The organism is Brevibacterium sp. FME17 (assembly GCF_014897515.1).
Classification (GTDB): Bacteria; Actinomycetota; Actinomycetes; order Actinomycetales; family Brevibacteriaceae; genus Brevibacterium.
In genome coordinates, this window is record NZ_JABUYD010000022.1 from 1 (window position 1) to 57671 (window position 57671).

49 protein-coding genes and 1 pseudogene (1 of these 50 running past the window's edge) are annotated in these 57671 nt (G+C 61.7%); 16 read left to right on the forward strand and 34 right to left on the reverse strand.

All coding sequences use genetic code 11. From position 1 onward, the window contains the following. Positions 1 to 293: 293 nt before the first annotated feature. The 6 genes from INT40_RS16430 to INT40_RS16455 form a co-directional block, all read right to left on the reverse strand. Entirely contained in the window at positions 294 to 1007 is a 714-nt protein-coding gene (locus INT40_RS16430) for an IclR family transcriptional regulator (RefSeq protein ID WP_096161358.1), read from the reverse strand. A 45-nt stretch (positions 1008 to 1052) separates the two neighbouring features. Continuing rightward, positions 1053 to 2255, reverse strand: a complete 1203-nt coding sequence (locus tag INT40_RS16435; protein ID WP_193096525.1) for a CaiB/BaiF CoA transferase family protein — start codon at positions 2253 to 2255, stop codon at positions 1053 to 1055. An 11-nt stretch (positions 2256 to 2266) separates the two neighbouring features. Beyond that, entirely contained in the window at positions 2267 to 3547 is a 1281-nt protein-coding gene (locus INT40_RS16440) for a TRAP transporter large permease (RefSeq protein ID WP_193096526.1), read from the reverse strand. Continuing rightward, positions 3544 to 4092 carry a TRAP transporter small permease gene (locus INT40_RS16445; protein ID WP_226831548.1) on the reverse strand — a complete coding sequence of 183 codons (549 nt, stop codon included), beginning with the start codon at positions 4090 to 4092 and terminating at the stop codon, positions 3544 to 3546. The genes INT40_RS16440 and INT40_RS16445 overlap by 4 nt, the downstream gene beginning before the upstream one ends. After that, the gene (gene dctP / locus INT40_RS16450; protein ID WP_096161128.1) at positions 4089 to 5171 is read right to left on the reverse strand and encodes a TRAP transporter substrate-binding protein DctP; all 1083 of its coding nucleotides are present in this window, start codon (positions 5169 to 5171) and stop codon (positions 4089 to 4091) included. Before dctP ends, INT40_RS16445 begins: the two co-directional genes overlap by 4 nt. Before the next feature lie 114 nt (positions 5172 to 5285). After that, entirely contained in the window at positions 5286 to 5984 is a 699-nt protein-coding gene (locus INT40_RS16455) for a FadR/GntR family transcriptional regulator (RefSeq protein WP_193096527.1), read from the reverse strand. 205 nt (positions 5985 to 6189) lie between these two features. Here INT40_RS16455 and INT40_RS16460 point away from each other — a divergent pair, with 205 nt between their 5' ends. After that, entirely contained in the window at positions 6190 to 7359 is a 1170-nt protein-coding gene (locus INT40_RS16460; RefSeq protein WP_193096528.1) for an acyl-CoA dehydrogenase family protein, read from the forward strand. Here INT40_RS16460 and INT40_RS16465 read toward each other — a convergent pair. Further along, entirely contained in the window at positions 7313 to 8275 is a 963-nt protein-coding gene (locus tag INT40_RS16465; RefSeq protein ID WP_096161131.1) for a LysR family transcriptional regulator, read from the reverse strand. The genes INT40_RS16460 and INT40_RS16465 overlap by 47 nt on opposite strands. Before the next feature lie 154 nt (positions 8276 to 8429). Between INT40_RS16465 and INT40_RS16470 the strand changes: the two genes are divergently transcribed. Continuing rightward, positions 8430 to 9380 (forward strand): DMT family transporter, encoded by a 951-nt coding sequence (locus INT40_RS16470; protein ID WP_319022014.1) that lies wholly within the window; start codon positions 8430 to 8432, stop codon positions 9378 to 9380. Between the two features lie 24 nt (positions 9381 to 9404). Here INT40_RS16470 and INT40_RS16475 read toward each other — a convergent pair whose 3' ends face one another. Further along, positions 9405 to 10433, reverse strand: a complete 1029-nt coding sequence (locus tag INT40_RS16475) for a siderophore-interacting protein (protein ID WP_257930147.1) — start codon at positions 10431 to 10433, stop codon at positions 9405 to 9407. Between the two features lie 285 nt (positions 10434 to 10718). Here INT40_RS16475 and INT40_RS16480 point away from each other — a divergent pair, with 285 nt between their 5' ends. Both INT40_RS16480 and INT40_RS16485 read left to right on the forward strand, forming a co-directional pair. Continuing rightward, positions 10719 to 11687: an ABC transporter substrate-binding protein gene (locus INT40_RS16480; protein ID WP_193096529.1), complete on the forward strand. Its 969-nt coding sequence runs from the start codon at positions 10719 to 10721 to the stop codon at positions 11685 to 11687. 70 nt (positions 11688 to 11757) lie between these two features. Beyond that, a complete protein-coding gene (locus tag INT40_RS16485; RefSeq protein WP_101572167.1) occupies positions 11758 to 13185 on the forward strand; it encodes a D-serine ammonia-lyase in 1428 nt (475 codons plus the stop codon). Here the strand turns inward: INT40_RS16485 and INT40_RS16490 are convergent, their stop codons facing one another. Then, positions 13186 to 15933 carry a hypothetical protein gene (locus tag INT40_RS16490; RefSeq protein WP_193096530.1) on the reverse strand — a complete coding sequence of 916 codons (2748 nt, stop codon included), beginning with the start codon at positions 15931 to 15933 and terminating at the stop codon, positions 13186 to 13188. It lies immediately after the preceding gene. Between the two features lie 791 nt (positions 15934 to 16724). Here INT40_RS16490 and INT40_RS20735 point away from each other — a divergent pair. After that, positions 16725 to 17765 carry a hypothetical protein gene (locus INT40_RS20735; RefSeq protein ID WP_226831550.1) on the forward strand — a complete coding sequence of 347 codons (1041 nt, stop codon included), beginning with the start codon at positions 16725 to 16727 and terminating at the stop codon, positions 17763 to 17765. Positions 17766 to 17801: 36 nt separating this feature from the next. Here INT40_RS20735 and INT40_RS16500 read toward each other — a convergent pair whose 3' ends face one another. The 3 genes from INT40_RS16500 to INT40_RS16510 form a co-directional block, all read right to left on the reverse strand. Continuing rightward, positions 17802 to 19175, reverse strand: coding sequence for an APC family permease (locus INT40_RS16500; protein WP_096161135.1), 1374 nt, complete (start codon positions 19173 to 19175; stop codon positions 17802 to 17804). After that, entirely contained in the window at positions 19172 to 20104 is a 933-nt protein-coding gene (locus tag INT40_RS16505) for an ornithine cyclodeaminase family protein (RefSeq protein ID WP_193096531.1), read from the reverse strand. Before INT40_RS16505 ends, INT40_RS16500 begins: the two co-directional genes overlap by 4 nt. A gap of 284 nt (positions 20105 to 20388) precedes the next feature. Then, positions 20389 to 21315: a LysR family transcriptional regulator gene (locus INT40_RS16510; RefSeq protein ID WP_193096532.1), complete on the reverse strand. Its 927-nt coding sequence runs from the start codon at positions 21313 to 21315 to the stop codon at positions 20389 to 20391. 112 nt (positions 21316 to 21427) lie between these two features. Here INT40_RS16510 and INT40_RS16515 point away from each other — a divergent pair, with 112 nt between their 5' ends. Together INT40_RS16515 and INT40_RS16520 are read left to right on the forward strand one after the other, a co-directional pair. Further along, positions 21428 to 22762, forward strand: a complete 1335-nt coding sequence (locus INT40_RS16515) for an aromatic ring-hydroxylating oxygenase subunit alpha (RefSeq protein ID WP_226831552.1) — start codon at positions 21428 to 21430, stop codon at positions 22760 to 22762. Further along, complete coding sequence (locus INT40_RS16520) at positions 22762 to 23949, forward strand: hybrid-cluster NAD(P)-dependent oxidoreductase (protein WP_193072519.1); 1188 nt, start codon at positions 22762 to 22764, stop codon at positions 23947 to 23949. The genes INT40_RS16515 and INT40_RS16520 overlap by 1 nt, the downstream gene beginning before the upstream one ends. Before the next feature lie 76 nt (positions 23950 to 24025). On the opposite strand, the gene INT40_RS16525 is transcribed toward INT40_RS16520, so the two are convergent. Next, on the reverse strand, positions 24026 to 25069 hold the full coding sequence (locus INT40_RS16525) for a proline racemase family protein (protein ID WP_193072520.1): 1044 nt from the start codon (positions 25067 to 25069) through the stop codon (positions 24026 to 24028). Between the two features lie 4 nt (positions 25070 to 25073). Further along, entirely contained in the window at positions 25074 to 27167 is a 2094-nt protein-coding gene (locus tag INT40_RS16530; RefSeq protein ID WP_193072521.1) for an FAD-dependent oxidoreductase, read from the reverse strand. A 230-nt stretch (positions 27168 to 27397) separates the two neighbouring features. On the opposite strand from INT40_RS16530, the gene INT40_RS16535 reads away from it, so the two are divergent. Continuing rightward, positions 27398 to 28054, forward strand: a complete 657-nt coding sequence (locus tag INT40_RS16535) for a GntR family transcriptional regulator (protein WP_193072581.1) — start codon at positions 27398 to 27400, stop codon at positions 28052 to 28054. A gap of 108 nt (positions 28055 to 28162) precedes the next feature. Here INT40_RS16535 and INT40_RS16540 read toward each other — a convergent pair whose 3' ends face one another. From INT40_RS16540 to INT40_RS16550, 3 genes are all read right to left on the reverse strand, one after another. Beyond that, complete coding sequence (locus INT40_RS16540) at positions 28163 to 29608, reverse strand: MFS transporter (protein WP_413463169.1); 1446 nt, start codon at positions 29606 to 29608, stop codon at positions 28163 to 28165. 307 nt (positions 29609 to 29915) lie between these two features. Next, a complete protein-coding gene (locus INT40_RS16545) occupies positions 29916 to 31631 on the reverse strand; it encodes an RNA polymerase sigma factor (protein WP_193072523.1) in 1716 nt (571 codons plus the stop codon). A 271-nt stretch (positions 31632 to 31902) separates the two neighbouring features. Further along, entirely contained in the window at positions 31903 to 33441 is a 1539-nt protein-coding gene (locus tag INT40_RS16550; RefSeq protein ID WP_226831554.1) for an aminotransferase class I/II-fold pyridoxal phosphate-dependent enzyme, read from the reverse strand. Positions 33442 to 33528: 87 nt separating this feature from the next. On the opposite strand from INT40_RS16550, the gene INT40_RS16555 reads away from it, so the two are divergent. Next, on the forward strand, positions 33529 to 34533 hold the full coding sequence (locus tag INT40_RS16555; protein ID WP_226831556.1) for a LysR family transcriptional regulator: 1005 nt from the start codon (positions 33529 to 33531) through the stop codon (positions 34531 to 34533). A gap of 27 nt (positions 34534 to 34560) precedes the next feature. Here INT40_RS16555 and INT40_RS16560 read toward each other — a convergent pair whose 3' ends face one another. The 8 genes and pseudogenes from INT40_RS16560 to INT40_RS16595 all read right to left on the reverse strand — a co-directional run bounded on the left by INT40_RS16560 (position 34561) and on the right by INT40_RS16595 (position 43664). Then, complete coding sequence (locus INT40_RS16560; protein ID WP_193096533.1) at positions 34561 to 35019, reverse strand: RrF2 family transcriptional regulator; 459 nt, start codon at positions 35017 to 35019, stop codon at positions 34561 to 34563. 33 nt (positions 35020 to 35052) lie between these two features. Beyond that, positions 35053 to 35961, reverse strand: coding sequence for a sulfite exporter TauE/SafE family protein (locus INT40_RS16565; protein WP_101572144.1), 909 nt, complete (start codon positions 35959 to 35961; stop codon positions 35053 to 35055). 198 nt (positions 35962 to 36159) lie between these two features. Continuing rightward, a complete protein-coding gene (locus tag INT40_RS16570; protein ID WP_193096534.1) occupies positions 36160 to 37545 on the reverse strand; it encodes a tripartite tricarboxylate transporter permease in 1386 nt (461 codons plus the stop codon). After that, positions 37542 to 37955, reverse strand: a complete 414-nt coding sequence (locus INT40_RS16575; RefSeq protein WP_101572140.1) for a hypothetical protein — start codon at positions 37953 to 37955, stop codon at positions 37542 to 37544. The genes INT40_RS16570 and INT40_RS16575 overlap by 4 nt, the downstream gene beginning before the upstream one ends. A gap of 91 nt (positions 37956 to 38046) precedes the next feature. Then, positions 38047 to 38982 carry a hydroxymethylglutaryl-CoA lyase gene (locus INT40_RS16580; protein WP_319022015.1) on the reverse strand — a complete coding sequence of 312 codons (936 nt, stop codon included), beginning with the start codon at positions 38980 to 38982 and terminating at the stop codon, positions 38047 to 38049. Beyond that, positions 38979 to 40268: pseudogene (locus INT40_RS16585) on the reverse strand (hydroxymethylglutaryl-CoA reductase, degradative); the annotation flags it as partial. The gene INT40_RS16580 and the pseudogene INT40_RS16585, both read right to left, overlap by 4 nt. A gap of 202 nt (positions 40269 to 40470) precedes the next feature. Further along, the gene (locus tag INT40_RS16590) at positions 40471 to 42369 is read right to left on the reverse strand and encodes a helix-turn-helix domain-containing protein (RefSeq protein WP_193096535.1); all 1899 of its coding nucleotides are present in this window, start codon (positions 42367 to 42369) and stop codon (positions 40471 to 40473) included. 26 nt (positions 42370 to 42395) lie between these two features. Further along, complete coding sequence (locus tag INT40_RS16595) at positions 42396 to 43664, reverse strand: pyridoxal phosphate-dependent aminotransferase (protein WP_101572125.1); 1269 nt, start codon at positions 43662 to 43664, stop codon at positions 42396 to 42398. A gap of 183 nt (positions 43665 to 43847) precedes the next feature. Between INT40_RS16595 and INT40_RS16600 the strand changes: the two genes are divergently transcribed. Together INT40_RS16600 and INT40_RS16605 are read left to right on the forward strand one after the other, a co-directional pair. Continuing rightward, on the forward strand, positions 43848 to 44690 hold the full coding sequence (locus INT40_RS16600; RefSeq protein WP_193096536.1) for an ABC transporter ATP-binding protein: 843 nt from the start codon (positions 43848 to 43850) through the stop codon (positions 44688 to 44690). After that, the gene (locus INT40_RS16605) at positions 44687 to 45421 is read left to right on the forward strand and encodes an ABC transporter permease (protein ID WP_193096537.1); all 735 of its coding nucleotides are present in this window, start codon (positions 44687 to 44689) and stop codon (positions 45419 to 45421) included. Before INT40_RS16600 ends, INT40_RS16605 begins: the two co-directional genes overlap by 4 nt. Before the next feature lie 35 nt (positions 45422 to 45456). Here the strand turns inward: INT40_RS16605 and INT40_RS16610 are convergent, their stop codons facing one another. Continuing rightward, the gene (locus INT40_RS16610) at positions 45457 to 46011 is read right to left on the reverse strand and encodes a GNAT family N-acetyltransferase (protein ID WP_226831558.1); all 555 of its coding nucleotides are present in this window, start codon (positions 46009 to 46011) and stop codon (positions 45457 to 45459) included. Between the two features lie 169 nt (positions 46012 to 46180). Here INT40_RS16610 and INT40_RS16615 point away from each other — a divergent pair, with 169 nt between their 5' ends. From INT40_RS16615 to INT40_RS16630, 4 genes are read left to right on the forward strand one after another with little or no spacing between them, the layout of a single operon-like run. Continuing rightward, positions 46181 to 47200, forward strand: coding sequence for an ABC transporter ATP-binding protein (locus INT40_RS16615; RefSeq protein WP_193096539.1), 1020 nt, complete (start codon positions 46181 to 46183; stop codon positions 47198 to 47200). 1 nt (position 47201) lies between these two features. Further along, positions 47202 to 48017, forward strand: a complete 816-nt coding sequence (locus tag INT40_RS16620; RefSeq protein ID WP_193072552.1) for an ABC transporter permease — start codon at positions 47202 to 47204, stop codon at positions 48015 to 48017. Positions 48018 to 48048: 31 nt separating this feature from the next. Continuing rightward, positions 48049 to 49221, forward strand: a complete 1173-nt coding sequence (locus INT40_RS21255) for a sensor histidine kinase (RefSeq protein ID WP_193096540.1) — start codon at positions 48049 to 48051, stop codon at positions 49219 to 49221. After that, on the forward strand, positions 49218 to 49823 hold the full coding sequence (locus tag INT40_RS16630) for a response regulator transcription factor (protein ID WP_193072556.1): 606 nt from the start codon (positions 49218 to 49220) through the stop codon (positions 49821 to 49823). Before INT40_RS21255 ends, INT40_RS16630 begins: the two co-directional genes overlap by 4 nt. A 21-nt stretch (positions 49824 to 49844) precedes the next feature. On the opposite strand, the gene INT40_RS16635 is transcribed toward INT40_RS16630, so the two are convergent. Together INT40_RS16635 and INT40_RS16640 are read right to left on the reverse strand one after the other, a co-directional pair. After that, positions 49845 to 51014: an ABC transporter permease gene (locus INT40_RS16635; RefSeq protein WP_101572109.1), complete on the reverse strand. Its 1170-nt coding sequence runs from the start codon at positions 51012 to 51014 to the stop codon at positions 49845 to 49847. Continuing rightward, positions 51011 to 51898: an ABC transporter ATP-binding protein gene (locus INT40_RS16640; protein ID WP_101572107.1), complete on the reverse strand. Its 888-nt coding sequence runs from the start codon at positions 51896 to 51898 to the stop codon at positions 51011 to 51013. Before INT40_RS16640 ends, INT40_RS16635 begins: the two co-directional genes overlap by 4 nt. 149 nt (positions 51899 to 52047) lie before the next feature. On the opposite strand from INT40_RS16640, the gene INT40_RS16645 reads away from it, so the two are divergent. Continuing rightward, complete coding sequence (locus INT40_RS16645) at positions 52048 to 52236, forward strand: hypothetical protein (protein ID WP_193096541.1); 189 nt, start codon at positions 52048 to 52050, stop codon at positions 52234 to 52236. A 274-nt stretch (positions 52237 to 52510) separates the two neighbouring features. On the opposite strand, the gene INT40_RS16650 is transcribed toward INT40_RS16645, so the two are convergent. The 6 genes from INT40_RS16650 to INT40_RS16675 form a co-directional block, all read right to left on the reverse strand. Beyond that, positions 52511 to 53161, reverse strand: a complete 651-nt coding sequence (locus tag INT40_RS16650) for a response regulator (RefSeq protein WP_101572104.1) — start codon at positions 53159 to 53161, stop codon at positions 52511 to 52513. A gap of 3 nt (positions 53162 to 53164) precedes the next feature. Next, complete coding sequence (locus tag INT40_RS16655; RefSeq protein ID WP_193096542.1) at positions 53165 to 54559, reverse strand: sensor histidine kinase; 1395 nt, start codon at positions 54557 to 54559, stop codon at positions 53165 to 53167. Between the two features lie 99 nt (positions 54560 to 54658). Then, positions 54659 to 55543, reverse strand: coding sequence for an anti-sigma factor (locus tag INT40_RS16660; RefSeq protein ID WP_101572100.1), 885 nt, complete (start codon positions 55541 to 55543; stop codon positions 54659 to 54661). After that, positions 55540 to 56169 carry a sigma-70 family RNA polymerase sigma factor gene (locus INT40_RS16665; RefSeq protein ID WP_101572098.1) on the reverse strand — a complete coding sequence of 210 codons (630 nt, stop codon included), beginning with the start codon at positions 56167 to 56169 and terminating at the stop codon, positions 55540 to 55542. The genes INT40_RS16660 and INT40_RS16665 overlap by 4 nt, the downstream gene beginning before the upstream one ends. 130 nt (positions 56170 to 56299) lie before the next feature. Next, the gene (locus INT40_RS16670) at positions 56300 to 56977 is read right to left on the reverse strand and encodes a fasciclin domain-containing protein (RefSeq protein WP_101572096.1); all 678 of its coding nucleotides are present in this window, start codon (positions 56975 to 56977) and stop codon (positions 56300 to 56302) included. Between the two features lie 260 nt (positions 56978 to 57237). Next, positions 57238 to 57671, reverse strand: partial view of a molybdopterin-dependent oxidoreductase gene (locus tag INT40_RS16675; RefSeq protein ID WP_193096543.1) — the end only. It continues 1183 nt past the right edge of the window; only the last 434 of its 1617 coding nucleotides appear in the window; the start codon falls outside the window, past its right edge — the gene reads right to left on this strand; the stop codon is at positions 57238 to 57240.

The following is a 57671-nucleotide window of genomic DNA, read 5'->3' on the forward strand; positions in this document are numbered from 1 at the left end:
GCGTGGGTGCCTCCTGCCTCGATCGATCCGGGTAGGCGACCGATCTTGCATGCGAGGTTCGTGGCTCAAGACGTCATCGACACACTCTTCGACGAATGAGTTGGAGTGGACTATAGCCGCTTTAGGTGCCTGGGCTTCCACTCGCTGGAAGCTGAGCGTGCCAGATCATGCTTGCGGGAAGAGGACCTCTTTCTGGAAGCGAGGCGAACTTGAACACCGGTCTCCGGTGGCAACTGGTTTTACTGGCAGCTGCCTCCCGGCGCTACACCACGTGGAAGTAGATGACCATAATTTCAGGGTTGACCGAACCCCGCGCGCTCGAGCAGCTCGCGCGCAATATCTCCGTAGTGTTGCAAGTGTGGTTCTGTCCTGGTGGTTGGGCCCGCGATTGTGATCGCTGCATTGAGCACCGAGTCGACGAATACTCCTACTGCGGTAGCTGCCACGTCGGGAACTGTCTCTCCGCGATTGAGTGCGGTTCCGGAGGCGCGAATTCCAGGCAGTTCTGCTTGCAGCTTCGACCGCTGGTTGGGCTCGAATTTTGCGAGCAGTTCTTCGTCCCCGGGTTTCGGCTGTAGTGCGAAGAACAGCTTTCCTGAGGAGGTTGGTAACAAAGGGCGTCTGACTTTGAGCTGCGGGACATAGCAGACTTCATAGTCAGCGGGCAGACTGTGAACATAGACAACCGAGCTGGCAACACGAATGGCCACAGTTACGGTCTCACCAGTGCGAGCTGAGATCTCTTCGAGCACATCCTCAATGAGCAGCACAATCGAGTTCTCAGCTGGGCCGAGGACATGCGCGACGCCTGTGCCGAGCATGTAGCCGTCGTGGACTTCGTCGAGATATCCTTCCGCGCACAACCCCTTCACGAAACCGTAGACACTGCTCTTGGGGGCTTCGAGCTCGCGTACCAGGGTCGTCAGGCTGACAGCTGTATCTCCCGATCGGGCGACCGACTCAAGTATTCGAACAATACGATTGACCGTACGATGTGTCGATGTCATGGACTCTCTCTTACCGGATAGTGGTGTGAGAGACAGCGTACAGAGTCAATTCGAATAGCCGATCATGTCGAAGACCTCGGCGCGGTCGGCATCGATTGCCGACGTCCCTCTCACCGGGGGCCGTGGATGGTTGACGAAAGTGAGAGGTGATCCTACGTGGACGAAGTCGCCCTCGTTTGAGTGTGAGGCACGCGAGAGCATCGACGACGTTCCCAGATATTCGTCAGTTGGTATTTCCTCGACCTTCATGACCTTTTGAACTGGAATGGAAAGAACCTCGCATTCCTCCTTGATCTGCGTACACGTACGTGTCGAGGCATACTCGGCGAGAACGGACTCATAGACTCTCGGATTGCGAGTCCTTGCCTGATTTGAAAGTAGATCAGGGTGGTCCAGGTAGTCGGGTCGATCAATGATTGTGCAGAAATCAGCCCAGTTCTTGTCTGTATAGGGCATTACACACATGAAGCCGTCGAGAGCTTGATGAGGCCTGTGTTCGGGGGAGAGTACACGCGACCATCCGACATCTCCGCGGGGAGGGGAGTAGGTCTGGCCGCCAAGGTGTTCGACCAACGTGAACGCCGCCATGGTTTCGACCATCGGAACATCGACCCACGTGCCCTTTCCGCTCGCCTGCGTTTTGAATAGGGCTGCCAAAACTGCCTGGACCATGGTCATTCCGCAGACTTTGTCGGCCACGACATAGGGAGAATAGCTTGGCCTGCCATCGCGCAAGCTGTATGTGTCTGCGACACCAGACCCTGCTTGGATGATGTCGTCGTAAGCTGGCCGATCACCCAGGTCGGAATGGGAGGAGAAGCCCTGCGCAGTGCACAGGACCGTTCGAGGATTCAGTCGGCGGACATTCTCCCAGTCAAGCCCGTAGCGACGTCGTCGCCGGGGCAGCAGATTGGTGATAATGACATCCGACCAGCCGATGAGGTGTTCGAGGACCGGCCGATCGGCTTTGGAGCCGGCATCGATCTCGATGCTGTGTTTTGAAGCATTGAGGTTCATCGATAGCACGCTGTCTCCGGATACCCCACCAAGTCCTATGCGTCGGCCGATGTCCCCGCCCGGTTGCTCGGCCTTTATCACCGTGGCACCAAGATCGGTAAGGATCTTCCCTGCATACGGCGCCATTATGACAGTGCCCAATTCGAGAACCTTCAAACCGTCCAAGACGGGCCGGGTAGACGCTGAAGGATCGGTTTTGTCCGAACTTGGTTGAGAAGGAGCGGAGTTCACTGCTTATTTCCTCAATTCACACTTGTGGTCAGAAACAATGACAGATCGGGGAACACGAATATCAGGGTCGTGACGATGAGCATTGCAATAATGAAGGGAACTGAGCCCATGAAAACGGTTTCGACTCTGATTCCGGCCGCGCGAGACACGACAAACGCGTTGAGCCCCAGGGGTGGGGTGATCAGCCCGATCTCTGCTAAAAGTATGACGATTACGCCGAACCAAATCGGGTCGAAGCCGAGCACTTCGACAACTGGAAGAGTCACCGGAACTGTCAGAGCGATAATCGCCATTTGATCCATGAAGAACCCGAGCACTAAATAGATGAGCGCAAAGATGACGATGACGAGAGTCGGAGCGATCGCTAGACCTTGGACGTATTCCACCACTGTTGGAGCGACCTGAGTTTGTGTAAGGAAGATCCCGAACACATGTGCCGCGAAGACGATGGAGAGTATCATCGCGCTGCTGGAGACGCTGCCCACAACAGCGGATTTGAGGTTTGACCAGGTCATCGTCTTCATCGACACCATAAGGAAGAGCCCGCCTAAGCATCCAAGCGCCGCGGCCTCGGTGGCGGTTGCGATCCCGAGAAAGACCGTTCCTACGACTACGGCGAACAGGAAGGCAATCGGCAGTAGGCCTTTCAAAGCGGTGAGCTTGGCCATCCATGGAGTGCGCTCGGTTGCAGGAGCATGTCCACGTAGACCCATCACCCAGACTGTGATTGCCAGTCCCAAGCTCATGAGTATGCCGGGGATGACTCCGGCGAGCAGCGTCTTTCCGACGCTGGTTTCAGCGGTGATGGCGTAGAAGACCAGCAGGATACTCGGCGGAATCATCGCAGCCAGTGTGCCCGCGCTTGCGACCGTTCCGCTCGCAAGTCTGGGACTGTAACCCTGCTTGAGCATTGTGCCTGTAGAAGTGTGGGCAAGTGTGGCTGCTGCGGCTGTTGAAGACCCCGACACTGCCGCGAAGCCTGCGCCTGCCAATACCGCTGCGATGCCGGTTCCGCCTCGAATTCGTCCGATCAACGTACTCGCCGAGTTGAACAAGGTGTCCAAGACCCCACTCTTGAGAACGAGATGGGCCATGAGGATGAAGAGTGGGATTGCAGCGAGCGAATTGCTACCGACCGAGCTCATCGGAATGACTTCGAAGACTCCGATGAGGTTCTCGCTACCTCCCACCCACAACAGACCAATACCAGCTGCGCCCAGGATCGCGAAGGGAATAGGAACCTTGATGAGGATGAGAATCAGTAGGACGACGCTGATTGTTATGGCGATCACGCGTCTTCACCCCCGGTTGCGTTGGCATTGGCTGATGATGAACCTGTGATGACATTAGGAGTGTCGACGACAGCGACGAAGAACAGGGCCGCAGCTCCCACTGGCTGACTAAGTTGCCACAGCCATGTCGGAATTGGAATCTCGCTTGAACCCGGAGGCGGAGCGTCGCCTAGAGTGAACGAATCCATGGCCGTCACCATGCCTCCGTATGTAAGAGCCGCAGTAATGAGGATGAGTACTAGATGCCCGATGATGCGGGCACTCGTACGCCACGCAGTTGGCAATCTGTCGTAGACGAGCTCCGCAGTGACATGTCCCGCAGTCAGATACAGCCAGGGCAGCGCAAGGAAGACGGACATTGGCATGAAGATCCGCTCAACTGCACTGATATTCCAACCAAGAGGGTTGGTGAAGACATAACGCATCAAGGTCTCTGCCAGCATGACCAGCGCCATGGCTGTGATCGCCACACCGGCAAGCGTCACGCTGACGATCTTGATGGTGTGAATCGTCCGCTGTATCGCCGATCTGTGTTCACGAGTCATTTCGAGTTCCCTTCGTATCGCGCGATGAGAGCTTCGTACTGGGAGAGCACCTGTGAACCCGGTTTGCCGATCGAATCCATGTTTTCGGCCCATTGTTTGCGCACAGGTGCCAGCTTGTCTTCGAATTCCTTCATTCCCTGAGCATCGGGGGTCTTGAACTCGACCCCGTCCTTGCCGATCGCGTCGATTGCTGCTGGGGTCTCGTCATTGACCGCCTGACACAGGCTGTTCTGCGCATCGTGGCCGGCCCTCTCGATTCGACTCCGCATTGCAGGGTCAAGTTCGCTCCATGTCTCTTCGCTGATGACATATGGAATCGCGAATGCTCCGATGTTCAGTCCTGTCGTCGAGTAGTCGAGTACCTCTTGCAGCTTGTACGGGAGCACGCTGATGAAGGGAAAAGCCACGCCGTCCACAGTCTTCCGGGACAGCGCTTCATATGCCTCGGGCGCCGGCATGCTGACAGCTGCCGCCCCGAGGTCGGAAAGAGTCGCGTCGAGAGCTCCGCCTGAAGTTCTGATATTGAGTCCGCGAAGGTCCGAAGGAGAATTGATCTGGCGGCTGACAGTCAGAATCTCGTAGCTGGGAAGCACCGACACCCACAGTGGACGCAGACCACGTGGTGCATATTCCTCTTGGTAGAGAATTCCTCCCGGGGACATCATGTCGAACAGAGCTTGTGCGCCCACGCAAGAATCCTCAACCATGCCTGGCAAGTCGGACACACTGGATAAGGGAAGCTGGTCGGAGAGATAGGCCGCCGAAGCGGGGGTAATGTCAAGAACTCCCGATCGATTGAGAGACACGAGGTCTCGCGGAGTCCCCATTTGTCCTGCCGGGTAATAGGCGAAGTCCAGTGTTTCCTCTGAACCGCCGATAGGACCGCTGTCGGGATCCGAAGCTTCGTCCATGAAGATGCTGACTCCGGATTCCGCGAAAATATGTGTGGGAGCATAGCTGTCGGCCAAGGACAGAGTAGTCGTGTCTGCAGTTGTTGCCGGGGTACATGAACTCAGTGTCGTTGACGCCAGAATGAGGACGGCGGACAGTGCTGCTATGACCTGTGTGCGTGACTTCATTACACCTCCATTGGTATATGCGCACGAAGGGTACGTATTAACGAATACTGTAGACGAAAACAGGTTGCCCAACAAGGGTGATCTCACTGGTTAAACTTCGCTCGGTGAGTGACTTCAGTGTTTGTTGGACAACCGGATATGGGCGTGTAGGTGCTTGCGCATCACGTCGGCAGCACGGACTCCGTCACGCGACTTAATTGCAGAAAAGATGTGCTCATGGGCTTGCACCACTTCCCGAAGCTGACCCGGCCCGACAAGATGAGGGTCGTCGGTGAGTACTTCAATAGGGCCAATGAGCCCCGCGAGGATCGCGGATAGGGCGTGATTGTGGCTTCCCTGGGCTATGTGGAGATGAAAGCGAGCGTTGGCCCGCAGGAAAGCCGGCCGATCGGCTGGGTTGCCAACTGGCCGGATAGCCGCAGTCATCTCCGATTGGATTGCTGAGAGTTTGCCAATTTCATCCTCGCTCATTCGAGTCGCAGCGAGGTCGGCACACTGGGGCTCGATGGCCAGGCGAGTCTCCATGAGATCACGCTCCGCGATTCCGCCAGTTCCGATGACGAGCTGGAGAGAGCTTGTCACTGTGTCCCCACTCGGCGTGGTGACGAAACTACCGCCATTCCGGCCGATTTTTCGCTGGATCATTCCCTCGGAGGCCAATGCCTGCAGGCCGGCACGAATTGTGGTGCGGCTGAGTTCGTAGTGCGCGGCGAGTTCGCGTTCCGCGTCTAGCCTGGTGCCTGCAGGTAATGTGCCGTCGAGAATTCGTGAGCGCAGCTCGGCGACGAACCTGGAAGTCTCGGTCGTGTTCATGAGTTCTTTCTTGAGTCTGACGGGATCCTCGATTACATTCTATATTGGTACTACCAAATAAAATGCGATCGAACTCGTTGTACAACGACAACCACGGAGGGTCGGATGAGAATTTCGGGTCTAGGTGTGACAGCGATTCGCGCGTATTAGCCGCAATCGTCGAATCGTTCGACCTTATGGCACTGAATTTATCGAGGAGATTATTATGGCGGATTTCGCCTTGACTGATGATCAGCTGATGGTGCGCGAAGCCGCCCAGGAAATTGTGGCTCAATTCGACGACGAGTACTGGGCTGACAGGGACGCCAACCATGAGTTCCCGACGGAGTTCTACAACCTGCTGGCGGAGAAGGGGTGGCTCGGTCTGACTACGCCGACTGAGTATGGGGGCCACGGTCTTGGCATCACAGAGGCGACCCTATTGCTCGAATCGGTTGCAGCTGCGGGTGGTGCTATGAACGCGGCGAGTTCGATCCATATGACGATCTTTGGTCTACACCCGGTAATCAAGCACGGCAGCGAGGAGCTCAAGAAGGCTAACTTGCCGCTGATCGCGGAGGGTAAAACGCACGTATGCTTCGGAGTGACTGAGCCTGACGCAGGTCTTGACACAACTCGAGTGACTACTTTCGCGAAGCGGCGGGGCGATGAATATGTAATCTCTGGCCGTAAGGTTTGGATTTCGAAGGCGATGGAGTCCGACAAGATCCTTTTGTTGGCGCGCACCACGAAGCGTGAAGATGTCGAGAAGCCGACAGACGGTATGACCTTGTTCTTTACTGACCTCGACCGGACTCATGTGCAGATCAACCCGATCCGCAAGATCGGACGCAACGCAGTCTCCTCCAACGAGCTCGTTATCGAGGGCCTCGTGGTCCCTGAATCACATCGAGTGGGCGAGGAGGGCGAGGGGTTCAAGTACCTCTTGGACGGACTTAATCCGGAGCGCATGCTCATCGCGGCAGAGGCTCTGGGGATCGGACGTGCGGCACTTGCCAAGGCGGTCAAGTATGCAAATGAGCGGGTCGTCTTCGATCGGCCCATTGGTATGAATCAGGGGCTCCAGTTCCCATTGGCAGATTCCCTCGCGAAGCTTGACGCTGCTGAGCTGGCACTTCGGAAGGCTACTTGGGCCTACGATCAAGGGCTGGCAAGTGGTCGGGAGGCAAACACAGCAAAATATCTGTGTGCCGAGGCTGGGGTGGACGCTGCGGATCGCGCGGTTCAGGTGCACGGTGGAATGGGATACTCAGAGGAGTACCATGTGGGGCGTTATCTTCGGGAAGTTCGGCTCATGAAAATTGCACCCGTGAGTCAGGAGATGGTGCTTAACTACCTCGGTTCCCACGTTCTCGGGATGCCGCGAAGCTACTGAATCGAGCCGCGGTTCCTCTGCTCTTCTCGGCATCGTCACTGGCAAGTTCATGAAGAGCAGAGATCGCATCATCGATGACTTCCTGCTGCGGATGACCAGGGTCGCTGATGGCGTGGACATAGCGGATCGGCTCGGGTGCTGCCAGTGGCACGATAGCCACTCCGGCTGGAAGTTGGTCGATGCCGAGGCGGGGGAGCAGGGTGATCCCCAATCCACGGCTGACCATGTGGAGCGCGGCGACGTACGAGTGGGCTTCGTGTTTGAACTGCACCTGAACTCCAGCCCTGGCGCAGGCGTCGAAGAGGATCGTCCTGCATGGTCCCTCGCCTCTATCGTTGTCGATCCACGAGTATCTCTCCACTTCGATCAGCGAGAGTTCTCTGCGTGTGGCCAGCTCGTGGTTTTCGGGTACAGCGACGACGTACGGATCTTCAAGCAGAAGGCTGCTGTTGATCTGAGGTGGAAACGGTGGGTTTTTGGATTCGGTGATGATGATCTGGATGTCGGACCGACCCTCATGCCATTGATCCTCAGCCAAGTTGAGTTGAACTGCCGTATTCGGGAACTTATGTTCGAGGAAGAGCACCAGTTCCGGCATCCATCGGTTGCCTGCGGTGCTGAAATATCCGATCGACAGTCGGTTGACTCGGCTGTCTTTCAGATCTGAGATGCGCTGCTGCAGTCGGCTCGACGATTCGAGGACTCCGTCGACCTCTCCCATAATGGCGGTGCCGGTATCAGTCAGGCACAGGCCTCGGCCTCGGCGTCGGAACAATGTCAGGCCAGCGTTCTCTTCGAGCAGCTTGAGGTGATGGCTGACTGCCGACGGTGACAGGCCGAGATGCTGAGCTGCTGCTCGCACGGAGCCGGTGGCGGCAACGGATTTGAACGATCGCAATTGGATGACATTGTTCATTCAGCAACCGTACGGACTCTGCGCACAGATGTGCAATAGTGTGCGCTTTTAATTGACGGCAAGCAGCAGAATAATCGTAGCCATGAAGGACTGCTCCGACGCCGGAAATTGCGCGCCGATTCAGATGACCGCCACTGCCGCCTCGATTTTTGACGTGCCCCCGCCACCGGTCGAGCCAGTCGCGGAAGAAACTCCGCCACGGATCATGCCGTGGATAGCGGCGTTGTTGACGATGGTCTTCTGGGCCTCGTCGTTCGTCGTCATTCGCGATGCCGGCGACCACTACTCCCCAGGTCCTATGTCACTGCTGCGGATGGGCGCTGCTGTGATCGTCCTCTCCGCCTGGATGCTCTTTCGCAAGCCGAGGTTCCCGACCTCGAAGATGACATGGCTGATCATGCTCATCTGGGGAGTTGCCTGGTTCGCCGGGTACACGGTCGTCCTCAACGCGGCCGAGCAGTCGATCGACGCAGGAACAGCTGCGATGATCGTCAACATCGGCCCACTCTTGGTCGCCGTCTTTGCGGGGCTGTTTCTCGGCGAGGGGCTGCCGATCAGGCTGCTCATCGGCATAGTGGTTTCGATGGCTGGAATCGGGATGATCACGGTGGCCAGCTTCACCGGAAAGTTCACCATCGGCGGCATGCTCCTCAGTCTCACCGCAGCGATTCTCTATGCCTCCTGCGTGCTGCTGCAGAAACGGTTCCTGTCCCACACTGATTCTGTGACCGTGACCTGGGGAGGCATTCTTACCGGAACCCTTGCCTGCCTCGTCTTCGCGCCCGGATTGATCGCCGAGGTGGCCCAAGCTCCCGTCGACATCACCGTTCAGATCATCTACCTCGGCGTAGTGCCCACCGCACTCGCCTTCAACCTGTGGGGATATGCGATCCGTTACCTTCCGGCTGGTGTCCTGAGCTCTTCGGGGCTGCTTGTCCCCGCGATCGTCGTCGTTCTCGCCTGGCTCATTCTCGGCGAAGTTCCACCGCCGCTGGCAGCGCTTGGCGGCGCATTCTGTCTCTTCGGTGCGGCTTTCACCATAGTCCCGCAAGTGCTGCGTTCGACCTCAAAGAGCTCGACGGCGAATCGAACTGCTCACAACTGAACCCGAGTGGCGCCGCGACGATGATCAGCCTTCGGCTTTGCCCTGACGCCAATAACCCATGAACGCGATCTGATGACGATCGACGCCCACTTCTTGGACGAGGTAACGACGCAGACGCTTGACAGGGCCGGCCTCACCCGCAATCCAGGCATAGAACGGGCGGGCATGCTTGTCGGTGCCACTCGAACTGCCTTGAGCGGCCTGCGTCAGCGCAGCCGGCACATCCCACAGAATCTCTTCGTCGATGTTCACGTCGTCGAGCTCAACAGACCGTTTGCTTGGCGCGCCGGCACTCATGTTCGCACCCGTACCAGCACCCACCTCGGCGAGGGCATGGTCCTCGACTCTGACAGCATCACGGACAGCCGGCTCAAGCCGCTGACCATGGGCGGCGGTGTCGCGGGGCAGCCACTGGATCTCGAACCCTGCGGGCGCGTCCAGATCAAGAACATCCTCGGCGGTCGGGACCTCGAGAATTGCCTTGCCCTGCACCTTGGCGTCCTTCAGTGACTCAAGGATCGATGCGATCGCGGGCACCGCGGTCTCGTCACCGGCGAGGAGGATGGTGTCGGCATCCGCGGGTGCGAACTCGATGCCGGCCGTGGGTCCTTCGGCATGACGCGATGGTCCGATGATGTGCAGGCTGTGGCCGACCTCGGCGTTCTGCGCCCAGGCGGCAGCGGGGCCCGAGTGGCCCTGATCGTCGGTGTGGAGAACCATGTCGACGACGAGTTCGCAGGCTTCTTCGCGCCATTCGCGCACCGTGTAGGTGCGCATTTCACCGCGCATTTCAGGGTCGAGCTGCAACCATGCCTGGTACCAGGACACGCCGGAGTCGGGGTCCTGCTCATCGAGGAAACGGAGGAGATCGAACTGCGGCTTCGTTGCTCCGGCCGAGGGGATGATGAGTTTGAACCGCAGGTCACGGGGGTGACTGCTGCATCCGAAGTCCCTGAGTCCTTCGCCGCCGAAGGTGATTCGGCGGAAAACGGGGCTGAGATCTTCGATGCCGATTACGGTGGCCTCGAAGGCGGTGATGGGTGCTTGTGGCACAAATGCTCCTTCGTCCCTCGCCGTGGCGGGGAACTCGGTACGTCCGCCCGTGGAGAGAAGCTCTCTGCGGGCGGTGTGGTGCAGGGTCATCAACCAGTCTACGCCACTTGAGTAAGGATAGCCTTCCCAAATAATGCTACGGTGTTCTCGGCTGGCGTCCAAGGGCCCCGATCGGTGACGTTCAGCTGCTCACCAGACGAAGATCCAGCTGCGTGCCAAACGAATTGTTCACCCCCTCGCTCGATTCCACCGATCGCAGCACAGACGAATACCGGAAGATCATCCATGCGCCGCCGCCAACTGCTCGCATTATCCGTACTCGCTCCATTCGCCCTTGCCGCCTGCGGCAGCCCCGGGAGTGAAGCTGCCACCACAGGGACAACCGGGACGCAGGGCTTCTCCTATAGTCCGAAAGGTTACGATGACCTCACCATTGAGCTGGACCGCCCAGCTGAACGGATCGCAATGGACTTCTACTCCGCCGCGGCGCTTGCCCCCTATGGAATCAAGCCGGTAGCCGTCTACGGCTTCGGTCAGAATGAGTCCCCCGGAAAGTCGTTTGACCAGACAGGGGTAGAAGTCGTCGGCACCGATATGGAGTTCGACCTCGAAGCCCTCGCGGCGACGAATCCCGACATCATCATCGCCTATGGCAATGACAAAGGCGATGGGTGGACATGGTGGGACGACAAGCTGAAAGACCAGGTGGCGAAGCTCGTTCCGTTTGTCCCGGTCAAGCTCGACGGTGGAACGCCAGAGGACATGTTTGCCCAATATGCCGCGATCGCACAGGCGCTCGGCAGAGACACTGAGACTGGGGAGATCGCACAGCAGCGCAAAGCATTCGATGCCGCTCGACAGAGAATCCGCGACATCATTGCTGACAAGGACTGGCTGACCGTGCTGCTCGCGAACTTCAGCCCCGAGATCAACTACACAGCCAAGAAGTTGGGTGTCGCGAAGATGCTCACCGATGACGGTCTGAATCTCGTTGGGCCCGAGTCTGGGAAGGACACCAGCTGGGCCGAAGTCTCCTGGGAGAAGATGAGCGACTACCCAGCAGACGTCATTCTCGTCCACGACGCATCGACCGACTACGAGGACAACCCCATCTTCAAAAGTCTGCCCCCGGTCAAGCACAAACAGCTCGGCACCTGGGACGACAAACGCGCCTACACCTACGACGGCTACACCGACTGGCTCGGCGAACTCGCGGATGTGTTGGAAGAAGCGAAGGACATCAATAAGGACTGAGTTCCGAACCCCAGGGATAAGATCAGCGTATTGAGTCCTTCGACACTGCTCAGAACCGGAGTCTGCCCGTATGACCCCTCAATCACAGTCTCAGCCGAACCCTGAGATCGAATTCGATGCAGCCGACCCGGTGATCCGGTCCCTAGCAGCCGGTGAACCGACAACCTGGCTGCGCAGCGACCTCGACCCCACAGCCGAGGTACTTCAGGGTATGGCCGCGAGCTTCGAAGCCGATGCGGAACGCCGAACAGGTGTGAATCCCGGAATCATGGGTGCGGCCGCGCAGCGTTTCGAACGGTTTGCTCCATGGTTCGCTGAAGCCTTCCCGGAGACCTCAGGCGCTGAGGGGATCATCGAATCTGCTCTTGTTCCTGCCGATGCTGCCCAAGCCGATCTCAACCAGCGCCTCGGTGTCGAACTTCCCGGCAGGCTGTGGCTCAAGCGCGATGATGCCCTTCCGGTCAGTGGATCGATCAAGGCCCGTGGAGGTTTCCACGAAGTACTTGAATACGCCGAGGCGGTCGCCGCCGAACAGGGACTGAGCACGAACGAGCCCACCACCTACAGCTCCGAGGAATTTCGCGCGCTCGCCGCAACTCACCGGATCGTTGTTGGTTCAACCGGAAACCTGGGGCTGTCGATCGGCATCCTCAGTGCGGCACTTGGCTTCGCAGCCTCTGTGCACATGTCGGCCGACGCACGAGAATGGAAGAAGGAGCTCCTGCGCGGTCACGGCGTCGAGGTGATCGAACACGCCGGTGACTTCGTGGCAGCGGTGTCAGCCGGCCGAACATCGGCCGAAGGAGCGCCGCGCACTCACTTCGTCGACGACGAAGACTCACGCAGTCTCTTCGCCGGGTATTCGGTGGCGGCTCTGCGTCTCAAAGAACAGTTCGAGGCTGCACAAGTGGCCGTCGACGCTGATCACCCTCTGGTCGTGTACCTGCCCTGCGGGATCGGCGGCGGACCCGGCGGAGTGACCTATGGACTCAAACGCGTCTTCGGCGACGCTGTGCACGCCATCTTCGTCGAGCCGAGCCAAGCACCCGCCATGTTCCTCGGCGTGAGAACCGGATTGCACAGCGCGATCTCAGTTCAGGACATCGGCCTGAGCGGAGCCACAGCCGCCGACGGTTTGGCTGTGGCACGACCCTCGCGCTTCATCGGTCCGGTCATCAGCCCTCTGATCTCGGGATTCGCTACGGTCACCGACGAGGTCATCAAGGCGGGAGTGGCAGTGCTCCACCAGACCGAAGGCCTCGATGTCGAACCATCGGCGACCGCGGGACTGACCGTTCCCTGGCGAACGATGGACCACCTCGGCGAGGGGCAGGGAGAGGGGCAGGGCGACGGGTCGGGCGATGACGGGTCGGGCGGTGACGGATGGGCAAACGCTACGCATCTGGTCTGGTTGACGGGCGGTGCCATGGTGCCGCCCGCCGATCACGAGCGATATCTGGCCGAAGGCCTGGATCTGCTGCCGAGGCTCAACTCCTGATCAGTAGCCGTACGAGTCACCTTCGATGTTGATGACGACCTTGCCGTCGACGATTTCGGCAGTTCCGTCGACCGAGAACGTCACAGTGTCATCAAAGGTCTCCGACTCATCGAAGTACGACTCGTACTTTCCGGTCACAAATGCCTCACCTGTCGACTCGGTCGAGATCGGCCAGGCTGGACCACCGTTCGGTCCGGTGGATTCTTCAGGGTCGAAGTAGCCTTCGCCCGACGAATCGCCCACACTGGCCGTCGGATACGAAGAGATCGACCATTTGATGTTTGTCGCGTCGTGGCTCTCGGCGCTGTAGGAGCCGAAGGGGCAGCCGTCGGGTTGGGCGACGGTCTTTTTGGCGCAACTGTCGATGAGCGTCTTGACCTGCTTGTTCACCTCGGTGCGGAAAGCATCGGTGGGCTGGGCCGCGAGCATTGCGGGCTCGTACTCTTCCATATCTCCTTCCTCAGCGAAGAACGCGCGGGCCTCGATCTCGTCTGCGGATACCAGGTCAGTCTCTTCGGATAGCCCGATGGTGTACATTCCCGGGAATGCGGGAAGTGAGAGGGCAGATTCATTGGTTTCGATATCGATGCCGTTGATCTTGACCTTGTCCAGGCCGGGAGTCTCGACGGAGAGGTAGAAGAGCTCGGGTACCTGCAGCCTCCAGTCGTCGAAGAACAGTGCCTTCTTGCCCGCCTTGTGCAGTGAGAAGCTCGTTGTGCCCTTGCTGCCTCCGACGTCGTAGGTCGCGGTCACTGTCGCCGAGTTCCCATTGACATCAGCATCTTCGACGGTGACGTCCTTCGGCAGGGCTTTCGCTGCACCGAGAACGTCGTTCGTGAGCAGCTGCCGCTGCTCGGTGGGTACGTCGACATCGGCCATCTTCAGCGCGCCTTCGGCATCTCCATCGGAGAGTTCCGAGAAGTACTTCTCAACGGCGGCCTCGGGGCTGAAAGTGTTCCCGTTGATCTGCGTGACGACGATGAGTGCGGCGACGATTGCGAGAACCGCCGCGCCGCTGATCACACCGACCAGAGTGGCCTTCTTCTTGTCGAAGGGCTTGGCTGGTGCTGGTCCGGGAGGTGGGGGCGAGCCAGCTGTGGAATAGGCCCCACTCGGAGGAGTAGACATCGGGTAGGTGGCATCGGCAGATGGGTACGCCCCGGGTCCAGCGTGAGTAGGGGTAGGGGAGCCTGATTGCGGGACGTTTGAATAGCCCGAAGAATCTGCTCCAGGAGTCGGGGCAGAACCAGTAGTCAAGGCCGAACCAGGAACGGAGGTTGGACCGGTGCCTGAGGTAAACGATCCGGGCTGGCTGCCAAATGCCGCAGCAGCGCCGGCAGCACCGGCACCAGCCGCCGTCATGCCGACTCCGGCGCCGCGACCGGCGACGGCGTCAGGATGGATGAGGGGATGGCGTGGTTCGCTCATCCTCAGAGCCTGGCCCCAGTGCGGGTGGACGGCCCGCCCAGCGAAGAATTTCGCGACCGTTGGAATGGTCAGGACAAGCCGCGGGCCGAGGGTCCTCGACAGAACCTCGATCACAGCACCCCAGACGGCAAAGATGAGGAACGACCAAGCCAGAGGGCTGACACCAGCACGGGCGGTGCCGAAACTATCGAACATCGACGCAGCCTCGGCAGACCCCTCAAAGTGAATTCGGAGGGGAACCGCCAGCACCGAGACCAGCCCCCAGATAGCGCAGAAGGCCAACGGAATCTTCCACGCAGTGGTCCATTGTTGTTTGTCCTCGCCAGTGACTGTCCAATAGGGACGACGAGTCACGGTGGCGACCAATGTTGCGGCGAGGATGGCGGCCACGACGGCAAGCAGCCCGATCCACAGCTGCCCGGGCGCCTCGCGGCTGAAGATGGTCAGTGACTCCGAGAATCCGCCAGAGTCGTATCCCATCATGTCCCCCTGTGACGTGGCACTGACTCCGCCGAGGTGGACGAGCATGGTGAGGATCAGACCCACATTGATGAAGAGTGCAGGAATCGTCTGCCAGGGCATGTCGAAGGACAGCGGAATGATGAAGATCGCGACGACCGACAGGGCAAGGGTGGTCACGATGAGGTGGGTCCACGTCACGAGAATAGGCGGGACGAGCCACCGCAGGAAGGGAGCACCGATGGCCTCGCTGCCCTTGAAGTGCCCGGCGATCCTCGCGCAGATGCTGGTGCTGAGGACGGCGAGCAGAGGCAGGAAGAACGAACGAACGGTCACAGCGGAGAACTCGAGATCGATCACGCCGCCGCTTTCCGTGATGGAGAAGCGTGCCGCAAAAATCACCTCGAGAAGAAGCAGAACGAGGGCCATCGCCAAGGTTGTGATTCCGATGCGGATCCAGGTGATGCCGCGGTTGGGCGACGGTGATTTCAGCTCGCTGCGCTTCGTGAACCACCACAGCACACCGATGACGATGATGGTGATGAGCAACGGCGCACCGGAGGCGAAGAAGCTGCCGGTTGCCTGGCCCATGTCTCCAGCCTGCACATTGAAGCGGAACACACCCGAACCGAATAGAGACATTGCCAGCAGGACGAAGGGCAGCGCATAGCTGATTCCGTCGGTGTTGAAGCCTGTCTCTTCAGCAAGATCCGTGAAATCGCCCATCGAGGTGAGCAGCGCCGCGACGATGATCGAGACGATGATTCCGACCAGAAGCGCAAGCCCAGCCGGGATCAGAGCGCTGCGCCATGTGGATTCCTGGCCGAATGCTGACAGGTACTTCGCCGCAGACGGAGACATCTGAGGCTGAGGATACTGAGGCTGCTGGGGCGGCTGAGGATAGGGAACTCCCTGAGGTTGACCGCCGAGATGGCCGTCGGGCTGACTGCCCATGTGTCCACCCGGTTGGCGGCCGGGGTATCCACTGGGGTGGCTGCCGAAGTATCCACCGGGTTGGCTTCCCGGATACCCATTCGGCTGACTGCCCGGTTGAGAGTAGTACGAGCTCGGGTCCGGATACTGCTGTCCATGGGGAGAGCCGTACGCAGGATATGGCGAGCCCTGTCCCGAAGGAGGGCTCTGGTTCGGGTGGGGCGTTCCCAACTCTGGACGTGGTGATCCGCTCTGCGGTCCTGAGCCATAAAGGTGAGACTGCTGTTGGTTGTCCTGGTTCCAGCCAGGTGCGAATCGAGCTGTGGAGTCCGGATCGTCATTTTCTGAGCCAGTGGCAGCTTCAGAGTCAGCAACAGTTTCCGATTCAGCAGATGAAGCATCTGAGTCCGGCTCAGTGGAGGGGGATTCTTCAGGCTTTTTCGGGACGGGAGACGTCTCTGTGCTCTTCGGCTCCTCAGCGGCAGCGCTGCTCGACTCGTCCGCGGCTCCGTTGTCTTTGGCGTCGTGAGATGAGTCGCTCATGTCAGGTCCTTCATCCGTGTGGGCCTGCTGCGATGCAGGCGAGTGGTTCTATAGGTGGATATAAGTCATTGTTCGACTGTATATTCATTTTGTAGTGGCAATCCTATATTAGGATTGTGGCACCATCGAAGTTGTCTTAACGGACTTATTTCGCAAAGAAAGATCGAGAGCCGCTGATGAGTGAGAACCCGCCTCCATCCGGGAGTGGCCGCGACCATGCATGGAACGGCAACGGTCAACAAGGACCTGGGGCGAACTCTCCGCAGCAGCAGCCCAATACAGCCTGGAATCAGCAGTCGGATGCAGGCTGGAATCAACAGGCCAACAACGGCTGGGGCCAGCCGGAGCAGCAGTCGAACAACGGTTGGGGTCAACCGGAAGAGCGTTCCAACGCTGGTTGGGGCGATGGGTCTGCTGCGACTCTCACGCCTCCCCCTCCTCCAGCGCACCCGTACCCCAGGCCGAAGCGCCCGCAGAGTGAATCCGCTTCGCCGCAGGCCTCACAGGGCCAGTACCAGCAATATCAGCAGTACCCACACCACCAGCAGGCGCCGGTGCAGAACGCCAACACCCAATATGGCCAAGGACCCTATGCCGCCGCACCGGCAGAGAAGCCCCGCAGTCGGAAGGGGCTTATCGCGATGGGTGTGGTTCTCATCGTGTTCGTCGCACTCGGAATCGGGTGGGGCGCAGCTACTCTATTCGGCAATGACTCCGATGGTGACACGGTCGCGGCGCCCGCCTCATCGGCGACGAAGAGCCCGGGCGATGAAGCCTCGTCGAGTCAAAGCCCCTCAGAGAGCCCCGAGCCTTCGGAATCACCGTCACTGTCGAACGACCCTGCGAAAGCACTTGATCAGCTGATCAAGGGCGACAGACCCAGCGTGAAGGCCGACCTCAACGGAAAATGGGTGCCGCAGCTGAGCTCGAAGAGGCTGGACCTGGAGGCAGAAGGGAAGGTCTGGAAGGAAAAGGACATCCTCGCCGAACACCAAGAGCTGCGGGAAGAATACCCTCGCGTGCAGTTGGTCTGGTCTGGCGATTTCGCCAGCTTCAAAGAAGACAACTTCTGGGTCACCGTTGTGGGAATCGGATACGACGATCCAGAGGAAGCGCTTTCCTGGTGCTCCTCACACGGTCTGGGCGCCGACTACTGCTATGCCAAGCAGCTCAACACCTCAGGTGGGATCGATGGCACAACCCGGCTCCAGGACTGAACGCGACTCTCCCCCGGTCGAAGCTGGTCCCCGCAATCACACCCGTCTGCGGTTGCGTACCAGATAAACGACGAGACCGAGGGCCAACCAGATCGCGCCGATGATCAGTGCCAAGCGATTCGCACTGACGAGGACGATCACGAGCAGGGCGGCGCCGACAATCGGAATCAGACCGTGCTTGAACCAGCTCGGCGTCTCGGAGCCCTGTCGTTTGACGAGGAAGTAGCCGACCACCGATGCCTGCACGAAGATGAAGGCGGTCAGCGCGCCGACATTGACGATGGACGTGAGTTGGTCGAGTCCGTCTGCCCGGGTCGTGGCCCAACCAGCAATGATGACGTTGCCAGCAGCCGCGACGAGGATTCCCTTCCACGGAACACCGGTGCGTGGGGACACCTGCCCGAGGAACTTCGGCACCTGGCCGTTGCGGCCCATATCCATGAGAATGCGTGAGCCGGCGGCCTGCCCGATCATGGCGGAGAACGCGGCACCGACCGCCTTGGCCAAGGCCAACAGCCAGTGCACCCAGGACCCGAGGGTGGCATCGACGGCATCGTAATAGGCAGCGCCCTCCAGCTCGGGGTGGGCCTGCAGCTCAGCGGGAGACACCGGTGAGAGCAGACTGCCCACCCAGGTCTGCGCCACGAAGAAGACACCCGCTAGAACCAGGCATATGAGGGTGGCGCGTCCGACGATCTTCGGCCCACCTTTGGCCTCCTCGGCGAAGGTCGCCAGGGAGTCGAAGCCGAGGTAGGACAGAACGGCCACGGATACCGCGGCCAGAACCGCTGCGAGTGAGAATGCGCCCACGCCTGTCAGCGGGGACAGCCAATCTCTGCTGGGCCCGTTGGCGGCGAGGAAGATGATGCCGAGGACGAGGACCAGTCCGAGCACGAGCACCTCGATGACCACGACCAGCGTGATCACCCGTGAGGCGATCTTCACGCCCGCCAGGTTGAGCCCGGTGGTGAGAATGACGGCGATGCCGGTGAACAGCCAGACCGGGATGCTCGGGAAGATCGAGTTCAGAGCAATGCCTGTGAACAGGTACGCCACGGACGGGATGAACAGATAGTCGAGGAGGATCATCCACCCGGCGGTGAATCCGGCACGTGGACCGATTCCCGTCGAGGCGTAGGCGAAGACCGTCCCGGCCCGCGGGATCTCCCGCGACATCCGCATATAGCTGACCGCTGTGAACGACATGACGATCGTGGCCACGACATATACGAGAGCGACCGCCCCGCCCGAGTTCGCGTCGAGCGTGCCGAAGACGCCCACAGCCGCCGCCGGGCCGATGAACACCAGGCCGATGAACACCAGCTCGGTCAATCCGATGCTGCGGCGAAGCTCACCTGCGTTCCCCGCGGCTCCCTCGGCTCCTGCTGCTCCTTCAGCAGAAGGACTCATGCTTTGCCGACCAGCCTCGTGGCCACAGCCAGATCCTCCCAGGACATGCCTGAACCCTTGAAGACGACCGTCTGGTCAGCATCGGCGCTGACCTCGCCATTGCTGAACTGCTTCATGGTCACGAGTGAATCCGCGTCCAGTGCTCCATCGGAGATCGCGAGGACGACGTCGCCGCCCTCCCTGAGAACGTTGCTGAGGTCTTCGACGATCACCAGCGCCGAGGTGAAGAGCTCGGCTGGCAGCTCACGTGAGTGGGGATCGTGGGAGCCACAGGCCATGACCACGGCACCGGGCTTGACGAGATCCGCTGAGAACAGGGGTTCGCTGGCGGTGGTGGCGGTGACGATGATGTCGGCGACACGCAACGCTTCGTCCACCTCGGCGGTCTGAGCTTGCAGCACCTTGCCGCGGTTACGGACATCGGCGGTGACACGATCGGGGGAGCGGACGACGAAGGTGAGATCGGCGAGCTCGACGTTGAGGACATCGGCAATGGTATCGGCATGCCCCGTTCCCTGCGGTCCGGCACCGAAGATCACGACATTGACCGGCTGTGTGAACCTGTTCAGTGCGGGTTCGACCGCGGCCAGAGACACGGCCGGGGTGCGCAAGGTCGTCAGAGCGGCACCATCGATGACGGTCCGCAGTTCGAGGGTGGTGCTGTCATACATGAGGTATTGGGCCATGATCCGCGGTAGGCCACGTTCGGGATTGCCGACGGAGACGCCGGCGAGCTTGACGCCGACCCAGCCCCCGATCTCGGAGGGCATGAATATCATGTTCCCGGCAGAGATGTCGCTGATCGTGCGCGGGATGTCATCGCTGGGATCGAAATCGCCCGCGAGTGCCTCCCGTAGGGAAGCAACCGCCTCGGCGGGAGTCAGCGTGGCGAAAACAGTCTCGGTGTCCAGGGACTTCACGTTGTCCATCGGTGTGCACTTCCTTTGCGGGTGGGACTGCGAACAGTGGCTCGGCCTTGGAACTGACCTTATGTCACCCCTGGTCAGCATGTGAATGCTCTTCGGCATGCGAAAAGGCTGGCGTGTTCGTTACAGTCCTGCCACGGCAGGGCTGACCAAGAGCGCCGAGGTGCCGATACGATGGGGAGCACAAGGTACCGACGGTGAGAGGTGGGGGTAGGTACTGGTCAGCTCTCGTCTGAGATGAGGCCTTCCCGGATGTGAGACCTCGAACAAGGCGAAGCTCAACCCGTTCACACTCCGCGCTGAGCCACCGAGGCGGCGACCTCGTGGAGGATCTTCAGTGCGGCGGTGATGATCGGCTGTCCGGCGGAGCCGCTGCGCACCCCAGTGAGGATCTTCCGAGAGGGAACGGGGTCCCCGCGCAGCGGGACGCGGGCCACATCGTAGCCCTCGGGCAGTCTGGCCAGGCGGGGGATGAGGGCCACGCCCAATCCGGCCGAAACCAGGGCCGCACCCGTTTCCCATTCCCGTGATTGGTGGGCGTTCTCGGGGAAGAACCCGGCTGCTGCGCAGGCCGTTCGCACCAATCGGTAGTAGGGCGAACCCGGGCGGTCGAGGATCCAGCTCTCCTCCGCAGCTTCACTCAGTGACACCGCAGAGCGAGTCGCGAGGCGATGATCGCTGCGCACGAGGAGATCGAGACGATCGCTGACAAGGGCATTCTGCTCAAACCGGACATCGCTGCGCGGCGGCAGCGGATCCGTGGCCACCACCACGGCGATATCGGCCTGTTCAGTGACGAGGAGCTCGAAGCATTCCTCCGGTTCGGCTTCGATGATGGTCACGTGCGAATCGGGGAACATCTCATTCACCCTCTCGGCGGTCGGCGGCAGCAGAGTCGCCGCAGCGGTCGAGAAGCCGCACAGTCGCAGACGCCTCTGCCGCAGGGAACCGCCCGCATCCGCCTCGGCGAGTTCACCCCGGATCTCTTCCCACCGAGTGAAGAGCTCCTGCGTCCTCTCGAGCAGAAGCTGGCCCACGCGGGTGAGCGCGAGGCCCCTGCCACGCTGTTCGAGGATGGTCAGACCTAGGTCCTTGGACAGTGATCGCAGCTGATGAGACACCGCAGAGGGGGTATAGCCGAGGCGCTGCGCGGCCTCGGTGACGGTGCCGACCTCGGCAAGGACTCGGAGCACGTGGAGACGCTGATCGATCATGCAATATTGTTGCACGATCAAGTCGAAAAAGATTCGCTTTTATTCGTGAGTCTTCCGGCGGACACTGGCCTTAGGCAGCAACAGCAGCAATCGCAGCGAGGCGGTGACACCGATGACTTTGGCACCCGAAGTTGATCCCCGAACAGATGCTTCCCGAACAGACGAAGTCCGAACAGACGATCCAGACCGGCTCATCGACGGCCGTCGACCCGGCTATTGCCTGGACGCCCCGTTCTATATCTCCGAGGAGTTCTATCGCAGGGACATCGATGCAGTGTTCGCAGCGACATGGATCTTCGCAGCGGCGGCGGCCGAGGTGCCCGAGCCCGGCGATTTCGTCACTCTCGACATCGGCGACTATTCGGTCATCATCATCCGCGATGACGACGAGGAGATTCGCGCCCATCACAACGTGTGTCGCCACCGCGGCGCTCGCCTCCTGTCCGAGACCAACGGCTCTGTGGGCAACATCGTCTGCAGCTACCACCAGTGGACCTACTCGCCCGAGGGCGATCTCATGTCCGCAGGCGTCCAGGCTCCCGGCTTCGACCGGACCTGTTTCTCCCTGCGCTCGGTCAATGTCCGTGTCGTTTCCGGACTCATCTTCATCTGCCTGGCGCAGAATCCTCCAGAGGACTTCGCCGAGGTGGCCGACCGGATCGCGCCCTACATCGAACCGCACGCCCTGAGCAAGACAAAAGTCGCCGCCCAGGTGGACCTCATCGAGCACGCCAATTGGAAGCTCGTGATGGAGAACAACCGCGAGTGCTATCACTGCGAGGCCGGCCACCCGGAGCTGACATGCACGTTCTTCCCGACCTACGGCTACGCGCCGGAAGCCGTCCCAAAGCGACTCAAGCCCGCCTATCAGCGCTACCTCGATGCTGAAGAGCGGCTGCGGGCCAACAGCGAACGCAACAATCTGCCCACTCAGCTCATCGAAGAACTCAGCGGTCGTCCTACCGGTTTCCGGATCGAACGGGCCGCCCTCGACGGGAAAGGGGAGTCTTACACGATGGACGGGGCGGCCGCCTCGGCGAAGTTGCTGGGTGAACTCGATACCCCTGAACTGGGACGACTGTCGATGCACACCCAACCCAACGCTTGGTTCCACTTCATGGGCGACCACGCGGTCACCTTCTCCGTCATCCCGCTGGGCCCCGACACGACGCGAGTGCGCTCGACCTGGCTGGTCCACGAAGATGCCGTCGAAGGCGTCGACTACGACGTGGAGAACCTCACGACCGTCTGGGTGAAGACGAATGAGCAGGACGCTGCCCTGTGTGCGAAGGCCCACCGAGGAATCTCATCCCCGGCCTACGTCCCCGGCCCCTATGCGCCCACGGAGAGTGACCTCGAGGAGTTCTGCACTTGGTACATCGAACGACTGCAGGCTCACCGAGCACACAACAGCTCACAGAGCACCGGAACAGGAGGGCAGGGCTGATGACCATCGACCAGGAGACGCTGCACGCCGGATTTGATGCGACAGCTCCCGGCCTTGGCGCCGCTGTCCCCGACGTCGACGCGGAACTGACGGGGATGGTCGAATGCGTGGCCATCACCGAGGTCACGCACAACGTGAAGAGCTTCGAACTCTTCGCTCCCTGGATGGCCAGGATCGACTTCGAGCCCGGGCAGTACGTGACGGTGCGTATCCCCGAGCTCGAGCGTGAGCGCTGCTACTCGATCGCCTCGGCGCCGTTCGGAACGAACACGTTCACCCTGACCGTCAAACGCGTGGACGGCGGCGCGGTCTCGACCTATCTCCACGATGTCTTGAGCGTCGGCGACCGCGTCCACGTCGATGGGCCCTACGGTCTGTTCAGCACCAGTTTCCACCCGGCTGCGAAGCACCTGTTCGTCTCCGGCGGCTCGGGCATCTCCCCGATCATGTCGATGGTGAGGTCCCTGCTGGCCCGACCGGCGGGAACTGCGACCGACATCGTCCTCATCCACAATGCGGCCACTCCGGCCGACATCATCTTCCGCCCCGAGCTCGAGCAGCTGGCCCAGGTCCCCGGTGTGAGCGCGGTGACAATGTGTTCCCGGGACTGCGCATCCGAGGCAGGAGGTTCCGCATCCGAGGCGGGAGTCGCCGAGGCGTGGGCTGGCCGCCGTGGCCGCATCACCCGGGAGACCCTCGCCGAGGTGGTCCCCGAGTTGGCCGATCGCGAGACCTTCGTCTGCGGTCCCGCCGATTACATGGCCGCGGTCCGAATCATGCTGCACGAGCTCGGTGTCCTCGGTTCCCGAGTGCATGAAGAGTCCTTCGTCTTCGCGACGACCCCGGCCGACCGGCTGGCACGGAAGGGACAGGTCGCCGAGGCGGAGGGTGCCTCGGCGCTCGCCTGCGGCGCTTCGGTGGCCGCGAAGTTCGGCATCGACTTCACAACCAGCGGCAAGCACGTCGACTGCGACCCTGAGACCACGGTCCTCGACGCGGCCGTCGAAGCAGGCATGGTCTTCCCCTCCTCATGTGAAGAAGGCATGTGCGGCACATGCAAGTCCGTGTTGGTCAGCGGCGAGGTCGAGATGAACCATGCCGGGGGCATCCGCCCCAAGGAGATCGCGGCCGGCAAATTCCTCCCCTGCTGTTCGACACCACTGAGCGACCTCGTGGTGGAGCGGTAGCAAGCCGCGCAGAGGGGCTCGCCTTGGAGCTCCTGCCAGAAGTGTCACCGACGAGGACGTGCCGGATGGCTTCCGGTCAGCGCAGGACGAATCCGGGGACGAGCTCGTCGCGCGGATCGACCACGAATGTGCAGGTGGCGATCTTGTGCGTGCTCGAAGTGATGATCGGGACGACTCCGTCCACTGTCTCTGTGAGCACCCGAGCTCGGAACCTGGTGCCGATGATCGACTCGTGGATCAGCACCTGACCGGCCGCCAGCTCTCCAGTGCTGTGCAACGCCCCGATACGCGCCGCTGTGGCCGACCCGCAGGGAGAGCGGTCAACCTGACCGTCGGCGAAGACGGTGACATTGCGCTGGTGAAGTTCACCTCCGGGCAGTGTGCCGAGGCGGTTGACGATGACCGTTCCGTAGACCCCGCTCAGCCGCTCGTCATCGGGGTGCCTCGTCAGCGGATGATCGGCGAGGGCGGCTTTGACCTGCCTGCCGAGGGCGATGAGCTCGTTGACGTTCCCAGGGACCACAGCGAGCCCGTCACCGCTTGAGTCCGAAGAGAACCGGTCGGCATCGAGACGATCTGCATCGAGACAGGCATAGATGGCCCCGCCCCACACGAGGTCGACGAAGAGTCCGGCCTCGATTTCGACATCTGCCGCGATGAGCCGGCAGGGGACGTTTACGAAGTCGACCGAGGTGACAAGGCCGAGCGCATCGGTGTGCACACTCGCCTTCACTCTGCCCGAGGGTACGTCGATGACGACATCGGTCAGTCCCGAGGCGTCAGCGGCGACGAGACCGGACTCGATCGCCCAGGCGCCGAGGGCGATGGTCCCATGACCACAGGCTGTCGAGAAGCCGTCCTTGTGCCAGAACAGGACCCCGAAATGGGCGCCGTCGTCATCGGGTTCAGTGATGAAACCGCCGTACATATCGGCATGGCCCCGCGGTTCGCTGACGAGCAGCCGACGCATTCCGTCGATCTCCTCGTCGTTGATCGCAGTCATCCGCTTCTCGGCTACGGTGGCCCCGAGTATCGACTTGGGAAGCTCGGCGACGATCCGAAACGGCTCTCCGGCCGTGTGATAGTCGATAGTCGTAATCTCGAAATCGCTCAGCAACATCGGTTTAGATTCCCATTCCCACACGTAGTCCCTCGAGGACGGCGGCATGGACATTGCGGGAGGTGACGGCGTCACCGATCCTATAGAGCGCGAAGGGGGCGCTCGCCTCGGCGGTAGTGCTTGGGCTCGTGCCGCCAGGGCTGCCTGAACCAGCGGTGGCGCTGGGCTCGGGTTGGGCTTGGCCGTGGATCCACGCATCGAGCTTGACCTCGCCGAGGTTGCTCGACTTCGGCTTGAGCGCGAAGTAGACGTCGTCGTTGGGTGTAGTCCCGAAGTCGACGACCACAGCGTCGGTCTCGAGCTCGGTCTCGATGCCCGAGTAGTCATTGCGCAGGATCGCATGCACGCTCTTGTCTGCAGCCACGGGCTTCGCGGCCAGTCTCTCGCCGAGGTGAACCGTGACGCCGAATTCGGAGAAGACCTGCAGGTAGGCCGGTGAGTTCATCGAACCGACATCGATGCCGATAGTGCGTTCGGGGGTCACGTAGGTGACCTGCTGGCCGTTGCGGGCCAGGCGCTCGACAGCGTCCAGAGCGGGATAGAAGCCGTGGTCGTCGTAGACGATGACGCGCTGCTTCTGGCGCAGGCTGTCGTTCATCACATCCCAGACGTCGAAGGCCGGGCCCTGCTCCCGGAAGGGGTAGCTGGAATCGGGAACGCCGCCGGTGGCGACGATGACGACATCGGGTGCGAGTGCGAGGATGTCGTCCGCCTCGGCGAAGGTATCGAAGCGGACATCGACGCCGTGCTTCCTGCACTGCTGGAGTCGCCAGTCGACGATGCCGATGAGGTCGCGGCGGCGTTCCGAACGAGCCGCGATGCGCACCTGCCCACCTGCGCTCGTGTCCGCTTCGAGAAGGGTCACCCGGTGTCCGCGAACGGCCGCGACGCGGGCGGCTTCGAGGCCGGCCGGGCCGGCGCCCACGATGACGACATGTTTGGGATCGGCGCCGGCATTGCGTGGAACTTCCTGGGGCAGATCGGCTTCGCGCCCGCTCGCGGGATTGTGGATGCAGGTCGCGGCACCCGAGGTGTAGATGCTGTCGAGGCACATGTTCGCGCCCACACACGGGCGGATGTCGTCCTCGCGATGCTCTTTGATCTTTGTCACCAGGTAGGGGTCGGCCAACTGGGCCCGGGTCATGCCCACGAGGTCGAGGCAACTGTCCTCGATCGCGTACCTGGCGGTGGGCACATCGGCGATGCGGGCGGCATGGAGGACGGGAATGTCGATGGCCTTGCGGATGCGACGGCAGGTTTCGAGCCACGGCGCTGAGGGAGTGCCCATCCCGGGAATCGCCTCGGCGAGGTCCTTGTCAGAACTGATGGTGCCGACGTTGAGGTTGAGGAAATCGATGCCGTGGGCGGCATAAGTCGTGAGGATGTCACTCGCCCGGTCTTCACGCATACCGTCCTCGCGCAGCTCGTCGACGGCCATGCGGATTCCGACGACGAAGTCCTTGGGCACTGCCGCCTTCACCGCGTCGATGACTCGCAGCGGGAAGCGAAGGAGGTTCTCAAGTTCTCCGTTGTACTCGTCAGTGCGGGTGTTGAGCCAGGGGGCGAGGAAGGCATCGAGCAGGTGGCCGGCGTGCATGATCTCGAGCCCGTCGAGGCCCGCCTCGGCAACCCTTGCGGCAGCGGATGCGAAGTCGTCGACGATGCGATCCATGTCGAAGTCTTCGATCTCCTTCGTAAACGACCGGTGCGCGGCTTCCCTGGTCCGTGAGGCCGAGACCAAGGGGAGCCAGTCGCCGGTGAAGTTCGAGGAGCGATGACCCAGGTGGGTGGTCTGGATCATCACCGCGGCGCCTTCGTCGTGGCAGTCGGCGGCAAGTGCGGAGAGCCAGGGCACCACCTCGTCGGTGGACAGGTCGATGTTGCCGAAGGCGGCAGGGGAGTCCTTCGAGACGATGGCGGAGCCTCCGATCATCGTCAGTCCCACACCGCCGCGTGCCTTCTCCAGGTGGTAGAGGCGGTAGCGATCCTTGGGCATGCCGAGTTCGGTGTATGAGGGTTCGTGGGAGGTGGAGACGATGCGGTTGCGCAGAGTGAGCGGGCCCAACTCGAATGGCTGGAGCAGCGGATCCTCGGACATGTGTTCCTCCTTCGTCGCAGGAACGCGGTGTCGGAAATGAGAAGACCGACACGGTCGAATTCTTTAGGTAATCGGTTACCGACTACCTACCTCAATCGTGAGTTCTCATGGTTATGCTGTCAATAGCTCGCGGGAAACAAATGTCCCGCGCCTAGGATGCCCACGACCTGGTGAACCGATATTTGAAGGTGTGGTGGGAACCTCGTGGAAAGGATGGAGGGTTCGTGGAAATGGTCAGAGCGCCGGTCGCCTCGCTGCGCGAACAGGCGTTGGCGATCATCCGCGATGCCATCACCGCCGGGGAGCTCGACGAAGATCGGATCTATTCGGCGGCCGGGCTGGCGAAGCAGCTGGGCATGTCACTGAGCCCGGTGCGAGAGGCGATGATGGCTCTTGTCACCGAGGGGACCGTCGAGGCTGTGCCGAACCGAGGGTTTCGCCTGGTCCCGGTCACGCAGGCCGACCTCGAAGAGATCACCCACGTGCGGGTTCTGCTCGCAGTCCCCGCCGTCAGGCAGCTGTGCGAACAGGCGGCAGTCTCACCGGAGACCTCGGCCCAGATCGAACAGTTGCGCGCCCAGGCTGCAGCGACTGTCGATGCCGCCGAAACCGGGAATATGACCGCGTTCTTCACCCACGACCGTCGCTTCCACGAAGCGCTGCTCGAATTTGGGCTCGGCCGCCGTGCCGCAGAAATCAGTCTCCGGCTGCGTGATCAATCGCGGATCTTCCAACCCACGGGTGCCGTCGACGCGGTCATCCTTGCTTCAGCTCAGGAACTGATGGCGCTTGTTGACCTCATTGAGGAGGGACGGGCGGACGAGGCGGCCGAGCTCGTCACCCGCAACCTCTACTTCTTCAAGCGGACCGGACAAGCCGAGACTTGAGAGTTCAGACGGCGGAGCAGGCAGACAACGAGGCGGTCGCCCCTACGTGAGGGAGCGACCGCCTCGGCGATGGTCAGGGCTGCTGATCAGACCTGTTGGCGATTGAGATCAGACCTTCACGACCGGGATCGGCATGGTGTCCGGGTCGAGGTCGGGGTTATCGTCCTGGGTGCGCACGAGCTCGACGGCTTCTTCACGTGAGCCAACGGTCGGGAACGACCCGAGCAGCGGCTTGTGAGCCGATTCCTTCATCAGGAGCACCGCCACGAAGGCGATGATCGAGAAGAACATGATGTAGAACGCAGGCATGAACGAGTTGCCGGTGAGGTCGATGAGCGCCTGGCTGAACAGCGGTGTGGTGCCGCCGAACATAGAGACCCCGATGTTGAAGGTCAGGCCCATGGCGCCGTAGCGCGATGCTGTCGGGAACAGCGCCGGCAACGTCGACGCGAGGCAGGCGATGTAGAAACCGGCCGGCAGGGCGACCATGAACAGAGCGACGACAACCGCCCACATCTCGCCGATCTGCATCACTGCGAAGGCCGGAACCATCAGTACGATCGTCGATCCTGACGCCACGAGGAAGACGAACTTGCGGCCCATCTTGTCCGAGAGGCGACCGATCAGCGGCAGGCAGATGGACATGACGACGAGGACTGGAATGGTCGCCACAGCTGCTTGGACATTCGAGACCTTGACGGTTTCCTCGAGGTAGGTCGGCATGAAGCTCGTGAGGGCGTAGCCGACCGTCTGCGAACCGGCGACGATGGCGATGCCGATGAGGATCTCTTTCCAGAAGTGACGGATGACGCCGATGAGACCGTGGCGTGCATATTTGTCATCCTTGACTTTCACATCGAGGCCCTCGGCCACTGTGGCTTCGAAGCTGGGGGTTTCTGGGATCTTCAGGCGGAACCAGATCGCGACTGCGCCGAGAGGGATCGCAATGAGGAACGGGATCCTCCAGCCGCCATCGACCATGGCGTTCTCTCCGGCGACGCTTGTTGCGATGACGGTGGTGACGGCGACGGTGCCTGCTCCGGCCGCGAAGCCGAGGTAGGAGCCGACGTCGAGCCAGGAGGCCCAGAAGCCGCGCGACTTGTCGGGAGCGAATTCGGAGACGTAGGTGGTTGCACCGGCGTACTCACCGCCGGTGGAGAAGCCCTGAATCATCTTGAGCAGGTAGAGAGGGATGATCACCCACAGCCCGATCTGAGCTGCGGTGGGCAGCACGCCGATGAGTGCGGTGGCGGTGGCCATGGTGGCCATGGTGAAGAAGAGGACCTTCTGGCGACCGATCTTGTCACCCAGGGGCCCCAGGACCATGCCGCCGAGTGGGCGGACGAGGAAGGAGACCGCGAATCCGAGCAGGGTGACGAGGAGGCCCATCTGTCTGTCCATGCCTTCGGTGAAGACAGTTGTCATGGTGACGGCGAGGTATCCATAGACACCGAAGTCGAACCATTCCATGAAGTTGCCGACGGTGGTTCCGCCGATCGCGATGCGAATTGATTTGGGCTCGATGACGATGCAGTGGTCGGCCTCCAGGCGCATCTTCTTGAGTGCTTTCCGGGTCCGGCTGGGCGCCTTCGCCCCCTCGGAAGCGGGTTTTCCTTGGCCTTCTGACATCAGTGGTTCCTCGTTTCAGATGCAATTCGATTTTCTGACGCCCAAAGAACTCGAGAGTTACGGGGCGATCGCATTCGACAATGCTGAACATCTTTACTCGATTAAACACCCATGTCAACAAAATTAGTGAGCCAGATCACGATGAATTGTCGTTCGGGTAAGTATTCTGTGGGTCGGTTGAAGGCGACCGGCGTATTTACCTCAGGCGAACCTGTGGTTATTAGGAACAGCTTCAGGCGGCGGGGTTCTCGGGCGTGCTCGAAGAGTCGTCCTGTGTCGGATCAGGTTCTGACGGGGTTCCGGCGTCTGATGATGGCGGATCCGAGGGACCCGGATCCTCTGTCGGCTCCTCCGGCGGTGGTGTCGGATCGGTGGGCTCATCTGACGGTGGGGGATCTGAGGGCGTCGGGTCTTCCGACTCTGAGGGCGGTGGGTCCGAAGGAGATTCAGGGTCGTCGGGCGTCGACGGTGTCGGCTCCGAAGGCGACTCAGGATCTGGCCTGTCGGAATCCGACGGACTCGGCTGATCTGGTTCTTCTGCTGACGGGCGATCGCCGTTGTCGCTCTTGTCGTCGGGGTTGTCCTCGGTCGACGGACTATCGTCCGACCGACTGTCATCGTGGCCCGGGTTCCGGGATGACTTCTCACCCTCGTCCCTGTCGGGGTCGGATGTCCGCGATTTCCCGGATCCCGACTCTTGGTCTTGCTTGTCCGAGCTCGTGCCGTCTGGAGAATGGGAGCTGCTGTTCTTGTCCTCCTTCTTCGAGAAGGAGTCTGCGGGTGAGACTGCAGTGCCCGCGTTGCCGGGATACAGCCCCGTCTGCTCGCCTTGTTGCGGCACGATGGCTACACCGACAAGCGTTCCCAAGAGTCCAATGCACGCGGCGACCACAGGGATCAGAACAGGTTTCGGCATGCTGAACCGAGTCGCTGCAGGCGTCTGGGTCGAGGTCTGAGTGGTTGCTGACTGTGTGCCAAACGCGGCGAGCGAAACGGGTTCGACGGTATTTGTGGCGCCTGCGGTTGTATCCGCGGTGCCAGCGGAAATGCCCGCAGCGCCAGCGGGGTCGCTCGCAGTTTCAGCAGATGTACCTGAAGCCTCGGCAGATTCATCGGCCTCTGAGGAACTGGCAGTTGCGGGGATGGCTTCGGGTGCGGTATTTGCCTCCCATTCCGCCTCTGTCCCCGAGTTGGCCTCCGCTCCTGCAGGTTTGAGTGCCGGTGCGTTGCCGATGCCTGTGCCCGCGCCAGCTGGCTCTTCGGCTGCAGTCATTTCGGCAACAGCGGGAGCTGGTTCTGGAATCGCCTGTGCCAGGGTGGCTGAGAGGCGCTCGATGACGATCGGCGAGGTCAGCAACGCAGGAATGAGTGCTGCGCGGTGATCGACGGCTGCCTTACTGTCCGTCGGGCGAACCTTCTGCCACTCGTCCTGCAGGCCTTGATGGGCCCGATCGGCCAGCCGTTCGACTGTGGAAGCTTTGATATTCAGTTGCTCGGCAACGGCCTCGGGCGAGAGCCGTTCGACTTCGCACAGCCACAAGATCCGTTGCCAGTTATCGGGCAGGTTCGACAGCGCCTGTGAGACCAGAGCGGCCTCTGGAGCTTCCGCGTTCGCAGAAGAGACGTCCCCGGATGAGTCCGCACCATTCGCTGACGTCGGATTCGCGAGATGCACGTCGATCTCGGCGTCCACCATGGAGCGGAGATCCTCGGCTGTGTCGGAGGACCTGTTGAGCAGGGACCTGAGCACACTGAGGAAAGCACCATCTACGACCTGCCTGGCCGTCGCGTCGGGCAGAGAGGATGATGCCCTGGCCACAGCGTCATCGCGGTAGCGGCGGTAGATCTCGGAATATGCACCTGCGGTTCCGGCGTCGATGAGCGAGAGGAGCTCGTTCTCCGTGAAGTCGGCGAGTTCTTCCCCTGGCTGGTGTGCGTGCGCGTCCATCCGGTCCTGTATCAATCGGTAGCGTCATGCAGTCTGCAGCTCGTCATTGCAGACCACGTCTGGTACAGCAGCGAGAATAAGGGAAGAGCATTCTGTGTCAGATTTATCCTCAGCGGAGACTGTAGCCGACAAGACAGCTTTTTGCATACAGTATCGCTATTTGAACAATCAACCAGTCTCCTTGGCTCAAGGAAGGGATCCGATCAGGGCCAACGGGCCGCTTTGAGGCAATGGACCGGCTGAAAGCAATGGGGAATTCTCAGACTGCAGTTCAGTCCTTGAGGACTCGGAACGTGCTCAGCTGAGGATCGACTGCGCCGCGCACGTGTCCCGAGGGGCTGGCCGCAACGGCCTGCAGGAACTCGACCGTCTCCGCGGTGATCTCCTCGCCGGGGAGGACATTGGGGATTCCGGGCGGATAGGCGGCCAGGGAGCTGACGCTGGTTCGACCGACAGCCTCGGCGGCGGAAACGAGTTCGGAATCCGCGAAGTAGGCATCGCGGGGCAAGGTGATCAGCTTGCCGGCATTCGGCAGTGCCGGAATCCCTGCCGGCTTCGTCGTGGCCTCGGCAGTCTCGGAACTGTTGTTCTCCAGGCGCATCTGATCGAGGGCGTCGAAGAGTCGGCTGAGGTCAGGTGACTTGCCGACGCCGATGAGCGCGACGATCGTCGTCGACGTTGCCATTTCGGCGAAGATGTCAAAGTCCTCGGTCAGGCGTTTGCGCACGGCATGTCCGTCGAGTCCCGTCGAGGTGATGTCGATGGGCAGGCGGAAGGGATCGATATCGACGACATCGGCATGGTTCATGAAGTCCCCTGAGAGCAGATGATAGTGCTCTGAGCCCTCGATGCGGGCACGGATCTGGCGGATGTTCTCCAGCGAATCGGAGATCGCGTCGTGTGAGTTCACCAGGTCCCGGCGGGCGATATCGATCGAGGCCAAGAGGTGGGCGTTCTCGCTGGTGGAAGCCGTCATCATGAAAGCGCGGGCCAGGGCGGGTTCGAGGCGATTCGCGAATTTGGTATCGCCGAGGTGGAGCAGGGCCGACTGGGTGAATGAGCCGGCAAGCTTGTGGGTGCTCATGATGACGATGTCGGCACCCAGCGTGACCGGGGATTCCGGCAGATCGGGGTGGAAGCCGAAGTGAGCACCCCATGCGGCGTCGATGATGAGGGCCGCGCCGGCGTCGTGGGCGACCTCGGCCAGGGCCCTGACATCGGCGACGGCACCGAAGTAGCTGGGAGTCACAAGGTAGACGGCAGTGACTTTTTCGGGGTGGGACGCGATGGCATGGCGCAGCGAGTCCGGGGTGACTCCGTGTGCGATTCCATTGACCTCATCGACGTTGGGGGAGACGAAGCCGGGGTTGAGGCCCGCCATTACGATGCCGTCGATGAAGCTCGAATGGGCGCTGCGCTGGGTGACGACGCCCGTGCCCAGGGTGCCGATCGCCAGCGCGGTCATGCGGTTGCCCTGCGAGGAGCCGTTGGTGAGGAACCAGGTGCGCCTAGCGCCCCAGGCCTCGGCGGCCAATTGCAGTGCTTCGTCCTTCGGGGTGTCGACGCCGAGGTCGATGCCGTCGAAGAGTGGGGGGATGTCCAGGGAGAGGATGTGCTCGCCGAAGAACTCGGCCTGACCTGCCGAGATTCCCGTCGTGGTTCCGCCGTGTCCGGGGGTGGACAGGAACAGCGAGTCACGTTCTGCCGCCGCCTGCAGTGCATCGGCATAGGGCGCGTGGGTTCTCGCGTTCCCCGGGAATGCCGACTGATCTGAGGTGGGGGCCAAATGGGAATCCTGGTGCACGGTCATGAATCCAGATTAAGGAATGAAACCTTGCCGGAGAATACCAAGTTCCCTAAACTGATGAATACACACTATTGAGCTGTCGCTCGGAGGATGATGGAAACTCTGGATACTCGTGGTCTCTCGGCCCTGCGTGCGATCGCGGAGGCCGGTTCGGTGGCAGCGGCAGCGACCACGCTCGGGTGGAGCCAGCCCACGGTCAACCACCACCTGCGCAATCTGGAGAGGACTCTGGGGTCGACGCTGATCGAGAAGAGCTCACGAGGTTCGCAGCCGACGGTTGTTGGCAACCTCGTCGTCTCCCGCGCGATCGAGATCCTGGGGCTCTGCGACCGCCTCGGCGCCGAGGTGGCTCTCTGGCGCGAGGATCAGGCAGTTCTGGTGCGGATCGGGGCTGTGCCCACGGTCGGTGCCCGAGTGATCCCGAAGCTTCACAATCAGCTGCAGAAGCGGGTGCGGTGGCAGTCTCAAGAGGAGACGAGCGCGGCGATGACGACCGCGGCACTCGACGTGACGATGGATGAGCATGCGAAGCTCGTGGCCAGATTGGAGTCTGGTGACCTCGATCTGGCGCTGCTCGTCTCGACCGACATCGACAAGACGTGGATACCGTCGACCCTGACGGCCAAGCACTTGTATTCGGAGCAGCTCTTCCTCTGTGTGCCGAAGTCCGTGGGCCCGATCTCCTTCGATGCGCACGGGATGCCCGACCTCACTGCTTTGGTGTCCCAGACCTGGGCGTTCAGCATCGATCCCGGTGACGCCATCGACGAGGTGGTCAGATCGTTCTGTGTGGCCGCCGGCTTCGAGCCGCGGGTGGGGATGAGGATGGATGACTATGCGGCGATCATCCGGATGATCGCCGCGGGGCTGGCAGTCGCTGTGATCCCCGATTCCTCGGTGCCGGAGGGCCCGACGGTTGAGATCATCCCGATGCCCATGGACGCTTGTCGCCGCGATGTGCTCCTCGTGTCTCGCGCACGGGCGGCGCAATCGAGTCAGAAGATTTCTCGCCACGATCCGATCGTCGCCGCCCATAATGCCGCCATCGCCGAGGTGGTCGCCGACGTGGGAACCGTGACCGCACAGTGGCGGTGACGGGGGTTCACCTCGGCAGTTGAACTGTCAGTGCGGATGCCAGGCGTCTTCGATCGCGACCTTCTCCGTCACCTCGGAGGGGAGCGATTTCGAGGCCAGAGCCTCGATGCTCACCTGCTCAAGGACGTCGCGCAGAGCAAAGCGGGCCGCGATCCATACCTGCTGGAGTGAAGCGGCGGCATCGTCGTATTCCACGGCCTCGGGGCGCTGACCGTAGATCGAGACCAAGGGACCGTCGACGGCACGGATGACATCGGCGATGGTCGTTTCTGCAGCGGGTTTGACCAGCTTCCAGCCGCCTGACTTGCCGCGGACCGAGGCCACAATTTCGACTCTGCGCAGGTCGGCGAGGATCGACTGAAGGAATCCCTTGGGGATGTCCTGTCGTTTTCCGAGCTCGTCGGCGCTGATGGGGCCGCCGTCGCTGACATTGGCGATTTCGATCAGGGCCCGCAGGGCATAGTCGGACTTCGTGGTGACCCGCATGCCGTCATCGTAACAGCGTGCGAGTTGCGGGCTTCAGCCACTGGTGACGGACTCCGGCTCGACCGTTTGGGCGGCCTCTGCCCGGCGAGAGCTGCGTTCGAGCCGGACGACGTGAGCGATGAGTCCGGCCCAGACGATCGCGAGCACCACAAGGACGGTCGACAGAGTCGCCGTTGAGGCACCGAGCGCCAAGGCGATCGTGCGGGAGTTCGTGAGGATGATGATGCCCCCAGCCGCGATCGCAAGGACCCGGGCGGGCAGGATCTTCACCAGCCAGGCGGCGACAGGCGCCGCGATGACTCCGCCGACCAGAAGTGCCGCAGCGATGGACCATTCGATGCCTGAGGAGCCCAAGGCGAAGAGGAAGCCGAGCGATCCGCCGACTGCGACGACGAATTCGCTGGTGTCGATCGAGCCGACGACCTTGCGCGGTTCCAGCCGGCCCGAGGACAGGAGAGTGGTGGTTCCGACCGGCCCCCAGCCGCCTCCGCCGATGGAGTCCAGAGCGCCGCCTATTAGTCCCATGGGCACGAGGAGTTTCACTCCGGGGCGGCCTTTGAAGGTGGGACGGCGCCCGCCGAGGGAGAGGAATCTCCAGATCACATAGATGCCCAGTGCCAGCAAGATGCCCGATATCCAGGGTGTGGCCGCGTCTCCGCTGAGGCTGGTGAGGAAGGTGGCGCCGGCGAAGGCACCGACGAAGCCGGGAACGGCGAGGATCGAGACTGTCTTCCAATCGACATTGCCGAACTTGTGGTGTGAGATTCCGGAGACCAGCGAGGTGCCGATCTCAGAGAAGTGCACCGCCGCCGAGGCGGTCGCCGGGGCGATCCCGGCCGCGAGCAGCAGGGTCGTCGACGTCACCCCATACGCCATGCCGAGAGAGCCGTCGATGAGTTGGGCGAGGAGTCCGACGAGCCCGAGGACGATGAGTTGGCGCATGGTGGTGACCTTTCAGCATGCCGAAAATTGTTGAGCAATTCGTTCGGCGCCAACAATACCTACTAAGTCGAGTCAATTACTAGACTATGAATTTCTATGACGATTCCTGACCTTTGGAGACATGCGATGTCCGTCATCGAGACAGCACGAAGCACCGAGGTGAATGCGCCCCGGTGCTTCGAATCTGGTTCACTGGCTCTACAGTGCCAGGACCGCCGGAACCGTGAGAACGGCGACGTAGTAGCCCATGAACTGCACGCCTGCATGCATGCCGATCATGCGGTTGAACAGGCCGCCGACGAGGCCTACTGTGATGGTGACTCCGAGTGCGAGCAACCCACCTTCATAGAGGCAGATGACGCAGATGAGCGCGGCGAAGCCAGCGATGATCGCTTCGTGGGAAACCGACTTCATTACCCAGGTTGCCGCCCGGTGGGCATTTCTCATCACGAACGGGTAGGCGACCAAGATAGCGATGACTGCGGCAATGATCGCGAAGAGAGCGAATTCGCCGGTGGACAGCAGATCGTGCAGGTTATTCGTCTCACTGGTCTCCGCGTCGAGAGTGTAGACGGGCGGGGCATTGAATAGGGGCGCTGCCGGGCCTGCGGCCATGGGAGAGAGCGGAAGCCCGATGGCGATCAACGGGATCAGGGTCTCGGCGATGTAGGTCGACTCGGTCGTTCCGTTCCTCACGGACACCACCGTCGTCAGCCGATGGAAGCCGTTCTTGATCCGGCTGCCGGCGATCTCACCCATGAGCACCGCCATGGCGACGGGTGAGAAGACGAAGGTTGCGCTGGTGATGACTGCCGAACCACTGGTGTATGCCAACTGCTGCCGATCCAGGACCTTGAAGGGATTCGGCAGCTTCGTGCCACCCGCAGGTCGAACATCGGGAGCGAGGTCGAACTCCCGCTTGCCAGTCTGTGTCATCGATCGACGGCCTGCAGGGGACAGGGCAGAGAATAGATCGTAGATGAGCGGGCCAGTCGCGATTCCCAGGAAGAAGGAGGTTGTGAACGTCGCGTCCTTCTGCTCCAGGATGAACGCCTGCAGCCCGACGATGATGAGTACGAAGGGGATCAGCGCGACGACTGCGGCCAGCTTTCCCTTCGAGGTGTAGGCAACGAGGATTGCCGCCGCGATGAAGATCCATGGTGCTGCCGCACCGATCGCCTCGGCGAAAGGGGTAAGGATGAGGGCGAAGAGAATAGACAGGGGGATTGCGATGATCACCGAGATGACGCCACCGGAGATGGCCTTCTGCAAGGCAATGTGAGGAACCCCGAGAGAACGCAGGAGCTGTGCCTCCCGCAGCATCGGCACGGCCGTGGTGTCACCGGGTATCCCCAAAAGAGTTGTGGGTACTGCGTGTGAGATGTGTTTGGAGATGATGGCGGCGAGGAAGAAGGCGATGACACCGGCTGGAGGGACGCCGATGAGAATGATGAGCAGCGCCAAAGGGGCGACGATTGCGGTCTCATCGGTGCCGGAGATGAGGCCGATGCCGGTGAAGAGGACTGCGGCCAGCAGAGCCATGCCGATTGCCCACAGGATCGGTTCGATGAGATCCGCGCTCACAGCTGTGTTCCCTTCGCTCGATTCTCATGATTCTCGACCAGGGCATCGAAGAGCCCGAGGGCTCGGATCTCCTCCTGCACCGCCGGTTTGAGATCGCGAGGGTCACCCAGGTCGCCGTACTCTTCGACGACTTCGTCGATGACTTCTTGGCGGTTGCGGGTGTCGGCCTCTGCCTGGGTGATCACCCGTTTGGGTTTGAACAGGCTTCCGGCGATCACGGCACCGACGATGCAGCCGACGATCCCGATCAGAAGAGCATAGGAGTGTCCCAGTTCTGCATCACCGGTGCTCGTGAAGAGGTGGTCGGAAATGAGGAAGGCCGGTACCGCCACCCCGATTCCTATGGCAATGCTGCCGACTAGGTGTTTTGAGTCGACGGTGTCATTCCAGACTTCGAGCAGCTGTGGCATCTTCGCCTACCTTCTGTTGTTGAGTCGTGCTTCTGGAGGTGGAACACGGGCGGGGCTGATTCTGCCCCGGACCGGTCGCGGAACTGTGGTGCTACTGAGTGACGATGGCCGCCGAGGTGGCCGACGCCAGTGGTTTCCCGAGCTGCCTGCTCAGCCATTGGCTCGTCTCCGCGACTGCGCGGATGTCGACTCCGGTCGAAATTCCCAGACCGTCGAGCATCCACACGAGGTCCTCAGTTGCCAGATTTCCGGTCGCTGAGCCTGCGAACGGGCAGCCTCCAACTCCACCGGCAGAGGCGTCGAACTCGCTCACGCCCAACTGGAGAGCAGCGTAGACGTTCGCCAGCGCTTGACCGTAGGTGTTATGGGTGTGCAGTGCGATCGACTCAGCTGGGATGCCGCTTTCGATCAGTGCCTGCAGAACGGCGGCGACGTGACCGGGTGTGGCGGTGCCGATCGTGTCGCCTAACGAGATCGACGAGCAGCCCGCATCAAGCAGCCGCGCAGACGCAGTGACCACACGCTGTGGATCCACCGGGCCTTCCCAGGGGTCGCCGAAGACCATGGACAGATACCCGCGGACCTGCATCCCCGCCGAGGTGGCCGCGGTAGCCACATCAAGGTTGCGTGCCGTGGTCACCTCGAGGCTGTCGCCGAGGTTGGCTCGAGAGAATGATTCCGTGACACTGACGAAGACAGCAATGTCCTTGGCCCCCGCAGCCTGAGCATCGTCGAGCCCGCGTCGGTTGGGGGTGAGGACTGGATAGGAGACGGCAGAGTCGAGGTTGAGCGCATCGAGAACGACTTGGGTGTCCGCCATCTGCGGTACAGCCTTGGGCGACACGAAGCTGCCGGCCTCGATAGTCCTGAGGCCAGAACTGGCCAGTCGGGAGATGAGCTCAACCCGAACCTCGGCGGGCAGGGTGACCGATTCAGCTTGGAGTCCGTCACGAGCACTGACCTCGCAGACCTTGACCTGGGACGGAAGGGTTTCGCGGGTGAAGACCTGTGGGAGTGATTCCATCATTTCTGTGCACCTGAGCGAAGCTCGGCGAGGATGGCTTGCACCCGATCGAAGCGGAAGGCTTTCTCTTCGACGAGCTTCTCCACAATGGTCTTGGCTTCCTCAGCAGTGGCGCCTGCGGAAACGGCAAGATTCTTCGCATGCAGCGACATATGGCCGCGCTGGACTCCTTCGGTTGCGAGAACCCGCAGAGCTGCAAGATTCTGCGCCAGACCGGCTGCGACGATGATCTCAGCCAGATCTTTCGCCGTGCTCACCTCGGCTATCTGGAGTGCGGTGCGGGCTGCGGGGTGAACCTTGGTGGCTCCGCCGACGAGTCCGACAGGCATCGGCATCTCGAGGTTGCCGACGAGGTTGCCCTCAGCATCCTTCTCGAACGTGGACAGTGAGGAGTATCGGCCGTCGACGAGTGCGTGCGAATGGGCTCCGGCCTCCACTGCGCGAGTGTCATTTCCGGTGGCCAAAACGACGGCAGAGATGCCGTTCATGATGCCCTTGTTGTGGGTAGCGGCACGGTACGGATCGGCAGCCGCCAGATCATAGGCGTGGAGGATGTTGTCCACGACCTCTGTGCCGCCGAGGAGCTCCTTATCGAAGACGGCACGTGCACGACTGATGCGCAGATCCGCCTTGTTCGTCAGGATGCGCAGGAGTGCGTCGCCCTCGGCGATTGCCGCGAGGCTGCTCGAGACGGCTTCGGCCATTGTGTTCACTGCGTTCGCACCCATGGCATCACGGACATCGACATGAAGATGGACGACTACATACGTTGCCGATTTCGCCTGAACGAGACGAACGTCGAGGTCCTTGACTCCTCCGCCGACCTCGACGAGCTTCGGATCCTGGGCATTGGCCAGGTCAATGATTTCGGCCTGGCGTTCAAAGATGCGGGACCGAGCGGCATGCGGGTCGGCCACATTGATGAGCTGAATCTGTGCCTGCATGATGGGCTGAGTCGAGCTGGTGAAGAACCCGCCCTGTGGACGTGCCATCCGGGCAGCGTTGCTGGCAGCGGCGATGACAGACGCTTCTTCGGTGGCCATGGGCACGAGGACATCGGTGCCGTTGATCGTAAAGTTGGTGGCAGTTCCCAAGGGCAGTGAGAAGACGCCGAAGACGTTCTCGCTCAGGTTTGCAGCCTGCGCGGGGCCAAACGCAGTCGCATCGATCTGGGCGAACACCTCGGTGTCGAGCCCGGTTGCCTCGGCCACTGCCGTGCGACGGTCATTGACCGACATGTTGCGGAAGCCGGCGATACGACTGTTCTCTGCCATTATGTGTCTCCTGTCGAGTCTTCTTCGATTCTGTGTCTGCCGGGCTGGCTGCCGAACGCGGCGGAGCTGGGCCCGTCAAAACTGCGGCGCGGAGAAAATCCGCGCAGAGTTCAGTCAAGCACTTCATGGATCGATCGCCTATGGCTGTTTTAGCCAGTAATAACTCCAGCTTATAGCGGTTTCAGCCAGGGTAGGTGAGTTGTCTGCTCGGCTGCGTTCAGACGTTGCGCTGGAGCTGGTCCAGCCGGAGCGCGACGTGGAGACGGAACGCGTATTCGGGTGCTCGCCAGTCGTTGTCGAGTACCGTATCGATGCGTTCCAGACGTAGTTTGAGGGTATTGATGTGGATCGAGAGAGCCGAGGCGGTGCGGCTCATGCTATTGCTGTGTTCGAAGTATGTGCGCAACGTGGTGACCAGATCGGCAGATTGCCTCTGGTCCCACTGTCGGAGAGGGCCGAGCATACGCTCCATGAACTGTCCGACGTGTTCTGGAGCTGTGCCGAACATTGCAGTGTAGGGAGCGAAGTCCTCAGCGGAACACACGCCGCTGGAGATCGACAGCGAATTGAGCACCCGCACGCACGACCACAACTCGTCCTCTGCGGTGCGCAGCTGTGCGCGCTGGAAATCGGTGTTGGAGACGACGACGAGACAGTCCCGCAGGACCTCTGAGGCTGTGAGCAGCTCCTTCAACTGCGTCCGGGTTCGATGAGCAGAACGGGGCAGCAGCACAGTCAGCCCTGGCGAGCGCTGGGTCATGAGAATCCGCGGCTCGATCCGAGCCAGAAGCGAGCCGATACGGTCGAAGTCATTGGGGCCGGCTTGGACCACCATCAGCTGCCAGGGGCCGAGTAGGGTGAAGTTGCTGGAGCGCGCTCGCGCTCGCAGCTCGTCGAGATTTCTGGTGTCGGCGATCAAATCGACGGCTAGCTCGCCGCGCACACGGTTCTCGGCGTCAGCACGTGACTGCTCGTTCATCTGGATCAGGGCCAGGGACTGCGCCGCCTGAGCGACGATGCTGTGGTCACCGTCCTTCGGAGCGCTGTGGAAGCGCACAAACAGTCCGCTGTGCTGACGCTTATTCGATGCCACCGAGGCGGCGATGAGTCGCTCATCGTCAGAGATCTGGGCACTTCGCCCGGTGTGACGGCTGGTGGCCAGAGCCGCAAGAATATCTTCTCGGCTCACGCCGCTCTGGCCGAGGAAATCGTCGTCTGTTGGGAACTCGGGGGAGTCGAGGCGCCAACTGTTCACGGTAAGGGCCTCTGCGTGGAGAGTTTCGGAGATGACGTTCGTAACCGATGTTGTGCCATGGCCCTGCAGCACCAGCTGGGTGAGCTGCTCTTCCACTTCAACGAGGCGTTGCAAGGTCTTCGCCTTCGCTGCTGCCAGGTCCTCTGAGGCTGCTGAGAGGGCCGCCGCATCGGCGAGTTCGCCCATCAGCCGTGCGGTCTTGAGGATTACTGAGGCGTGGTCTGCCAACGCAGAGAGCAGAGTGATCTCATCCGCTCCGAAGTCGTGAGGATAGCGGTTCGCCGCAAACAGGGCACCGAGCACTTCGCCGTCGACGACCATGGGCACACCGAGAAGCGAATCCATGCCTTCGGCCTTGACAGCGGAGTCGACGCGCCGCTCGTGCGGTAGCTGAGTCAGGTCGTAGTCCGATGTCCAGTGGGCAGCTCGGTCGCGGACTACACGGCCTGCGAGCCCGACTCCAGGTGGTACTCGGAGTGCTGGGAGCTGGAGCGAAATAGCGCCCCGGCTGGCTCGAACGTTGAGCTCGTCGGTATCGGGGTTGTACTCCGAGAGGTAGGCGATGTCGCAACCGATCAGAGACTTGGCCCTGTCGACAAGCTTCTGCAGAAGACGCTTCGTGTCCCTGACTTGGATTAGTTCCGAGGCGCTTTCGAGCAGAGCTGCGCGTTCCTGGTCCTTCTGTCTCCAGCGGAGCATGGTGGTGGACAGATCGAGAAGCGAGTCGACGAGGGCCGACTGCCGCCCGAGCTGTGCTTCTAGCGAGCCGCGATCGACGGGATTGCCCCGCGCGATCAGACTGACTGCCTGTACGACGGACTCCGCCGCTACTTTCTCTGGCCCCGCTGTGCGCTCCGTCATGGGGTCATTATCTCAGCCCTGACGACTCACCCTGCAGCGGGTGACATCTCCTTGACGGTCGGAAGTTCGCAGGTGCTGCTCGCCTGTTGCTTGTATCCGGAGAGGAACTCGCCGAGGCGGTTGATCGACTCGTCCAGGACCTCAACCGAGGGCAGAGTGACGAGCCGGAAATGATCGGGACTCGACCAGTTGAAGGCGGTGCCATGGGAGACGAGGATCTTCTGTTCACGCAGCAGGTCGAGTGCGAACTGTTCGTCATCGACGATGTCGAACTTCTCGACGTCGAGCTTCGCGAACATGTAGAGAGCACCGCTGGCCCGATGCGCGGACACGCCCTCGATGGAGTTCAACCCCTCGTGGGCGAGATTCATCTGCGCACCGAGTCGGCCCTGGGGCAAAACAAGGTCTTCGATCGACTGCTTTCCACCCAGTGCCGCCTGGATCGCGTGCTGGGCCGGAACGTTCGCGCACATGCGCATATTGGCTAGGAGCTTGATCCCCTCAAGGTAGCTCTTCGCTTCAGACAGTGGTCCGGTGATGGCCAGCCAGCCGGCGCGGTAGCCGGCGATCCGGTAGGCCTTCGACAGGCCCGAATAGGTCAGGCACAGCACATCGTCGCCGGTGAGAGTAGCCATATTGACCATCTCGACATCGTCGTAGGTGATCTTCTCGTAGATCTCATCGGCGAAGATGATGAGGTTGTGGCGACGTGCGATGTCGACGATCTTCTTTAGGGTTTCGCGTGAGTAGACCGCACCGGTGGGATTGTTCGGGTTGATGACGACGATGCCGCGGGTGCTCTCGGTGATCTTCGATTCGAGATCTTCGAGGTCAGGTTGCCAGGCGGTGGCCTCGTCGCACAGGTAGTGCTTGGGTGTGCCGCCGGAGAGGGCGACCGATGCCGTCCACAGGGGGTAGTCCGGGCTGGGGACGAGGATTTCGTCGCCGGGGTTGCACAGTGCCTGCAGGGACAGGGTGATGAGTTCGCTGACTCCATTGCCCAGGAACACCTCGGAGGTATCGAGATTGTGGATGCCGTGAGTCTCGTAATACTGGACCACGGCCCGGCGTCCGGAGAGGATTCCGCGTGAATCGGAATAGCCCTGAGCGAGCGGAAGCTGCTTGACCATGTCGTGCACGATCGCCTCGGGGGCTTCGAATCCGAAGGGTGCAGGGTTGCCGATGTTGAGCTTGAGAATGGTGTGGCCCTTGGCCTCCATCGCCTCGGCCTCTTCGAGGACTGGTCCCCGAATGTCATAGAGGACGTTGGCCAATTTCGACGACTGCCTGTACATGGGAACCGTGAGAACCTTTCGATACGACGTTTGCTATCTCCACGTTATGACCCTCGCCGAGGTGGTTCTGACCAATCAGAGGCCCGTTTCGTGAACCTTTGCCCGGGACTGCGGACCGTTATGCAGACCTTTGGCAGGCTAAGTCACTTGACGTGTCCGATCATCGGGGGTCTGATTCGCAGTATGACAAACATTGCGATCCAGACGCGAAGTCTGCGGATCCGCCGAGGTTCCAGCATCGTGATCGACGGGCTCGACCTTGATGTCCCGCGCAGCGCGATCGTTGGCCTGCTGGGTCCCAGCGGCAGCGGGAAGACGACGCTCATGCGGGCGATCGTCGGCGTCCAGGCGGTCAAAGGCGGCACGGTCAGCGTGCTGGGACAGCCTGCGGGAACGGCATCTCTGCGGCACCGGGTCGGCTATATGACGCAGCTGGCAAGCATCTACGAAGATCTCTCGGTACGGCAGAACCTGCGCTACTTCGCACGCGGCCAGGGGGCACCGAAGTCCGATGTCGATCGGGTCATCGACCGCACCGACCTCGGCGGGCAGGCCGATCAACTGGCCAGAACGCTGTCGGGTGGTCAGGCGAATCGAGTGTCGTTGGCGGCCGCGATGCTCGGGTCTCCCGATGTGCTCGTCCTCGACGAGCCGACGGTCGGCCTCGATCCCGTGCTGAGGTCTGATCTCTGGAACATCTTCCGCAGCCTCGCCGACGAGGGAACGACGTTGCTGGTCTCGAGCCACGTCATGGACGAGGCCACGCGGTGTGATCGGCTGCTTCTCATGCGTGAGGGGCAGGTGATCGCGGACACGACACCGAGCGAACTGCTGGAGACCACAGGGGCGGCGACCGCGGAGGAGGCCTTCCTCTCCATCATCACGTCCGATTCCACCGGGTCGTCGTTCCCACGGAAGCGGGCTGGAAAGAGAGCCGGGCGGAAGGCGAGGGCCGGAGCGCGGACGATTCTGACCTCCGGCTCGGGGGCGATGCCCGGCAAGGGGCGTACGAGGCGTGCGCAGTGAGTCCGATGCGAACGCTGGCCACGGCGGGCCGCGTCCTCCTGCAGATCCGCAATGATCCGCGTACGATTGCGCTGCTGCTTGTCGTGCCCAGCCTCCTCATCGGGCTTGTGGCATGGATCTTCGACGAGACGCAGGTCTTCGATCGGATCGGACCCGCGATGCTTGCGCTCTTCCCCTTCGTGGTCATGTTCCTCGTCACGAGTATCGCCACTCTGCGCGAACGTCGCAGCGGAACGCTGGAGAGACTGCTGTCGATGCCGATGGGTCGCGGCGATGTCATCCTCGGCTACACGCTGGCGTTCGGTCTTCTCGCCGTCGTCCAGACTGCGATCGCGGTGGGCTATGCCACGTGGGTGTGCGGACTCAAGATAGAGGAGTCGGTGCTCCTGCTCTTCGCCGTCGCCATTGCCGATGCCCTCCTCGGTACGGCTTTGGGACTGCTGGCCAGTGCCTTTGCTCGCACCGAGTTCCAGGTTGTGCAATTCATGCCGGTCTTCGTCTTCCCACAGATTCTGCTCGGCGGAATCTTCCTGCCTCGCGATCAGCTGCCAGGTGTGCTCGAGGCGATCGGTGACTGGATGCCGCTCTCCCATGCGATCGATGCGCTGACGGCGGTGTCGACGGGCAACGAGGATGCCGCGTACATCTGGCTGCGCATCCTCTTCATCGGCTGCTGGGTCATCGGTGCCATCATCGTCGGTTCGCTGACTCTGCGTCGGCGGACGCCGTAGGACGCACACGGTCAGACACGTACGCTCTCTGAAGCTCAGGCCTGCTGCCGGTCGCTGTGCAGAATTCCGTAGACGAGGGTGTCCGTCCACTCGCCTTTTGACCACCAGTCCTGGCGCAGGTGTGCCTCCTGCCGCATGCCGATTCGCTCGGCCAGCTTCGCCGAGGCGGTGTTCCGGGCATCCATCTGTGCAACGACCCGATTGAGTCGGTAGTGGTCGAAGGCGATATTGAGCACGGCAGTGGCCGCTTCCGAGGCGAAGCCATGGCCACCGGCCGCCGGATTGAGGACCCAACCAATCTCGGCCTTCTCTGACGATTCGCCGTTGAGCCAGATTCCGAGGTCGCCGATGATGATAGATCCTTCGATATCGTCGAGGCCATCCTTGGTCTCAATGACCAGCGAGAGCGCACGTGACTCGGTGCTCAAACCGGTCTTCGGAATGCGCTTGGAGATCTCGGTCCGTGACTCCTCGGCGGTCCAGGGATCGCAGAGGAGGAATCGCGCGACATCCTCACGAGAGTACATGGGCAGCAGAGCCTCGGCATCGGATTCTCGATAGGCACGCAGAATGAGTCGATCGGTGGTCAACGGCAGAGACGGCTCCTGCGGATTCATATGGATAACGCAATCACGAGACCCGGATGTGCGCAAGGGGTGGAGCCAGCTGTTCCGTCCTGTTGAGAAGGAGAGTTACAACCTCGAATATCGGTGACAAATGGCATCATCAGCCGCGCCCGTATCTTCCTAATCTGAAGTCATGAGTACACAGACGACTAATGAGACGACCAATCCACCCAGGCGAACCGAGCAGGCAGCCATGCCTCCGGCTGTGACCCTTGACCATCTGACGAAGAGCTTCGGCGACCTCAAGGCCGTCGACGACATCGACCTGCGCATCCGGCCTGGTGAGGTCGTGGCCTTCCTCGGCCCCAACGGCGCAGGCAAGACCACGACCGTCGATATGCTCCTCGGGCTCTCCCGACCCGATGAGGGATCGGTTGAGATCTTCGGCATGCCACCCCGGCGAGCAGTCAGTCGTGGACTGGTCAGCTCGGTGATGCAGACAGGGGGGCTCCTCGATGACCTCACGGTGCGCGAAACGGTGGAATACACCTCGGCGGTCTTCGCCTCCTCACTCGACGTCGATGTCGTCCTCAAGCGGGCCGGCATCAGCGGCATCGCGAACTCTGTCGTCAAGAAGTGCTCGGGCGGGCAGAAGCAGAGGCTGCGCTTCGCCATGGCTCTCCTGCCGGACCCTGCTCTGATCGTCCTCGACGAACCCACCACAGGCATGGACGTCACCGGGCGCCGAGATTTCTGGCACGAGATGCGCGCCGACGCCCTGCACGGGAAGACGATCCTCTTCGCCACCCACTACCTCGAAGAAGCCGACGAATTCGCAGACAGAGTCATCCTCGTCTCGAGTGGTCGCATCGTCGCCGATGGTCCCGCTCATGAGATCCGGGCCATGGCCTCGGCAAAGACGGTCAGCGCCACTCTTCCCGCTTCGGGTGCGGATGACCTCATCACGTTGCTTCGTGGCCTGGCCGGAGTCGAATCCGTCGATGTGCAGGGACGGCGTCTGAAGATGCGAACTACGGACTCGGATTCCGCCGCACGCACAATGTTCGATCATGCCTGCACCGAATTGGAGATCACCTCCCACTCGCTCGAAGACGCCTTCATCAACCTCACCTCAAGCAACGGACCCACCCCGAACGGACCCACCCCGAACGGGCCCACATCGAACGGCACTCCGACCTCGAAAGGGGCATGACATGACCACCTCGAGAGCTAACCCGGCGACTGCCTCGGCGGCGGAATTCCTCGAATCTCTTGACGCACGCAGACCACCGCGACTGGGCGGATTCTCCTCGACACTGGTGCGGCTCGAGCTTCTGCGCAAGCTGCGCAACCGACGCACCCTCATCTTCACTATGATCATGCCCGCGGTCTTCTACCTCATCTTCGGACTGACCAACCGCGGTCAGATGCTGGGCAACACGGACGCGGCCCTCTACATCTCCGTGTCCCTGGCGACCTACGGTGCGATGGTGGCCACAACCACCGGCGGCGCCCAGGTAGCCGTGGAACGGGCATTGGGCTGGAGCCGCCAATTGGCACTGACCCCGTTGCATCCAGCGACCTACATCCTCACCAAGGTGCTTGTCTCGATGGTCCTGGGTGCTGTGTCCGTCATCGTCGTCTTCGGGCTCACCGCGATCACCGGAGTCCACGCGCCTCTGGGCACCGTGGTCGCCTGCGGCCTCCTCGTCGTCCTCACGTCTTCAGTGTTTGCAGCCTTCGGCGTCATGCTCGGCTATCTGCTGCCCGCCGAGAACGCGATCCAGATCTCCAGCATGGTCCTCGGCATCTTCTCCCTCATCGGCGGACTCTTCGTTCCCCTCGCCGTGTGGCCCCACGCTCTGCAGACGATCGCCCGCTTCACTCCCGCCTACGGGGCGGGAGAAATCGCCCGCGCACCGCTCGGCGGGGGTTACGATCAGTGGGCAGTGGTCAATATCCTCGTGTGGTTGGCTGTCTTCATCGCCGGTTCGGCTTGGGCGCTGCGCAAAGACACCACCAGGGTGTGAGGGAAATCAGCAGCGAAGGAGGGGAGCCGCAGTGACCTCAGAATCACCAGTGCGGCTTCCCTTCATCAGGTGGTTCTTCCCCGCCATCTGGATGGTCTTCCTCGTCTACCCGCTGACCGCGGCATGGAATCAGACCGGTGCCGTCCGGTATTGGGGTGTGGGCCTGACGATCCTCTTCGCAGCGGTGTTCTACCTGGCCATGTGGGTCAGCGGGCTCGGCCTCGGTAACCTGTCCCGGGACACGGGCCCCGGTGCTGCGAACGCATGGCAGCGGGGATCACGGGGCCCCGTTGGTCGCAGACGCCTTCCGGTCATCCTCTGCCTCGTCGCGATGATCGGCATCGGCCTCATCGTCACGAAGCTCATCGGTGAGGAGGGACTGTCGTTCCTCGCCTACGTCTCGGTCATCCTCGTCGTCGTGGTCCGGAGGGTGGTTCCGGGAATCATCGTGGCCTGCCTGACGCTCATCGCCGCCGAGGTGGCTCAGCGTCTCGTACCCGGTTGGACCCACGACTACTCCGCCACCTTCGGCATCTCGATCTCGAGCTTCGCAATGGTCATGGCCATCATGGCCGGCGATCGAGCACGTGCGGCGCGTGCGGCTGAGGAGGAGAACCGCCGACTTGAACACGAGGCCGAACGGCTGCGGGTGTCCCGAGACGTCCACGACGTCCTCGGCCATTCTTTGACTGTCATCGCACTCAAAGCCCAGTTGGCCACGAAACTGCAAGCCGCTGGAGCTCCCGAGGCGGCGAAGCACATCAGCGAGATCGAGGAATTGGCGCGCGGTGCCCTGGCCGATGTGCGCACCACGGTGCAGGGAACGCGGTCTATCTCCCTGGCAGAGGAGCTCGTCGCAGCCTCCCGAGCGCTGCGCGCCGCTGAGATCGAGGTCGAGGCGCCCACTTCGGTCGACAACGCCGATGTGAAGCTGCGTGAACTCTTCGCTTGGAGTGTGCGCGAGGGCAGCACCAATGTTCTCCGCCACTCCCACGCCAGACACTGCACGATCACCATCGAACCCGATCGGCTGACGATCCGAAACGATTCCTCAGGCGAACGCACCGACCTCGCCGAGGTGGGTGCCGGTTCCGGTCTGCGTGGCCTGAGCGAGCGGGCGAAGTCTGTGGGCGCCGTGGTCACGACTGAGAAGACCGACGACGGATTCGTCCTGACCGTCGAACGGCAGGAGGCACTCGCATGACGACGCTGCTCGTCGCCGATGACCAGACCATGGTCCGGGAGGCGCTCGCCGCTCTGCTCGGAATGGAATCCGACTTCGAGGTGATCGCCCAATGCGCCCGCGGTGATGAGGTGCTGCCCGCGATTCGTCGCCGTCCACCAGATGTGGCGCTGCTCGACGTCGATATGCCCAGCCCAGACGGGCTTGAGGTCGCAGCCGTACTGGCAGAAGAGTTTCCCCAGGTCAAGGTCGTCATCGTCACGACCTACGGGCGACCGGGGTGGGTGAAACGCGCGATCGACGTCGGCGTGAGCGGATTCATGGTCAAGGACGCACCGGTCGACCGCCTCGCCGAGGGGATCCGCCGAGTGATGGCAGGCCTCCAGGTCATCGACCCCGAACTCGTCGTCGAATCCACCGTTCACGGGCGCTCGCCGCTGACAGAGCGGGAGACCGAGGTCCTCCGTGCCGCAGCAGGCGGTGGCAGTGTCGGCGAGATCGCCTCAGCGCTGTTCATCTCCTCCGGCACCGTGCGCAATCGGCTGTCGGCAGGTATCGGCAAGACCGCCGCCCGCAACCGAGCCGACGCCGTGCGCATCGCCCGCGACAACGGCTGGTTGTAGAAACTCAGCGCTTCGACTGGTTCACTTCTTCGTACGACTCAGTGCTTGCTTCCACGACACCTTCGGGCCCGACTGCAGGATGGATCGTTCGAAGATCCGGGTCGCCAACAGGAGAGCCAAGATCGTGGTCACCGCGAGGATGAGCAGCGAGACCAACGGCTCCCACCATTCGATCGTGCCGAGGAAGACGCGCATCGGGACCGCAACCGCTGCGGAGAACGGAATGTAGGACATCACCGCCATCACAGTTTCGTTGGACGAGAAGAGGATGACCGCCATATAGGGCAGGAAGATGAGCATCATGATCGGGCTGCTCGTCGAGCCGAGATCTTCCGTCCGAGAGACCATCGATGCGGCCGCGGCGTAGAGAGAGGCGATCATGACGAAGCCGACGATGAAGAGCGGGATGAACCAGGCGATCGGCTCCGTGACCTTGCCGAGCACCAGGTCGTTTCCGCTGATGGCGGCGCCGACGAGGACGGAGAGCGCGGTCAGGCCGATCTGTGCGAAGGCGAGGATGGAACACGCAAGTACCTTGCCGAACATCAGCACCTTCGCCGAGGTGGAGGCGAGCAGGATCTCCACGATCCGGGACTGCTTCTCCTCCACCACAGAGGAGGCGATGGTCGTTCCGAAGGTCACCGCCGACATGAAGAAGACGAGCCCAAGGCCCAGCCCGATCATGTAGGTCAGTCCCGGGTCCGGGGCATCGGGGTCGAGGAGTTCGACGGTCGGGACCTGGCTGAGCTCGCCGGTCAGCGACTCGGGTGCGGAGCGTTCGGCGATGACGGTGACGCCGACAGGGGACGCAGGGTCGTCGACGACCGCGGCCGCGACCTCCTCGGAGGTCACCAGTGCCTTCGCCTCATCCGCACTGTCGACGGAGACGAGTTCGATCCCATCGATTCCCTCTACTGCCTTCGCCCCCGCCGAGGTGACCGCCACCTTGTCCGTGGAAGAGAACAGTGAAGGCAGCGAACCCGATACCGCCACGAGTGCGCCGAAGAGGACGATGCTCAGCAAGGTGGAGATCATGAAGGCCCTCGACTTGATGCGCACCATGATTTCGCGTTCGATGACGAGACCGATGGCGGTGGTGAAGCTTGCACGTTGAGTCTGCGCTGTCGTTGCCAGTCCCGACTTCTTGGGGGTGCTCGTTTCGGAAGAGTTCGAATCCTGTTGGATGCTCATGCCTGCGTGACCTCCTGGAAGAGTCGGTTGAGGGCAACGGTGTGGGGAGTGAAGGACTTCACTGAGGACACGGCGATGGCACGGTGCAGGACCGCCTCGGCGATATCCGGATTCGGTGCGGCGAAGCGCACCCAGTTCCCGTCGAATTCGACGACGGTGATTTCGGGGATATCGCGCACCCATCCCATATCCGCATCGGTCTGCAGAATCCACTCGGGGGTGCTGCGCTGACTGCGCAGCTCATCGGCGGTGCCGCCCGCAACAAGCCGGCCGCCGTCGATGATGACGAGGTCATCGACAAGGCGTTCGACCAAGTCGAGCTGATGGCTGGAGAAGAGGACGGGAGCTCCGGTGTCGGCGAAATCCTTGAGGACCTCAAGGGTGCGTTCGACGGCGACCGGGTCGAGACCGGAGAAGGGCTCGTCGAGGACGAGGGCACGCGGGCGGTGGATGAGCGCGGCGGCGATCTGCACCTTCTGCTGGTTGCCCAGGCTCACGGCCTCGAGGTTGTCGCTGGGTTCGCCATTGAGGTCGAGCTGCTCGAGGAGTTCAAGTCCGCGGCGACGTGCGGAGTGACGGCTGAGTCCGTGGAAGCGGGCGAGGTAGATAAGCTGATCGATGATCGGCATCTTCGGGTAGAGGCCGCGCTCCTCTGGCATGTAGCCGATCGCACTGCGGTGTGCGGGAGTGATGGGCTCGCCATCGACGGTGATGCGGCCGGAGTCCGAGGCGAGCACACCGAGGATGATGCGCATGGTCGTCGTCTTGCCGGAGCCGTTCGAACCGACGAACCCGGTCATCCGACCCGAGCCGATGGAGAAGCTCAGGTCGTGGAGAACCTGTTTGTCGCCGAAGCTGCGCGAAATAGAGTCCAAGGTGATCATGGTTCAAATCTATTCGGCGTCGACGTGCTCCGCCTCAGCCGAGCGGACTATTTCCTACTCACCGGTGTGGGGGAGGGAAGCGGTCGAGTGGCCGCTGAGTCATTGAACGCACAACTACTCGCGACAGTGAACGGTGGCCGAGGGGCGGAGTGCCGACGCTGGCGTGGGGGCAGCACCGTGGAACTCTGTGCGGAGACTCCTTCGCCCCGGGCTACGACGTCGAGGGCACCGTCGCCGGTGAGACAGACCACGACGGCGGAGCGACCGGCACGGAGGCAGTCGAAGACCTGCGCCGCTTCTTGACTGCGGGTCGGCGCCTTGTTCGCAGGCGGTCATAGACGCGGTCATAGACGGGGTCGAACGGGGAGCTGATATCCGTGCTGCACATGCTGATGCAAACTTTCCGTCCAGCAGCGAACCGGTGCCGGAGGTGCGCTGGATCGGCCGTGCTGGGGATCAATCGTGCGGGGAGTTTCGGGGGAGTGGACTATGCAATGGTGAGACGATTCCACAATCTGAAATCATGTTGCACCCGTTGTCGGAGAATCGATATTCAGTTGACTGGGCCTCACACTTGACCAGTATTCGGCGAAGGCAGGAGGCCAGGCGTGCTCAATTCCCGACGAGCCCGTTCTCATAGGCGAAGATGACGACATGGATGCGGTCGCGGATGTCGAGCTTGGTCAGCAGGTTGGACACATGCGTCTTGACGGTTGCTTCGCCGACGAAGAGCGTGCCTGCGATTTCGGAATTGCTCAGTCCCTTGGCAACGAGGTGGAGGACCTCGAGCTCCCGGTCGGTGAGCAGGTCGAGCTCGGGGGCCTTGGCAATTGTGGTCTCGGGGCTGCGGACGGAACGTTCGATGACACGACGGGTCACCTCGGGGGACAGGAGACCATCGCCGTTGGCCAGTGCAGTGACCGCGTCGATGAGCTGCTCCGCCTCGGCGGTCTTGAGCAGAAACCCGCTGGCGCCTGCTGCCAAAGCCTCGAACAGGAAGTCGTCACGGTCGAAGGTGGTGAGCATGAGGACAGCACCGGCCGCTCCCCGACGTACGATCTCCGCGGTGGATTCGAGTCCGTCCATGACGGGCATCTGGACGTCCATGCAGATCACGTCTGGAGCGAGATCGAGTGCGCGGTCGATCGCGACTTGGCCGTTCTCTGCTTCGCCGGCGACCACGATGCCGTCCTCGCTCTCGAGGATCGTGCGGAAACCGGTGCGGACCATCGACTGGTCGTCGACGAGGAGGACTCGGATCACGGTTCAGGCCTTTGCGGTGGGGATCATGGTGGAGGAAGCAGCAGTCCTCGAAGTGGCGGGCGAATCGGTGGTGGGAGTCGTGGTGGTGGGGAGATCGCCGGTGTCAGCCTTCGGTGCTGCATCCTCGGCGTCCGCGACATTCCGAGGGTAGGGAATCTGTGCCCGCACCAACCAGCCGCCACGGGACTTGGGGCCCGCTTCCAGAGTGCCGCCCAAAGCGCTCATCCGTTCGCGCATGCCGACGATGCCCAAGCCCAACCCTGGCTGCTTCACTGGTGATTCGGGCTCCCGATGCGGTTCCTCGCGAAGTGCACCGGGGGACCGGGAGTCACTGATCTCGACTTCGAGCTTGGTGGTGCCGTACCGCAAGCGGACATCCACCTCGGCGTGCGATCCTGCATAACGGCGGCAATTTGTCAGAGATTCCTGGATCACACGGTAGATCGACATCTCGGTGATCGGCGTCAGCGCTCGCGGTCGACCGATGGTGTGAAACTCGATCTGCTGTCCCGAACGATGTGAAGCGTCGATGAGCTCAGGAACATCGCCGAGGCCGGGGTTGCCCTTCGCACTGTCTTCACTGGTGGTGACATCGTCGGTGTCCCGGAGCGTGTACACGAGCGCGCGCAGTTCGTCGACGGTTTCTCGGGTAGAGGATTCGATGGTTTTGAGGGACTCGCGCGCTTTGTCGGGGTTCTTCTCGAGACTGCGGCGGGCTGCAGCAGCGTGGATGCCGACGCCGGTGATGTGGTGGGCGATGCCGTCATGGAGTTCACGAGCGATGCGTACCCGCTCCAGGTCGAGTGCCTGGCGCGTCAGCTGCTGCTCCTGGGAGCGAACCTCCGCATTGGCGCTACGCAGTTCGTTGAAAAGGTTCCTTTGGCTCCAGGCACGGTTGCCGAAGAGCCAGGCCCCGCCGAAGAAGGCGATGTTGATGAGGAATGAGACCGCTGAGGCGGCAGCGAACTGAAGCACCGTCATGTCTCCGATCGCCTTGAACTGCACGCCCGTCGACACCAGCAGGTAGACGAAAATCCCTGCGCAGAGGAGAAGCCGCGAGATGAAAGCCGTTTTGCGGTTGCCCTGCCAAGCGCCGACCGAGTACACCCCCATGAATACGATGATTTGGGTGACCCCGGGTTCCATGATCGAGAGGACCTGCGCCGTGACGAAGACAGCGGTCTGAATCCATGCCATCTGGCTGGGATAACGTCGACGCCAGATGAGCGGCAAGGTGACGAGGATCGACATCAGGCAGATCAACCACAAGGGCCCCTTGAACGGCCAATACGACGTCGTGTTGTAGAGCACCGCGAAGACGACTGAGGCCGCGGCCAGGGCAAGCACCAGATATACGTCGCCGCGCGTATGTCTCAGCGATGTCGGGTTCTCTTCCATCCCTCCAGCTTAGACAGTCTGAAGTTCGTCCACATCCGTCGGTGTGCGGATCAGACGTGCAGAGTCTCCGGCGCAGGGCGGAGGTCCCTCACCCCTCGCCTACAGGTCGATGGCCACGATCGGATCGGTGGTCGGCTGCTTCGAACCGCCCTCCGGTTCGACCGTGATGCCGAAGAGACTGCCCGAGGAGAACGGCTCATCGGCAATCGTCACCGGTTGTCCAGTCATCAGTCCTACGCTCTCGGGACCCTCATTGCCGATCACCCACATCTGCATCGACTTCCCTGCCGGGGCAGCAGTGACGTCGCGAGGACTGAAGCGAATGAGCTGTTCTTTCTCGGACGAGAGCACAGTGACAGAACCGCCCTTGGGCAGCTCGGCAGTGCTGGTTTTCAGATCTCCGGCTTCCATCAGGCGAGCGGAATCGTCGAGCTGTTGTTGAGCAGCGGCCAGCTCATCTTCCAGCTCGTTCTGCTTCTGCCAGGAACTCACTCCGACACCGGCCGCGACGACGACAGCGGCAGCTGCGGCAGCCATCGGCACCCAGGGGCGGCGCTTCCGACGGTGCTCAGCCAGGTCGGCGGGCGGTGGCACATCCGAGGACGAATGAGTGCCTGCCTGCGGTGCGGGTTGAACCGGAGCATTGAGCGGAGTCGGTGCTGAGGACTGAGTCTGCTGCTGTGCAGAACGAGCCTGATTCAGGCTCTGTGGTTCCACATCTGCATCTTCTTGAACATGTGTGCTCGGGATGGCGAGAATTGCGTTGCGGGTGGCTGCACTGATGGGTTCAGGGGCACCCGTGGCTGAGGATTCAGACGCTTCTGCATCGGATCCGGCCATGAGCGCCATGGTGTCCTCATACTCAGCGACCTCGGAACGGAAATCGGCATCGGTGTCTGCAAGAGTCTGCGCCTCGGCAAGCTCAGCTTCACTGAGTCCGCCCAGAGCCAGCCCGGCAGCCAAATAGTCGCGATCGGTGTTCATCGGCTTGCCTCCAACTCTTCTCGCAGCTTCTTCATTCCGTCTCTGATCCGTGACTTGATGGTGCCGAGGGGCACCTTGAGATTCTCTGAAATCTCAGCGTGCGTCAGACCTTGGTAGAACGCCATGACAATTGGTTGTGCCTGATCCGCGGGAAGTATCTTCAGCGCAGTGACGGTCCTGTCTGACTCGAATCTGTCGATGACCTTCTGCTCGACCTGCTCGCCCTCTTCAGCCGACGATCTCAGTCCGTCGGAGTAGTCTCGATCCTGCTGGGCCTGAACACTGCGGACGCAGTCGATGGCTCTCCTGCGGCACAGCGTGATCAGCCATGCTCTGCCGGTCCCATGGTCGGGGTCGAACCCGGAGCACCGGGTCCACACTTCGGTGAAGCATTCCTGGAGCACCTCCTCGGCGAGCGCCTGACTTCTCACTATGCGCAGGATCACTGCCATGAGGATCCGGGACTGAGCCACGAAGAGTTCTTCGAAAGCGGTCCTGTCGCCGGTGGCGATCCGCAGCAGCTGGTCGCCACTCGGGTCCGCTGCTGTGGTGACGGTACCGTCTGACGCTGGGGCATCATTTCCCGGGGGTCCATGGCCTGGAACCGAAGGATCGTCTGAACTCATTGACCAATCATGTCATCTGATCGGCTTCTGTTCTTCAGTTGTCCGCACATCGAGTGAAAAAGGTGGTGGCCAAGGGCCGATCCGAGTGGTCGGAGTCGGTCCTTGGCCACCACCCTGTGAAGCCCAAATGTCACTTAGAGGGCATCATCACACTGTCGACCATGTACACAGTGGCGTTCGAGGTTGCGACTCCGCCGCAGACCAGACCGGCATCGTCGAACTTGAGGTCGTCGCCCTTGCCGGAGATCTTCACCTTCGAACCCTCGACGGTCTCGTGCTCACCGGCGATCTCGTCAGGGGACAGCTTTCCCGGGATGACGTGATAGGTGAGGACCTTCGTCAGCATGTCCGAATCCTTGGCCAGCGCATCCAGGTCGTCCTTGGGCACATCGGCGAAGGCATCATCAGTGGGTGCGATGACGGTGAACTCGTCACCATTGAGAGTGTCGACGAGGTCGACATCGGGGTTGAGCTTGCCCGAAACAGCCTTGGTCAGCGTCTTGAGCATCGGGTTGTTCGATGCCGCGGTGGCGACAGGGTCCTGGGCCATTCCCTCGACAGATCCGCCGCCGTCAGGATTGGCTTCGGCATACGCCGCGCAATCCGGTCCGACGAGATCCCCGCCGGCCATGGCGTCATCGCTTGACTCTTCGGGTGCGTCAGGGCTTTCTGCGGTGTCACTTGACTTGGACTCGGAATCACCGGAATCGGAGTCGGAGCCCATGTCCGAGCAACCGCTCAGAGCCATGAGACCGATCGCGCCAGCGGCCAGGATGGTGGTGGTGCGAGTGCGAAGCAGCGTTTTCATCGTTCTTCTCCTAATTGAAGTGGTGCATCAACGGTGGTGCGTATCAGCGCACAGCTCTGAAGTTGCCTTCATTGCTCGCTGTGTATCTGGTATTCGCAGCCCATGACGTTCTGGATGGGTGAAACTCAAACATTCTTTGGATTTCTTTTTGACGGAGTTCTCCGCGTAGTCCTAGGACCTGCGCAGATCGGCCCCAGCCTCCGCCTGTAAGCGTTGATTGGGGCCGTGGTGGTGCGGTGCGTGCCGGGCGGAGGCTCGCTCTACTCAACACTGAACTGGATGTGGTGGTGACCGGTCGCGGAATTGGGAATGGACTTCCTGCGCTTCGGGGTCTGGACGTTTCCGTCCTGATCGATCGCACGGACCGTGACGGTATGCAATCCTGTATCGACGTCGCTGAATCCCGTCTTCCACTGGCGCCAGGTATCGATATTCACCTCGTCACCGAGCTCAGCAGATGTCCACTCTCCATCGTCGAGTTTCACATCGACCCGCTTGACGCCGCTGCGCTGCGCCCATGCCGTGCCGGCGACGGCCACATCACCGGCCGATACCTTGGCCAACGGCTTCGGCACTTCGACCCTGGACGCGACGAGGATGGGCGCCTTGGCGTCCCACCCGCGGTCGGTCCAATACGCGGTCTTCTCATCAAAGCGAGTGACTTCGAGTTCGGTGACCCACTTGGTGGCTGAGA

Excerpts from the sequence above, each read along its gene's own strand:
- INT40_RS16430 (WP_096161358.1), bottom strand. The coding sequence starts at position 1,007 with ATGACATCGACACATCGTACGGTCAATCGTATTGTTCGAATACTTGAG.
- INT40_RS16445 (WP_226831548.1), bottom strand. The coding sequence starts at position 4,092 with ATGACTCGTGAACACAGATCGGCGATACAGCGGACGATTCACACCATC.
- dctP (WP_096161128.1), bottom strand. The coding sequence starts at position 5,171 with ATGAAGTCACGCACACAGGTCATAGCAGCACTGTCCGCCGTCCTCATT.
- INT40_RS16455 (WP_193096527.1), bottom strand. The coding sequence starts at position 5,984 with ATGAACACGACCGAGACTTCCAGGTTCGTCGCCGAGCTGCGCTCACGA.
- INT40_RS16460 (WP_193096528.1), top strand. The coding sequence starts at position 6,190 with ATGGCGGATTTCGCCTTGACTGATGATCAGCTGATGGTGCGCGAAGCC.
- INT40_RS16465 (WP_096161131.1), bottom strand. The coding sequence starts at position 8,275 with ATGAACAATGTCATCCAATTGCGATCGTTCAAATCCGTTGCCGCCACC.
- INT40_RS16480 (WP_193096529.1), top strand. The coding sequence starts at position 10,719 with ATGCGCCGCCGCCAACTGCTCGCATTATCCGTACTCGCTCCATTCGCC.
- INT40_RS16485 (WP_101572167.1), top strand. The coding sequence starts at position 11,758 with ATGACCCCTCAATCACAGTCTCAGCCGAACCCTGAGATCGAATTCGAT.
- INT40_RS16490 (WP_193096530.1), bottom strand. The coding sequence starts at position 15,933 with ATGTCTCCGTCTGCGGCGAAGTACCTGTCAGCATTCGGCCAGGAATCC.
- INT40_RS20735 (WP_226831550.1), top strand. The coding sequence starts at position 16,725 with ATGAGTGAGAACCCGCCTCCATCCGGGAGTGGCCGCGACCATGCATGG.
- INT40_RS16500 (WP_096161135.1), bottom strand. The coding sequence starts at position 19,175 with ATGAGTCCTTCTGCTGAAGGAGCAGCAGGAGCCGAGGGAGCCGCGGGG.
- INT40_RS16505 (WP_193096531.1), bottom strand. The coding sequence starts at position 20,104 with ATGGACAACGTGAAGTCCCTGGACACCGAGACTGTTTTCGCCACGCTG.
- INT40_RS16510 (WP_193096532.1), bottom strand. The coding sequence starts at position 21,315 with ATGATCGATCAGCGTCTCCACGTGCTCCGAGTCCTTGCCGAGGTCGGC.
- INT40_RS16515 (WP_226831552.1), top strand. The coding sequence starts at position 21,428 with ATGACTTTGGCACCCGAAGTTGATCCCCGAACAGATGCTTCCCGAACA.
- INT40_RS16520 (WP_193072519.1), top strand. The coding sequence starts at position 22,762 with ATGACCATCGACCAGGAGACGCTGCACGCCGGATTTGATGCGACAGCT.
- INT40_RS16525 (WP_193072520.1), bottom strand. The coding sequence starts at position 25,069 with ATGTTGCTGAGCGATTTCGAGATTACGACTATCGACTATCACACGGCC.
- INT40_RS16530 (WP_193072521.1), bottom strand. The coding sequence starts at position 27,167 with ATGTCCGAGGATCCGCTGCTCCAGCCATTCGAGTTGGGCCCGCTCACT.
- INT40_RS16535 (WP_193072581.1), top strand. The coding sequence starts at position 27,398 with ATGGTCAGAGCGCCGGTCGCCTCGCTGCGCGAACAGGCGTTGGCGATC.
- INT40_RS16540 (WP_413463169.1), bottom strand. The coding sequence starts at position 29,608 with ATGCGCCTGGAGGCCGACCACTGCATCGTCATCGAGCCCAAATCAATT.
- INT40_RS16545 (WP_193072523.1), bottom strand. The coding sequence starts at position 31,631 with ATGGACGCGCACGCACACCAGCCAGGGGAAGAACTCGCCGACTTCACG.
- INT40_RS16550 (WP_226831554.1), bottom strand. The coding sequence starts at position 33,441 with ATGACCGTGCACCAGGATTCCCATTTGGCCCCCACCTCAGATCAGTCG.
- INT40_RS16555 (WP_226831556.1), top strand. The coding sequence starts at position 33,529 with ATGATGGAAACTCTGGATACTCGTGGTCTCTCGGCCCTGCGTGCGATC.
- INT40_RS16560 (WP_193096533.1), bottom strand. The coding sequence starts at position 35,019 with ATGCGGGTCACCACGAAGTCCGACTATGCCCTGCGGGCCCTGATCGAA.
- INT40_RS16565 (WP_101572144.1), bottom strand. The coding sequence starts at position 35,961 with ATGCGCCAACTCATCGTCCTCGGGCTCGTCGGACTCCTCGCCCAACTC.
- INT40_RS16575 (WP_101572140.1), bottom strand. The coding sequence starts at position 37,955 with ATGCCACAGCTGCTCGAAGTCTGGAATGACACCGTCGACTCAAAACAC.
- INT40_RS16580 (WP_319022015.1), bottom strand. The coding sequence starts at position 38,982 with ATGATGGAATCACTCCCACAGGTCTTCACCCGCGAAACCCTTCCGTCC.
- INT40_RS16590 (WP_193096535.1), bottom strand. The coding sequence starts at position 42,369 with ATGACGGAGCGCACAGCGGGGCCAGAGAAAGTAGCGGCGGAGTCCGTC.
- INT40_RS16595 (WP_101572125.1), bottom strand. The coding sequence starts at position 43,664 with ATGTACAGGCAGTCGTCGAAATTGGCCAACGTCCTCTATGACATTCGG.
- INT40_RS16600 (WP_193096536.1), top strand. The coding sequence starts at position 43,848 with ATGACAAACATTGCGATCCAGACGCGAAGTCTGCGGATCCGCCGAGGT.
- INT40_RS16615 (WP_193096539.1), top strand. The coding sequence starts at position 46,181 with ATGAGTACACAGACGACTAATGAGACGACCAATCCACCCAGGCGAACC.
- INT40_RS16620 (WP_193072552.1), top strand. The coding sequence starts at position 47,202 with ATGACCACCTCGAGAGCTAACCCGGCGACTGCCTCGGCGGCGGAATTC.
- INT40_RS16630 (WP_193072556.1), top strand. The coding sequence starts at position 49,218 with ATGACGACGCTGCTCGTCGCCGATGACCAGACCATGGTCCGGGAGGCG.
- INT40_RS16635 (WP_101572109.1), bottom strand. The coding sequence starts at position 51,014 with ATGAGCATCCAACAGGATTCGAACTCTTCCGAAACGAGCACCCCCAAG.
- INT40_RS16640 (WP_101572107.1), bottom strand. The coding sequence starts at position 51,898 with ATGATCACCTTGGACTCTATTTCGCGCAGCTTCGGCGACAAACAGGTT.
- INT40_RS16655 (WP_193096542.1), bottom strand. The coding sequence starts at position 54,559 with ATGGAAGAGAACCCGACATCGCTGAGACATACGCGCGGCGACGTATAT.
- INT40_RS16660 (WP_101572100.1), bottom strand. The coding sequence starts at position 55,543 with ATGAACACCGATCGCGACTATTTGGCTGCCGGGCTGGCTCTGGGCGGA.
- INT40_RS16665 (WP_101572098.1), bottom strand. The coding sequence starts at position 56,169 with ATGAGTTCAGACGATCCTTCGGTTCCAGGCCATGGACCCCCGGGAAAT.
- INT40_RS16670 (WP_101572096.1), bottom strand. The coding sequence starts at position 56,977 with ATGAAAACGCTGCTTCGCACTCGCACCACCACCATCCTGGCCGCTGGC.